The sequence below is a fragment of the Streptomyces sp. HUAS YS2 genome (assembly GCF_033343995.1).
Classification (GTDB): domain Bacteria; phylum Actinomycetota; class Actinomycetes; order Streptomycetales; family Streptomycetaceae; genus Streptomyces; species Streptomyces solicathayae.
The window spans coordinates 6,218,362-6,275,036 of sequence record NZ_CP137573.1 but is presented as its reverse complement, the minus strand read 5'-3'; the positions used below and the strand labels follow the sequence as shown (position 1 = coordinate 6,275,036).

Below are 56,675 nucleotides of genomic sequence, written 5' to 3'. Positions count from 1 at the left end.
CAACCAGAACATCGCCCCGGCCGCCGGCTGAGCCGGCTCAGCGCAGCGCGGCGATCACCTCCTTGGCGGCGCGCTCGCCCTCGGTCGCGCCGCCTTCCATGAAGCCCTGGAAGTCGTAGCTGCAGTGCTCGCCGCCGATGTGGACGTTGCCCTGGGCGGTGCCCTCGTAGCCCGCGTACCGGTGCAGGTAGCCGACCGGCCAACAGGAGTACGCGCCGAGGGAGTACGGGTTCTTGTGCCAGGCGGAGAGCTGGGCGCGGCCCGTGTACGCCTGCGAGGTGCCGGGGAAGAAGGCGTCGATGCCGCCGAGGTACCGGGTGACCAGGCTCCGCACGTACGGGTCGGACTCGGTGGAGAACGGTCCCGCCGGGGTGAGGGCCTTCGCGAGGCTGCCGCCACCGTACTGGAGCAGGATGCCGCCCGTGCCGCCCTGGATCTTGGTGGTGTCCCAGGTCTGCTGGACCTCGCTGTCGGTGAAGCAGTCGCCTGCCGAGACGCCCGGCCACGGTCCGGTGCCGCGCCAGGGGCGGGTGCCGAACTGCATGTTGAGCTTGGTGCAGTACCCCATCCGGGCGTCCCGCAGCAGGTTCTTCATCAGCGGGTCGAAGCCGGCCTGCGTGAGGTCGAGGTTCTGCAGGATCGGCAGCGGGACGCACAGGATCGTGTGGTCGGCGGTGACGGTCCGGGTGGCGCCGGCCTCGGTGAAGGTCAGCGTCTGGGTGCCGTCGGCGTTGGCGCGTACGGCGGTCAGCGACCAGCCCATGCGCAGGGTGCCGGGGGCGAGCGCACCGGCCACGGCGTTCGGCAGCCGGTCGTTGCCGCCGACGATGTGGTACCGCTCGTTGGACAGGCCCCAGATGTTGAAGTTGCCGGGATTGGTCTGGTAGCCCATCAGCAGGACGAGGGCGAGCGAGGACTGCTCGGTGGTGTCGGCGCCGTACTCGACGTTGTACGCGACGTCCATGAAGCGGCCGAGCGGCGAGGCGTGACCGCCGGGGACCCGCGACTCGATCCATTCGTATATCGACATGTTGTCGAGCGCGGTGCCGGTCGGGGTGGTCTGGTTCCACTTCACCTCCCCCGCCCCCGAGAGGTCGCGCCGCAGCGCCTGGTAGACGGCGTTGAAGTCCTCGTCGGCCTGGTCGCGCGGGTAGTACGCGCCGTTGAACCAGAGGACCTCCTCGGCGCCGTTCGGGCCGCCGCCGAGGAAGTCCTCGGTGGCGAGGTCGAAGCGGCGGCAGAGCTCCAGGATCTTCTTGTGACTGGTGTCGATCAGCTCGCCGCCGATCTCGGAGGTCTGGCCGTACGCCCAGTGGTTCCGCTGGGTCCACATCCGGCCGCCGACCCGGGACGGGTTGGCCTCGTACAGCGTCGGGCTCAGCCCGGCGTCCTGGAGGGTGAGGGCGGCGGTGAGGCCGGCGATGCCGGCGCCGACGACCGCGACGCGGGCGGGGGTGACGGCGCGGGCGACGGCGGGGGCGGCGGCGCTCGTGCCGGCGGAGACGGCGATCCCCGCCGCGGCGGCGTACTTGAGCAGGGACCGGCGGCCGAGCGCGTCGGCCCGCATCCCGCGCAGTTCGTCCACGGGAAGGTTCAGCCGGCGGGCGTCCGCGTGCTCGGCGGCCAGGGTCTTCAGGAGGTGCATCGGGTTGGTGCGTGCCATGGGGCGCTCCTGGGAAGGGAGAGGGGCCGGCCCCCGGGTCCGGGGGCCGGAGCTCAGCGCTGCGGTACGGCGGCAGGGGCGGTCGCCGCGGCCTCGTCGGTGCGCTCGGCCGCGTCCTCCAGGACGATCCGGCCGATGATCTCGTAGCGCTCGGGACGCCTGGCCTTGAGGTAGAGGCCGAGGCCGAGGCCGCCGAAGAAGACCAGTCCGACGATCCAGGGGATCGTCTTGTAGAAGAACGAGCCGGCCGCGAGCCCGGCCGCGGTCTCCATGTTCATGATCAGCAGGACGACGACGGCGGTCATGCCGATGCCACCGAGCAGCGGGGCGGTGAAGGTCTTGAACCAGTGCCGGTCCTCGGGATGGTTCTTGCGGAAGTAGCCGATGACGGCGAAGGAGCACAGCGTCTGGACGATCAGGATCGCCATCGTGCCGAGGATCGCGAGCAGCGTGTAGAGGTGGATGTACGGGTCCTGGCCGGTGAGCCAGAACGAGCCGACGAGGACGACGGCGATGGCGCTCTGCACGTACGAGGCGATGTACGGCGAGCCGTGCTTGGCGTGGGTCCGGCCCAGGGCCGGGTGCAGGAAGCCCTCGCGGCCGATCGCGTACAGGTAGCGCGAGGCGCACTGGTGGAACGCCATGCCGCAGGCGAACGAGCCGGTGAGCAGCAGCCACTGGAAGGCGTCGACGGCCCAGGCGCCGATGAAGGACTGGGTGGGCGCGAAGAACAGGTCGAGGGGGCTGGTGGAGGCGGACAGCTTCACGGACCCGGCGAGCCCGTTGCCGGCGATGGTCATCCAGGACACGTAGATGTAGAAGAGCCCGACGCCGATGACGGAGATCAGGGTGGCGCGCGGGATGACCCGCTTGGGGTCGCGGGACTCCTCGCCGTACATCGCGGTGGACTCGAAGCCGACCCACGACCAGAAGGCGAAGAACAGGCCGAGCCCGGCGGACGCGCCGGTGAAGGCGTTCTTCGGGTTGATCGGCTCGACCGGGATCCCGTCCGGCCCGCCGCCGGCGAGCAGCACGGCGGTGGCGACCGCGAAGAGGACGGCGATCTCCGCGACCAGCATGACGCCGAGCGCCTTGGCGGTGAGGTTGATGTCGAAGTACGCGAGGACGGCGGTGACGGCCAACATCACGGCGGCGTACACGATCCACGGCAGGTCGAGGCCGAGCTGGTCGGCCACCGTCGTCTTGGTGAAGTACGCGAAGACGCCGACGATCGAGGCCTCGAAGACGATGTACGCGAGGACCGCGAGCATGCCGGACGCCATGCCCGCGATCCGGCCGAGGCCGTGCGAGATGTAGCCGTAGAAGGCGCCGGCGGCGGTGATCCGCTTCGCCATGGCCACGTAGCCGACCGAGAAGACGGTCAGGACGAGGGTCGCGAAGAGATAGCCGGCCGGCGCGCCGGTCCCGTTGCCGAAGCCGACGGCGATGGGGAGGTTTCCCGTCATCGCCGTGATGGGGGCGGCCGTGGCGACCGCCATGAAGACGACGCCGACCAGCCCGACCGAGTTCGCCTTGAGCCGGTGGACCTCTGGAGCCGCTGGAGTTGGGTTCTCTGCCATGGCGCGAGAGCATCCTCGCGCGTGACGTAGGCCACAATCGACAAGCGGTCGCACAATTCCCGCCATGGGGCGACGAGTTGTCGCCCTGGTGTACGAACTGTCCAACCCCGTGACCGTGGGGTGATGTCGCTGAAACACGGACGCGGGTAGCGTCCGGGCCCATGGACAATCAGGGCGGGATCACCGTACAGCGGGCCCTCGAACTTCCGGGGCTGCGCGGCGGACTCCCGGAGGTCGTCGCGGGCGCGGACCGGTTGCAGCGGACGGTGCGCTGGGTGCACGCGGGTGAGGTGCCGAACATCGCCTCGCTGCTCAAGGGCGGGGAGCTGCTGCTGACCACGGGGCTCGGGCTCGGCACCCGGCCGGCCGAACAGCGGGCGTTCGTGCGGCGGCTCGCGGACCGCGGGATCGCGGCGCTGGTGGTGGAGCTGGGGCCGCGGTTCGCGCGGCTGCCCGGGACGATAGTGGAGACGGCGCGGGCGGCGGGGCTGCCGCTGGTCCAGCTGCACCGGGAGGTCCCCTTCGTCGCGGTGACGGAGGAGATCCACACCGAGATCGTGAACGGCCACTACGCGCTGCTCCGGCAGGCGGAGGAGGTCCACCGGCAGTGCACGGAGGCGCTGCTGGGCGGCGGCGGGGTGCCGCAGGTGCTGCGGATCCTGGCGGACTTCGCGGCGAACCCGGTGTTCCTGGAGACCGCGGACGGCCGGCTGCTGTACGCGGCGGGCACGGAGTCCGCCCCGGCGGACCCGCTCCAGGTGTGGGAGGGCCTGCGCGGCCAGCGGGCGGCGCGGGAGTCCGGACCGCCGGTGGGTTCGGTCCTCGTGGACGTGCCGGGCGGCGGCCCGGGCGCGGGCAGCGTACGGGCGCGGCTGGTGATCCTGTCGGTCTCGGGCCCGCTCTCCCCGGTGCACCGCATGGCGGCGGAGCGGGCGGCGGGCATCCTGGCGGTCGTCCTGATGCAGGCCCGCCAGGAGGAGGAGCTGGCCGCGCGCGGCCGGGGCGACTTCCTGTCGGACCTGGCGGAGGGGCGGATCTCGGCGGAGGACGCGCCGGCGCAGGCACGGGTGCTGGGCTTCAAGCCGGGCGACGGCCCGCTGCTGCCGGTCGTGATGCGACTCGCCTCGGAACTGGCCCCTTCGGGCAACTGGGCGCTGCTGGCGCGGGCGGTCCTGGAGGAACTGTCCTCGGTGGGCGTCCCGGTGCTGCTGGGCGTCCGCCCGGTGGAGGGCCGGGTGCCGCTGCTGCTCGGCCTCCGCTCGGAGTCGGAGCGCACGGCGGTGGCCGACCGCGTGGCCGCGGCGCTCCGCGCGGGTGTGGAACGGGCCGGCCTGGAACGCGCCGGCGCCCACCCGCCGGTCGTCGTCGTGGGCGTCCCCGGCGGCTGGGCGGCGGCATCGGCAGGCCTGCGGCACGCCGCGGAGACGGCGACGGCGGCGCAGGGCCTCACGGACCGCCCCTGGTACGACGCCCGCCGCCTCGACATCGACCTCCTCCTCTGGCGCCTCCGCGACCACGAGGACCTGGCGGCCTTCGTGGACCGGGCCATCGGCCCCCTGCGCGAGCACGACGCCACGGCGAAGCCGCCCCTCCTCCCCACCCTGGAGACCTACCTGGCCCACGCCGGCCGCAAGGCGGAAACAGCCCGCGAACTCCACCTGAACCGCCAAACCCTCTACAACCGCCTCGCCAGAATCGCCGAACTCCTCGGCACGGACCTGGACGACCCACAGACGGTACTGGCCCTGAGCCTGGCCCTGAGGGCGAGACGACACACGGGGTAGAACGGTGGGCCTCGCACCCGCGGGGGGGGGGTGCTGGGGGCGCAGCCCCAGGTCCGGCTGGGCCCCCGGGGCTCGTGCGGCGCGAAGCTGCCGCGGGCTTGGGGGTTCGGGGGCGGAGCCCCCGGTCTCGTCAGAGTTTCGGGGAGGGGTGGGGTGGGGTGGGGGAATCAAACCCACCCCACCCCTCAGCGGGCCGTCAGCTCGTCGTAGACGCTCAGGACGTGGGCGATCGTCTCGTCCTCCGTGGGCCAGGAGCCCGCCTGTACCCGCCCCGCCGCCGCCAGGTCCGAGCGACGGTCGGGGTCCGCCAGGAGGCCGGAGACGGCAGCGGCCAGCGCCTCCGCGTCCCCGTACGGGACCAACTCCGCCGCGTCCCCGACCAGTTCCGGCACCCCGCCCACCGCCGTCGCGACCAGCGGCACGCCCAGCCTCAGCGCCTCCTGCGCCAGCAGCGAGCGGGCCTCCCAGCGGGACGGCAGCACCGCGACGTCCGCCGCCGCGAGCAGCTCCGCCACGTCCTCCCGGCGCCCCACGAGCCGTACCGGCAGCCCCTCGTCCTCGATGCGCCGCTGCAGCGCCGCCCGTTCGCGCCCCTCCCCCGCGATCACCAGCAGCGGCTGCGGGTCGAGACCGCGCCACACCCGGGCCGCGTCGAGCAGCGTCCCGTACCCCCGCCCCGGCGTCAGCGACCCGACCGCCATCAGCAACGGCCGGTCGACCGCGCCCAGTTCCGCCCGCGCCTTGCCGTCGTGGAGGCACACCGGCGCCCGCGTCAGAGGCACGGTGACCGGCGCGAGGCGCGCGTCCCGAGCCCCCCTCCGCCGCGCCCGGTCGACGAGCTCGGACGACGTGCCGAGCACAACCGCCGCCGCCCTCGCCGTCCTTCGCTCCGCGAGCCGCAACAACCCGCCCCGCGCCCCGTCCACGTGGCTGCGCACGTGCCAGGTCATCACGAACGGCGTGTACGACGGCGTCCACGCACCCCCCGCCAGCGCGAGCGACGTCCGCACGCCGGCGTGCAGCCCGTGCGCGTGCACCACGTCCGCGCCGATGCACGCGTTGCGCAGCAGCGCGACCGTCGCCGGGTCGTTGCGGCGCGGCACCGGCACGAAGTGCGCGCCGGCGCCCAGGAAGTCGTAGTCGCGGTCGAGGTGGGCAGGGGCGCACACGGTCACCCGCACGCCCCTCGCCACGAGCCCCGCGGCGAGTGACCTGACATGAGCGCTGCTGCCCGCGCTGCCGCCGCCCAGCACTTGGACCGTACGCAGCTGAGTCACGCGCCCAAGGATGCCAGCCCGCACGCACGTTCCGGCACCGATGGGCCCACGTTCCCGTGTCCACCGCCCCAACTCGCCGCGCCGGATCACTCACATGGGTGATCGAACCAGCTCCGTGACCCGGTCGCCGCACACCGCAGCCGCGACCAACGCCGTCGCATGCGCGGCGAGCCCGAGCCGCCCGTTGCCGGCGGCGATCGCCGCCCCGACCGCCGCGCCGAGCGCGTGCGCGCCCGCGTCGCCGAGCATCGTGCGCTCCCCGAGGTCGTCCACGAGGACCGCCGCCGCGGCGCCCATCGGCGCGGCCGCCTCCGGCCCGCGCAGCAGCCCGGGCGCGCCGAGGGCCAGTACGCCGAGCGCGGCGCGCCCCGGCTGCACGTCCACCAGGTTGACGAGGTGCGCCGTGCCGGCGATCACCACGCCCGCGAGGACCTTGTCGACCGGCCGTTCCTTCATCAGCGCGCCCGCGACGAGCCCGGCCACGCCGATCCCGACCAGCTTGACCGCCCCGCTGGTGACCTCGCCCTTCCGCAGCGCGCCCAGATGCGCCCGGAACCCGCGCCGGTCGTCGCCGCGCGCATCGTCGTACGCCCCACACACAGCCGCGGCGAGGACGGCGAACGCCGCAGGCCCTCTGCCCACCGCCAGCGCCGTACCTACTGCGGTCGCGGGCCCGGCGTACAGGTCGACGTCCCGCCCCGCGTAGTTGACGCGCCGCCAGCGGTCGTCGTCACCCGCACGCGTACGCAGCGCCGCGTACACACCCCGGGTCACCCCCGCGGCCAACGCGAAGGTCCCCGCCCTGCCCTGTCTCGCGATCATGCGCCCAGCGTAAGGGGCGGGGTGGGACCGGGGCAGGGCCCCGGTTACCCCTCCGCCCTTGCGGTCGCCAGCAGCTCCTCCGCGTGCGCCCGCGCCGTCTCCGAGTCCTCCTGGCCGGCCATCATCCGGGACAGCTCCCGGACCCGGTCCTCGCCCTCCAGCACGATCACGCCGGACCGCGTCACGGACCCGTCGTTGGTCTTCTCGACCAGCAGCTGCCGGTCGGCGAAGGCCGCGACCTGCGGGAGGTGGGTGACGACCACGACCTGCGCGGACTTCGCGAGCTTCGCGAGCCGGCGGCCGATCTCGACGGCCGCCTTGCCGCCGACGCCCGCGTCGACCTCGTCGAACAGGTACGTCGGCACCGGGTCCGTACCCGCGAAGACGACCTCGACCGCGAGCATGACGCGGGACAGCTCACCGCCCGACGCCCCCTTGGCGATCGGCCGCGGCGGGGCACCGGGGTGCGGGGCGAGCAGCAGCTCGACCTCGTCGGCGCCGGACGGCCCGTACGCGACGGTGCGCCCGCCGACCTCGACGCCGTCCGCGGCCTCGACCTGGCGGATGTCGAACGACACCCGCGCGTGCGGCATGGCGAGCGACGCCAGCTCCGCGGTGACGGCGTCGGCGAACCGGGCCGCCGCCTCCGTACGGGCGTCGGTCAGGGCCTGCGCGAGCCCGGACAGCTCGGCGGCCAGCGTGTCGCGCTCCGCGGCGAGCTCGGCGATCCGGTCGTCGTCGCCGTCGAGCTCGGTCAGCCGGGCGGCGCTGTCCTGGGCCCAGGCCAGGACCGCGGCGACGTCCTCGCCGTACTTGCGGGTGAGCTGGGTGAGCGCGGCCCGGCGCTCCTCGACGGCGGCGAGCCGGCGCGGGTCGGCGTCGAGGTTGTCGGCGTAGCCGGCGAGTTCCCCGGCGACGTCGGTGAGGAGGATGGAGATCTCGCCGATCCGGTCCGCGAGCGCGGCGAGGGCGGGGTCGTGGGACCGTACGGCCTCCAGCGCGCGCCCCGCGCCCGCGACGAGGGTCGTCGCGTCGACGGCCTCGGGGTCCTCGGGGTTGCCGGCGAGCGCGCCGTGCGCGAGCGCGGCGGCGGAGGCGAGGGCCTCCGCGTGGCCGAGCCGCTCGGCCTCGGCGGCCAGCTCGACGTCCTCGCCGGCGCGGGGCTCGACGGCCTCGATCTCGGCGAGCCCGAAGCGCAGCAGATCGGCCTCCTGGGCCCGCTCGCGGGCACGGGTGGTCAGCTCGTCCAGCTCGACGGCGACGGCGCGGAGGCGGCGGTACGCCTCTCCGTACGCGGCGAGCGGTACGGCGACGGCGTCGCCGGCGTACCGGTCGAGGGCGCCGCGCTGCCGGGCGGGCTTGAGCAGGCCCTGCTGGTCGGTCTGGCCGTGGACGGCGACGAGTTCGTCGGCCAGCTCGGCGAGCAGCCCGACGGGCACGGAACGCCCGCCGAGGTGCGCGCGGGAGCGGCCCTCGGCGGAGACAGTACGGCTGACGAGCAGCACGCCGTCGTCCAGCTCGGCGCCGGCCTCCTCGGCCCGTACGGCGGCGGGCGCGCCGGCGGGCACGGTGATCCGTCCCTCGACGACGGCGGACCCCGCCCCGATCCGCACGAGGGCCGGATCGGCCCGCCCCCCGAGCAACAGCCCGAGACTGGTCACGACCATGGTCTTACCGGCACCGGTCTCGCCCGTCACAGCGGTGAATCCCGGCGACAGCTCGACAACAGCGTCGTCGATGACCCCGAGCGACCGTATCCGCATCTCCTCCAACACGAAGAAGACCTTACGAGGTCCACCCCCCTCCCTGCGACGCCCCCTGCCGGAACACCCGGAACCACCAGGTGAACCACGACGGCAATCACCCTCGGGGGTGGGGGCTCGGCCCCCTCACTCCCGGCTGCGCACCGCAGGTCTTCGCCGACGGCGGGCGGGAGCGTCGTGCCGGGGTCCGGGCCACAAGGCCCGTCGCCCGACGCGGCGACCCGCGCCACGCACCGGGTCAGCGGGCGACCCGGCGCCCGCGACTGAGCCTGACCCCGCGCGGCGAAGCCGTCGCGGCCGGGGGGTCGGGCGCGGAGCCCCCGGTCTCGTCAGGGTTTCGGGGAGGGGTGGGGTGGGGGAGATCCCCCGCCCCCTAGTGCGGCGCCCCCCGCCACCCCGACACCGGCAGGGCGAACTTCGCCACGAGGCGGTCCGTGAAGGACGCGTGGTGGAGGCGGGCCAGCCGGACCGGGACCTTGCCCTTGCGGACCTCCACCCGTGCCCCCGCCGGCAGCTCCACCGTCCGCCGCCCGTCGCACCACAGCACCCCGTGCGGCGTGTGCGGCTCGACCTCCACCGCCAGTACCGAGTCCGGCGTCGTCACCAGCGGCTTCGCGAACAGCGCGTGCGCCCCGATCGGCACCATCAGCAGCGCCTCGACCTCCGGCCACATCACCGGACCGCCCGCCGAGAACGCGTACGCCGTCGAGCCCGTCGGCGTCGCGCAGATCACCCCGTCGCAGCCGAACCCCGTCACCGGACGCCCGTCGATGGCGAGCACGACCTCCAGCATCCGCTCCGGCGACACCTTCTGCACCGCCGCCTCGTTCAGCGCCCAATCCGTGTGTAGCACATCGCCGTTGTTGTGCACGACGACGTCGAGGGTCATCCGCTCCTCGACCTCGTACGCCTTCGTCACCACCCGGTCCACGACCTTGTCCAGGTCGTCCCGCTCCGCCTCCGCGAGGAAGCCGACCCGCCCCAGGTTCACGCCGAGCATCGGCACCCCGGACGCCCGTGAGAACTCCGCCCCGCGCAGCAGCGTCCCGTCGCCGCCCAGCACGATCAGCAGCTCACACCCGTCCAGCGCGTCCTCGCACGCCTCGGGGACCGTCTCCACGGACGGTGGCAGTGGCAGGTCGGCCGCCTCCGCCTCCAGGACGCGTACCCCGAGGCCGCTGCGCAGCAGCCCGAGGACCACAAGTTCGGCGCTGCGCACCGCGGCCGGACGGCCGGTGTGCGCGAGCAGGAAGACGGTACGCGGTGCTGCTGTCGTCGATGTCAACGAGGTCCCTCCGCCACGGCGCGGTCCACATCCGCCGGATCCAGCGCGGGCGCCCCTGCCCGCAGCCACAGAAAGTACTCGACATTGCCCGAGGGCCCGGGCAGCGGGCTGGCCGTCACCCCGAGCACCCCTAGCCCGAGCTCCGCGGCCTGCCGGGCGACGTTCTTCACCGCGTCCGCGCGGAGTTCGGCGCTCCGCACCACGCCGCCCGTGCCGAGCCGTTCTTTGCCCACCTCGAACTGCGGCTTCACCATGAGCACCAGGTCCGCGTCCGGCGCCGTGCAGGCGACCAGCGCGGGCAGCACGAGCCCGAGCGGGATGAACGACAGGTCACCGACGACGAGATCGACCGGCTTCCCGTCGATCGCGTCGAGCGTCAACTCGCGTACGTTCGTACGGTCCTTCACGGTGACCCGCTCGTCGCTCTGCAGCGACCAGGCCAGCTGCCCGTACCCGACGTCGACGGCGACGACGTGCGCCGCCCCGGCCCGCAGCAGGACGTCCGTGAAGCCGCCGGTCGACGCGCCCGCGTCCAGCGCCCGCCGCCCCTCGACCCGCAGCCCCTCGGGCACGAACGCGGCGAACGCGCCGGCCAGCTTGTGCCCGCCGCGCGAGACGTAGTCGGGGTCGCTGTCGTCCTGCGCGACGACGATGGCCGCGGCGGTCTCGACCTGCGTGGCGGACTTGGTGGCGACGGTCTTGCCGACACTCACCCGCCCCGCCGCGATCAGCTGGGCGGCGTGCTCGCGCGAGCGGGCGAGCTTCCGGCGTACCAGCTCCGCGTCGAGTCGACGGCGTGCCACTCCTGCCACGTTCGGTTCAGCTCCTGTGGTCGTACGTAGGTGTCGGTCCCGGGCATGCCGCGGCGTCGAGCGAGGTCAGCTCGTCCCGCAGGCCCCGGTGTACATCCTCGTACACCTCGAGGTGTCCGTCCGCCGGGAGGTGGTCCGCGTCGGCCAGCCGCTCCAGGAGCGCGTCGACGGCGGCGTGCCCGGTGGGCGTGCGTACGACGCCGAGCGGCGCGGGCTCGGCGGGCTCGTGCCGGGCCTCCGCAGGCTCGACCGTCTCGGCGGGCTCGTGCCGGCCCTCCGCGGGCTCGACGGCGCCGTCCGAGCCGCCCACGCCGCCCAAGCCGTCCGCGTCAGGCACATCCTCATGTACGTCTCTACGCACGTGAGCGGGCCCGTGTTCACCCACACCCACGTGTTCCCGCAGCTCGTCGCTCATGCCCCGACGCTATCGCGAAGCCCTGAGGTACGGTCGACGGCGATGGCCACGATCGAGGAGTGCCGCAGCGCACTCGACAGACTTTCGGACAATCTCGCGCGGGCGAACGGCGACGTACGTGGTGCCGCGGCGCTCGACCGCACCCTCAGCTGCCACCTCACGGACCTCTCAGCCACTTTCACCGGCCGCCTCGCGGACGGCCGGATCGAGGACGTGGTCACGGTGTCCGGACCGCCGCCCGCGAAGGCGCAGATCCGGCTGGCGATGACCGGCGACGACCTGGTGGCGATGGTGGACGGCGAGCTGAACTTCGCGAAGGCCTGGGCCTCCGGCCGGGTCAGGCTGGAGGCCGGCTTCCGCGATCTGCTGCGCCTCCGGTCACTTCTGTAGCGCGGGCTGCTCCCCCGCCTCCACGGACCGCTCCCGCTCCTGCTCCCCCGCCCCGGCGGCGCGCCTGCGCGCCCCCCGGCCCGCCGGGACGACCAGCGGCGTCCCGGTCTCCGGGTCGTCGATGACCTGGCAGCGCAGCCCGAAGACCCGCTCGACCAGCTCCGCCGTGACCACCTCGGCCGGCGGGCCCTCCGCGACGACCTCGCCGTCCCGGACGGCGATGAGGTGGGTCGCGTACCGGGCCGCGTGGTTCAGGTCGTGCAGGACGGCGACGAGCGTCCGGCCCTCGTTCTCGTGCAGCTCGGCGCACAGGTCGAGGATGTCGATCTGGTGCTGGATGTCGAGGTACGTCGTCGGCTCGTCGAGCAGCAGCAGCGGCGTCTGCTGGGCGAGCGCCATCGCGATCCACACCCGCTGCCGCTGACCGCCGGACAGCTCGTCGACCATGCGGTCCGCCAGCTCGGCGACGCCGGTCGCGGCCATCGACTCGCCCACGATCCGCTCGTCCTCCGGCGACCACTGCCGCAGCAGGCCCTGGTGCGGGTAGCGGCCGCGCGCGACGAGGTCGGCGACGGTGATGCCGTCCGGCGCGATCGAGGACTGCGGCAGCAGGCCGAGCGTGCGCGCGACCTTCTTCGCGGGCAGGGAGTGGATGGACTGCCCGTCGAGCAGTACCCGGCCCTCGGCCGGCTTGAGCATCCGCGACAGGGCGCGCAGGAGGGTCGACTTGCCGCAGGCGTTGGGGCCGACGATGACCGTGAAGGAGTTGTCCGGGATCTCGACGGACAGGTCGCGGGCGATGACCCGCTGCTCGTAGGCGAGGGTGACCGCGTCGGCTCCGAGTCGCTGCCGCTGCGCCTGACCGTCCATGCCCGTACTCCCGTGCTTCTTGTCGTGGGTCATATCCGTCCCGCCTTGCGCTCGGTGACGAGCAGCCACAGCAGATAGCAGCCGCCGAGGACGCCCGTGACGACGCCGACGGGGAGCTGGCGGTCGCCGAACGCCTGCGTGGCCGTCCAGTCGGCGACCAGCAGCAGCACCGCGCCCATGAGGGCGGATGCCGCGAGGTTGGGTCCCGGGGAGCGCGTGAGGCGGCGGGCCAGCTGGGGCGCGCTCAGCGAGACGAAGACGATGGGGCCCGCCGCGGCCGTGGCCACGGAGACCAGCACCACGGCGGAGGCCATCAGCACGACGCGGGTCCGCTCGACGCCGACGCCCAGCGCGTACGCGGCGTCGTCGCCCATCTCCAGCATGCGCAGCGCGCGGCCGTGGCCGAGCACGACCGGCAGCAGCACGCAGCAGACCCAGAACAGCGGCCAGAATTGGGCCCAGTCGCGGCCGTCGAGGGAGCCGGTCATCCACACCGTGGCGCGGGTCGCGTCCACGAGGCTGGCCTTGGTGATGAGGTAGTGGATGACGGCGGTCAGCATGGCCGCCGCGCCGATGCCGACGAGGACCAGCCGGTAGCCGTGCACGCCGCGCTTCCAGGCGAGGAGGTAGATCACCGCGCCGGTGACCAGACCGCCGACGACCGCCCCGGCCGCGGCGGCGGTCGCGTCGCCCTGGAAGAGCACGATGACGGAGAGCGCGCCGACGGTCGCGCCCTGCCCGAAGCCGATGACGTCGGGGCTGCCGAGCGGGTTGCGCGAGACCGACTGGAAGACGGCGCCGCCCATGCCGAGCGAGACGCCGACCAACACGGCGACGAGGACGCGGGGCAGCCGCAGTTCCATGACCGCGAACTCCTGGACGGCGGTGCCGTCGCCGAGCAGCGTGGCGACGACGTCGCCGGGGGCGATGGGGAAGTCGCCGGTGCCGATGAGGACGACCGCGGCGGCGAGCGCGAGGACGAGCAGCGCGAGTGCGGAGACGACGGCCCGCGGCTCGTACCGCAGGGAGATCCCGCCGGCGGTCCGCATCGCCCTGGTGGAGGACGCCCTCCGGGTGTTGGTCCTGGCCTCGGTCTTGGTCTTGGTCTCGGTCTCGGTCTCGGTCGCCGGCTCGGTGCTCACAGCTTGGCCATCCTCTTGCGGCGGACGAGGTGGATGAAGACGGGCCCGCCGACGAGCGCGGTGACGATCCCGACCTGGAGTTCGGAGGGGCGCGCGACGATCCGACCGACGATGTCGGAGCCCAACAGGAGGACGGGCGAGAGGACGGCGGCGTACGGCAGGATCCACCGCATGTCCGGGCCGGTGATCGCACGGACGAGGTACGGGACCATCAGCCCGATGAACACGATCGGCCCGCAGGCGGCGGTCGCGGCGCCGCACATGAGGGTGACGGCGAGCATCGCGAGGAGGCGGGTGCGGTTGAGGTTCGCGCCGAGCGCGCGGGCCGTGTCGTCGCCCATCTCCATGGCGTTGAGCGGCCGGGCGATCAGCAGCGCGATGACGACGCCGAGGAGGATGAACGGCGCGACGCGCCGGACGGTCGCCATGTCGGCGGAGGCGAGCGAGCCGACGGTCCAGAAGCGGAGCTGGTCGAGCGCCGCGGAGTTGAGCAGCTGGACGGCGTTGACGTACCCGTACAGCGCTGCGGTCGCGGCGGTGCCGGCGAGGGCGAGGCGTACGGGGGTGGCGCTGCGGCTGCCGCCGAGCACGTACACGACGACGGACACCACAGCGGCTCCGGCGAAGGCGAACCAGACGAAGTCGCCGACGTCGGAGACCCCGAGGAACGCGATCGCGGAGACGACGGCCGCGGCGGCGCCGGCGTTGACGCCGAGCAGTCCGGGCTCGGCGAGCGGGTTGCGGGTGAGCCCCTGCATCACGGCGCCGGACAGCCCGAGGGCGACGCCGACGAGCAGCCCGAGGAGGGTGCGTGGCACACGCACGTCGTGGACGATGACGTCGTTGCCGACGCCGCTGTTCTGGAACAGTCCGTGCCAGACATCGCCGACCGGCACCGGTTTGGCGCCGACCATGATGCTCAGGACACAGACCAGCAGCAGGATCCCGACCCCAACGCCCAGTCCGACGGCCCGCCTCATCTGACGGCGCGTCGATTCCTGGACGACGGCAACCGGTTCCGCGCTCGCACGGGAGGGACTGTCGACCAACACGAGGTTAGGTTAGCCTACCCTCGCAACCTTGCCCGCCTCCCCGCGGCAGAGGCCCGGGGGCAACGCGCCCCCGGCCTCGAGGCAGGGCGGACGAACCACTTCGAGCACGACCGACGAGCACGACCGACGAGCACGACCGACGAGCACGACCGACCGGCCCGGCCTACGAGCGCGACCCACGAGCCCCACCTACGCGCTCACCACCCCAGGCGCCCCAGCGCCTTCCCCGCGTCCAGCCCGCAGACCCCGTCGCCCGCCGCCGTCCACGCCGCCCCGCACAGGGCGCGCAGCCCGTCCAGCGCGTCCCCCTGGCCGTCCAGTTCCAACGCCTCGTCCCGTACGGACGCGGTCCAGCCGCCGCAGCCGGCGCCGTCCGCCGTCGCCACGACCTCCGGCTGCCCCCGCAACAGCCCGCGCAGATCCGCGTCCACGTACGTCGGCCGGTGCTCCGGCGCCGCCGCGAGCAGCCGCGCGGCGTCCGTCACGCCGGTCAGCACCAGCAGCGAGTCCACGCCCCCGTTGAACGCGCCCTCGATGTCCGTGTCCAGCCGGTCCCCCACCACCAGCGGCCGCTTCGCGCCCGTCCGCAGCACCGTCTCCCGGTGCATCGGCGGCAGCGGCTTGCCCGTCACCCGCGGCTCCGCCCCCGTCGCGATCCGGACGACCTCCACCGCCGCCCCGTTCCCCGGCCCGATCCCCCGCGCCCCCGGGATCGTCAGATCCGTGTTGGACGCGAACCACGGCACCCCGCGCTCGATCGCGTAGCACGCCTCCGCGAACCGCCCCCACGGCAGCTCCGGCCCGCCGTAGCCCTGCACGACCGCCGCCAGGCCCTCCGTGTCCGCCGACTCGACCGGCACCAGGCCCCGTTCCCGCAACGCGGCCCGCAGCCCCTCGCCGCCGATCACCAACACCGGTGACCCGACCGGCACTTCCGCCGCGATCAGCCGCGCCACCGCCTGCGCCGAGGTGATCACGTCCGAGGCCGCCGCCGGCACACCGAGTTCCGTCAGGTGGTGCGCGACCGCCTCCGGGGTCCGCAGCGCGTTGTTCGTGACGTATGCGAGGTGCATCCCGCCCTCGCGCGCCGCGCCCAGCGCCGGCACCGCGTACGGGATCGCCTCCCCGCCCGCGTACACCACCCCGTCCAGATCCAGCAGCGCCGTGTCGTACGCCGTGCTCAGCGCCTCCGCGCTGCCGCTCGGCCGCTGCCTGCTGACCTGCTGTCCCATGGTTGCGCGCTCCTGACGACGTCGGTTCTCCCCGCTCCCCCGATCATCGCTCATGACCACGATCCACATACGATGTCGAAATGAACACAACAGGTCCCGCGGCCGACGACGTCCGCGCCGACGGTCTGCGTCTGATGCCCTTCCGGGGCCTCCGCTATGTACCGGAACGGGTCGGCAGCCTGGCCGCCGTGACCTCGCCCCCGTACGACGTCGTCGTACGCCCCGACGGACTGCACCACCTCGAGTCCGCGGACCCCCACAACATCGTCCGGCTGATCCTCCCGCAGGCCATGACCGCCGGCACGCGCCACCGCAAGGCCGCCGTCACCCTCGACCGCTGGCTCGCCGACGGCGTCCTCGCGCCGGACCCCGAGCCCGCCCTGTACGTGTACGAGCAGCGCAGCGGCGACCTGCTCCAGCGCGGCCTCATCGGAGCCCTGGAACTGTCCGCCCCGGACCGCGGCATCGTGCTCCCCCACGAGGACGTCATGCCGCACGTCGTCGAGGACCGGGCCGCGCTCATGCGCACCACGGCCGCCAACCTGGAGCCGCTGCTCCTCACGTACGTCGGCGAGGGCAACGGCGCCCAGGCCGTCATCGAACGGGCCATCGCACGCGAGCCGTTGCTCTCGACGACCACCGAGGACGGCTTCCACCACCGCCTGTGGGCAGTGACCGACCCGGCTGATCTCGCGGCCGTCGACGCCGACCTCTCCGGTCACCAGGCCCTCATCGCCGACGGGCACCACCGTTGGGCGACCTACCTCCGGCTGCGCGAGGAGCACACCTCCCCCAGCCCCTGGAACTACGGCCTGGTGCTCCTGATCGACACCGCCCGCTACCCGCTGCGGGTCCGCGCCATCCACCGCCTGCTGAACCGCCTCCCGGTCGCCGACGCCCTCGCCGCCCTGGAGGGCCGCTTCCGCGTCCGCCCGATCAACGGCCCCCTCCCGGCGGCCCTGGAGGTCCTGGCCGGCGCCGCCGCCGAGGGGAACGCGTTCCTGCTGGCCGGCGACGGCGGCTTCCACCTCGTCGACCGCCCGAACCCGGAACTGCTGGCGACGACGATCCGGCGAGACCGCCCCGAGGCCTGGCGGACCCTGGACGCGACCGTCCTGCACGCCACGATGCTGGACTACCTGTGGCACATCCCGGACGCCCCCGAGCACATCGCGTACATCCACGACACGGAGGCCGCGGTCGACCAGGCCGAACGGCGCGGCGGAACGGCGGTGCTCATGCACCCGGTCCGCGAGGAGGTCGTCCGCGACCTCGCGCGCCAGGGCGTCACGATGCCGCGCAAGTCGACGTCCTTCGGCCCGAAGCCGGCGACGGGCCTGGTCCTGCGGAGCCTGGCCCTGGACTGACGGACGGACCCCGAACGCGCCGGAGGGCGGCACCCCGTGATGGGTTGCCGCCCTCCGGCGTACGGGCTCCGGCGTCAGCGCTTGTCGTCCGCGTCCGCCTCGTCCGCCTCGTCGGCGGCGTCGGTCTCGACGACGGCCTCGTCGCTCTCGTCGGTGACGTCGACCGAGGTGGTGTCGGCGGCCACGGGGTCAGCCTCCTCCTCGTCGGTCTCGTCGGTCTCGTCGGTCTCGTCAGCCGCGTCCACGTCGTCCGCGTCGTCGTCGAGCTCCTCGACCTCGACGAACTCGACGCCGTCCAGCTCGGCAAGGCGGTCGGACGCGTCGGTCGCCCCGTCCTTGTCGGCCTCAAGCGCCTTGGCGAACCACTCGCGGGCCTCGGTCTCGCGCTCCGCCGCCAGCAGCGCGTCGGCGTAGGCGTACCGGAGACGCGCGGTCCACGGGTGCACCGCGGGGGACGCGAGCTCGGGGCTCTGCAGGGTCACGATGGCGGCGTCGAGCTGCCCCATGTCCCGGCGGGCACCGGCGGCGACAAGCCGCATCTCGACCTGCCCGGCCCGGTCCAGCTTCTGCACCTCGGGCTCGCCGGCCATCGCCAGCGCCCGCTCGGGCCGGCCCATGCCGCGCTCGCAGTCGGCCATGACGGGCCACAGCTCCACGCCGCCCGTCATCCGCCGGGCGGCACGGAACTCGGCCAGCGCCTCGGAGTACTTCTGCGTCGCGTAGGCGGCGAAGCCGGCGGCCTCGCGCACGGCGGCGACACGGGACGCGAGCCGCAGGGCGACGCGCGAGTACGCGTACGCCTTCTCCGGGTCCTCGTCGATCAGGTTCGCGACCATGACGAGGTTGCGCGCGACGTCCTCGGCGAGACCCTTGGGCAGGCTCATCAGCTCCTGACGCACGTCCGGGTCGATCTCCTCGCCCGTGACGTCGTCCGGGATCGGCAGCCGCTTGATGGGCTGACGGTCACCGCGGTCACGGTCGCGGTCGTCCCGACGCCCGTAGCCACCCCGGTCGTCGCGCCCGCGGTACCCACCGCGGTCGTCCCGACGGTCGTCACGGCCGCGGAACCCGCCACCGCGGCTGTCGTCCCGACGGGGCCCACGGGGCCGGTCGTCACGACGGTCGTCGCGCCGGTCGTCACGGCGGTACGAGGGCCGATCGTCACGGCGGTCGTCGCGCCGGTCGTCACGACGCTCCTCGCGACGGAACGACGGACGGTCGTCACGACGCTCATCACGACGGTCGTCACGACGGAAGCCGCCACCACGATTGTCATCACGCCGGTCGTCGCGGCGGAAGGACGGGCGGTCGTCACGACGGTCGTCACGACGGAAGCCGCCACCACGGTTGTCGCCACCGCGGTTGTCGTCGCGCCGGTCGTCACGGCGGAAGCCACCGCCACGGTTGTCGTCGCGCCGGTCGTCGCGCCGGTCGTCGCGACGGAAGCCACCACGATCGCGGTCGTCGTCACGGCGGTACGAGGGACGGTCGTCACGGCGCTCGTCACGACGGAAGGCGGGACGGTCGTCACGACGGTCGTCGCGCCGGAAGGCAGGACGGTCGTCACGGCGGAACCCGCCGCCACGGTTGTCGCCGCCACGGTTGTCGTCACGACGGAAGGACGGCCGGTCGTCGCGGCGGTCATCGCGACGGAAGCCACCGCCGCGGTTGTCGCCACCGCGGTTGTCGTCGCGCCGGTCGTCACGGCGGAAGCCACCGCCACGGTTGTCGTCACGGCGGTCGTCGCGACGGAAGCCACCACGATCGCGGTCGTCGTTCCGACGGAAGGAGGACGGACGGTCGTCACGACGGTCATCGCGGCGGTCGTCACGCCGGTCGTCCCGCCCGCGGTAGCCGTAGCCGGCGCCGCCGCCGCGGTTGTCGCCACGACGCTCGTCGCGACGGTCGTCGCGACGGAAGCCACCACCGCGGTTGTCGCCACCGCGGTTGTCGTCACGGCGGTTGTCATCACGACGGTCGTCACGGCGGTACCCACCGCCGCGGTTGTCATCACGACGCGGGCCGCGGAAACCGCCCCGCTCGCCACCGTCCCTACGACGCGGCTCGCGTTCCGGACGGTCGTCGGGAGAGTTGGTGGACATCGAGTGACTCCTGTCTTCTGGTACTGCTGTCATTCTCGCGCAGCCGGCACCCCGGCGCGCTTCGGAAAAGCATGGAAATACAAAAGGACCCCTGGTCCCAGCGTGAACGCTGGGACCAGGGGTCCTGAAGAATTGTTCGGCGGCGTCCTACTCTCCCACAGGGTCCCCCCTGCAGTACCATCGGCGCTGAAAGGCTTAGCTTCCGGGTTCGGAATGTAACCGGGCGTTTCCCTAACGCTATGACCACCGAAACCCTATCGGTTTCGAGCGAACAAGCACACTCTGTAGTTGTGTTCTAGCTCTAGAAACCAGCAACCGTTCGTTGCTTCAGAACTAACACAGTGGACGCGAGCAACTGAGGACAAGCCCTCGGCCTATTAGTACCGGTCAGCTCCACCCATTACTGGGCTTCCACATCCGGCCTATCAACCCAGTCGTCTACTGGGAGCCTTACCCTCTCAAGGAGGTGGGAATACTCATCTCGAAGCAGGCTTCCCGCTTAGATGCTTTCAGCGGTTATCCCTCCCGAACGTAGCCAACCAGCCATGCCCTTGGCAGGACAACTGGCACACCAGAGGTTCGTCCGTCCCGGTCCTCTCGTACTAGGGACAGCCCTTCTCAATATTCCTGCGCGCACAGAGGATAGGGACCGAACTGTCTCACGACGTTCTAAACCCAGCTCGCGTACCGCTTTAATGGGCGAACAGCCCAACCCTTGGGACCGACTCCAGCCCCAGGATGCGACGAGCCGACATCGAGGTGCCAAACCATCCCGTCGATATGGACTCTTGGGGAAGATCAGCCTGTTATCCCCGGGGTACCTTTTATCCGTTGAGCGACGGCGCTTCCACAAGCCACCGCCGGATCACTAGTCCCGACTTTCGTCCCTGCTCGACCCGTCGGTCTCACAGTCAAGCTCCCTTGTGCACTTACACTCAACACCTGATTGCCAACCAGGCTGAGGGAACCTTTGGGCGCCTCCGTTACCCTTTGGGAGGCAACCGCCCCAGTTAAACTACCCATCAGACACTGTCCCTGATCCGGATCACGGACCGAGGTTAGACATCCAGCACGACCAGAGTGGTATTTCAACGGCGACTCCACAACCACTGGCGTGGCTGCTTCAAAGTCTCCCACCTATCCTACACAAGCCGAACCGAACACCAATATCAAACTGTAGTAAAGGTCCCGGGGTCTTTCCGTCCTTCTGCGCGAAACGAGCATCTTTACTCGTAGTGCAATTTCACCGGGCCTATGGTTGAGACAGTCGAGAAGTCGTTACGCCATTCGTGCAGGTCGGAACTTACCCGACAAGGAATTTCGCTACCTTAGGATGGTTATAGTTACCACCGCCGTTTACTGGCGCTTAAGTTCTCAGCTTCGCCCTGTCGAAACAGAGCTAACCGGTCCCCTTAACGTTCCAGCACCGGGCAGGCGTCAGTCCGTATACATCGCCTTACGGCTTCGCACGGACCTGTGTTTTTAGTAAACAGTCGCTTCTCGCTGGTCTCTGCGGCCACCCCCAGCTCAGAGTGCAAGACTCATCACCAGACGTGGCCCCCCTTCTCCCGAAGTTACGGGGGCATTTTGCCGAGTTCCTTAACCATAGTTCACCCGAACGCCTCGGTATTCTCTACCTGACCACCTGAGTCGGTTTAGGGTACGGGCCGCCATGAAACTCGCTAGAGGCTTTTCTCGACAGCATAGGATCATCCACTTCACCACAATCGGCTCGGCATCAGGTCTCAGGCTACGTGCTGTCCGGATTTGCCTAGACAGCGCCCTACACCCTTACCCCGGGACAACCACCGCCCGGGCTGGACTACCTTCCTGCGTCACCCCATCGCTTACCTACTACCACCTTGGGTCAGCGGCTCCACCACTCCCCTTTGCCCGAAGGCTCCGGGGCGGCTTCACGGCCTTAGCATTAATGGGCTCGATATTGGGCGTTTCAAAGCGGGTACCGGAATATCAACCGGTTGTCCATCGACTACGCCTGTCGGCCTCGCCTTAGGTCCCGACTTACCCTGGGCAGATCAGCTTGACCCAGGAACCCTTAGTCAATCGGCGCACACGTTTCTCACGTGTGTATCGCTACTCATGCCTGCATTCTCACTCGTGAACCGTCCACAACTCGCTTCCGCGGCTGCTTCACCCGGCACACGACGCTCCCCTACCCATCACAGCGGGCGTTGGCCCTATTGCTGCAATGACACGACTTCGGCGGTACGCTTGAGCCCCGCTACATTGTCGGCGCGGAATCACTTGACCAGTGAGCTATTACGCACTCTTTCAAGGGTGGCTGCTTCTAAGCCAACCTCCTGGTTGTCTCTGCGACTCCACATCCTTTCCCACTTAGCGTACGCTTAGGGGCCTTAGTCGATGCTCTGGGCTGTTTCCCTCTCGACCATGGAGCTTATCCCCCACAGTCTCACTGCCGTGCTCTCACTTACCGGCATTCGGAGTTTGGCTAAGGTCAGTAACCCGGTAGGGCCCATCGCCTATCCAGTGCTCTACCTCCGGCAAGAAACACACGACGCTGCACCTAAATGCATTTCGGGGAGAACCAGCTATCACGGAGTTTGATTGGCCTTTCACCCCTAACCACAGGTCATCCCCCAGGTTTTCAACCCTGGTGGGTTCGGTCCTCCACGAAGTCTTACCTCCGCTTCAACCTGCCCATGGCTAGATCACTCCGCTTCGGGTCTTGAGCGCGCTACTGAATCGCCCTATTCGGACTCGCTTTCGCTACGGCTTCCCCACACGGGTTAACCTCGCAACACACCGCAAACTCGCAGGCTCATTCTTCAAAAGGCACGCAGTCACGAGGATCCGAAGATCCCGACGCTCCCACGGCTTGTAGGCACACGGTTTCAGGTACTATTTCACTCCGCTCCCGCGGTACTTTTCACCATTCCCTCACGGTACTATCCGCTATCGGTCACCAGGGAATATTTAGGCTTAGCGGGTGGTCCCGCCAGATTCACACGGGATTTCTCGGGCCCCGTGCTACTTGGGTGTCTCTCAAGCAAGCCGCTGACGTTTCGGCTACGGGGGTCTTACCCTCTACGCCGGACCTTTCGCATGTCCTTCGCCTACATCAACGGTTTCTGACTCGCCTCACAGCCGGCAGACTGTGAAAGAGAGATCCCACAACCCCGCATGCGCAACCCCTGCCGGGTATCACACGCATACGGTTTGGCCTCATCCGGTTTCGCTCGCCACTACTCCCGGAATCACGGTTGTTTTCTCTTCCTGAGGGTACTGAGATGTTTCACTTCCCCTCGTTCCCTCCACATGCCCTATGTGTTCAGGCATGGGTGACAGCCCATGACGACTGCCGGGTTTCCCCATTCGGAAACCCCCGGATCAAAGCCTGGTTGACGGCTCCCCGGGGACTATCGTGGCCTCCCACGTCCTTCATCGGTTCCTGGTGCCAAGGCATCCACCGTGCGCCCTTAAAAACTTGGCCACAGATGCTCGCGTCCACTGTGTAGTTCTCAAGCAACGACCAGCCACCCATCACCCTGACCACTAGAGCCAAGTTCACTGGGGCCGGCATCGCGAAGGTTCGACCAACCGGCCGTACCCTCAGATACCCAACAACGTGCCAAGCACGAGTCCCGTCCGTGTCGTTCCGTTCCACGCCGAAGCAGTACTGGGAAGACCTTCAGGTCACTCGTGCCAACTAATCAACGTTCCACCCATGAGCTGACCGTGCAGAACGTTTGCCTGCAATCGGTGCTGTGCTCCTTAGAAAGGAGGTGATCCAGCCGCACCTTCCGGTACGGCTACCTTGTTACGACTTCGTCCCAATCGCCAGTCCCACCTTCGACGGCTCCCTCCACAAGGGTTGGGCCACCGGCTTCGGGTGTTACCGACTTTCGTGACGTGACGGGCGGTGTGTACAAGGCCCGGGAACGTATTCACCGCAGCAATGCTGATCTGCGATTACTAGCAACTCCGACTTCATGGGGTCGAGTTGCAGACCCCAATCCGAACTGAGACAGGCTTTTTGAGATTCGCTCCGCCTCGCGGCATCGCAGCTCTTTGTACCTGCCATTGTAGCACGTGTGCAGCCCAAGACATAAGGGGCATGATGACTTGACGTCGTCCCCACCTTCCTCCGAGTTGACCCCGGCGGTCTCCTGTGAGTCCCCATCACCCCGAAGGGCATGCTGGCAACACAGGACAAGGGTTGCGCTCGTTGCGGGACTTAACCCAACATCTCACGACACGAGCTGACGACAGCCATGCACCACCTGTATACCGACCACAAGGGGGGCACTATCTCTAATGCTTTCCGGTATATGTCAAGCCTTGGTAAGGTTCTTCGCGTTGCGTCGAATTAAGCCACATGCTCCGCTGCTTGTGCGGGCCCCCGTCAATTCCTTTGAGTTTTAGCCTTGCGGCCGTACTCCCCAGGCGGGGAACTTAATGCGTTAGCTGCGGCACCGACGACGTGGAATGTCGCCAACACCTAGTTCCCAACGTTTACGGCGTGGACTACCAGGGTATCTAATCCTGTTCGCTCCCCACGCTTTCGCTCCTCAGCGTCAGTAATGGCCCAGAGATCCGCCTTCGCCACCGGTGTTCCTCCTGATATCTGCGCATTTCACCGCTACACCAGGAATTCCGATCTCCCCTACCACACTCTAGCCTGCCCGTATCGAATGCAGACCCGGGGTTAAGCCCCGGGCTTTCACATCCGACGCGACAAGCCGCCTACGAGCTCTTTACGCCCAATAATTCCGGACAACGCTTGCGCCCTACGTATTACCGCGGCTGCTGGCACGTAGTTAGCCGGCGCTTCTTCTGCAGGTACCGTCACTTTCGCTTCTTCCCTGCTGAAAGAGGTTTACAACCCGAAGGCCGTCATCCCTCACGCGGCGTCGCTGCATCAGGCTTTCGCCCATTGTGCAATATTCCCCACTGCTGCCTCCCGTAGGAGTCTGGGCCGTGTCTCAGTCCCAGTGTGGCCGGTCGCCCTCTCAGGCCGGCTACCCGTCGTCGCCTTGGTAGGCCATCACCCCACCAACAAGCTGATAGGCCGCGGGCTCATCCTTCACCGCCGGAGCTTTCCACCCGGGAAGATGCCTTCCCAGGTCGTATCCGGTATTAGACCCCGTTTCCAGGGCTTGTCCCAGAGTGAAGGGCAGATTGCCCACGTGTTACTCACCCGTTCGCCACTAATCCACCCCGAAGGGCTTCATCGTTCGACTTGCATGTGTTAAGCACGCCGCCAGCGTTCGTCCTGAGCCAGGATCAAACTCTCCGTGAATGTTTACCGGTTATCCGGTGACACTCGCGTTGAGCGGAACGTCCGGTCGGAATATGACCGAACGTTCACAGCGTCCTCGCTGTGTATGTTGCCTACCTGCCACATGGGCCAGTAGGACTTCAAAGGAACCTCGACCATCCGAAGATGGACGGGGTATCAACTAATCTGGCGTTGATTTTTGGCACGCTGTTGAGTTCTCAAGGAACGGACGCTTCCTTCGTACTCACCCTCTCGGGCTTTCCTCCGGGCTTTTCCCTTCGGTCTTGCGTTTCCGACTCTATCAGATCTTTTCGATCCGATTTCCTCGGTGCCTTTCGGCTGCTTTCCGGTTCTTCGGTTTCCCGATTCGCCTTCCGGCTGCCTTTCGGCGTGGTCACTACTTTAGCCGATTTCCCGGGCGACTCATAATCGAGCCATTCGAGACGAATTTCGGCATGCCGAAATCGCACCCGTTCGGGTTCGTCGTAGGTAGTGGGTGGCCGCTCCCGGGTGCCTGAACAAGCAGGGCCCGTTTCCAGCGGCTCGGGCTACGTTAGGCGTCCGGGAGGGCCGAGTCAAGTCGCGTCAAGAGGGCCTCTTGCGGGGGACGTGGGCCCGGTACGGGCTGACGGTGGGGTCCTCGTGGATCCAGAAGCGCCAGGGATGCGGGGCGCCGTCGCCGCCCACGCCGGTGCGCGGACCGCTGCGTACCTGGTCGGCCAGACGGGCGGGTCCTTTGGCGAGTTCCCTGTCGTTCCGGGCCGAGAGCCGGCGTCGCCGGGCGGATTCGGCGCCGACCCGGATTTCACCCGCTCGGAGGAGCACTCCGCTCGCGTGTCCCTCCGGGCCGCACACCAGGTTGTGGCAGTGCCACATGCGTAGGTAACTCACTAGGCACGTATGTCGTTGGTCCGGCAGCATCGGCAAGGCAACGACAAGCAGGAGACAGGCACTGCGAGCGATCATCTACGCCAGGCTCAGCCCCACCCCGAGGGGCGAGGAGTCCAAGGGTGGGAACCTGACACAACAGGTCGAGCTGAGTCAGTCGCTGTGCGACCGGAAGGGCTGGTCAGTCGTAGCCACGATCGTTGAGAAGGACACGTCGGCTTCGACGAAGCGGGGAACCAAGCGGAGCGCGGAGTGGGAGCGCGTCAAGGCTCTGGTGGAGGACGGCAAGGCGGACGCCATCGTCTCTCGCCACTACGACCGTATGTACCGCACCCCCTGGGATCTTGAAGACCTGGTGGACCTGGCCGAGGCGACCGGCGTCACGCTGGCCGCCGCACAGGCGCAGGGAGTGCTCGACCTGTCCACCCCGTCCGGCCGTCTCGCTGCTCGCATCGGCGCTGTGGTGGCTCGCAACGAGACCGAGATGCGAGTCGAGCGTCAGGTACTCGGACATCAGCGTCGCAGGGAGTCCGGGAGGCCCTTCTGGAGTACTCGCCCCTTCGGCTTCGAGCGGGACGGCAGGCACCGGGAAGCGGAGGCGGAAGCCCTGCGGCAGGCGTACCGGGATGTCCTGGCCGGCGTCACCCTCTGGTCCATCGCGAAGGACTGGAACACCCGTGGGCTGCTCTCGCCTCACGGCAAGGAGTGGTGCAGCTCGAACCTTCGCAGCGTCCTCTTGAAGCCGAGGAACGCGGGAATCCAGACGTACTCGCAGTGGGTCGAGAAGCCGGACGGGAAGCGCGTGCGACGGACCGAGGAGACTGGCGCGGGCAACTGGGAGGCGATCGTCTCCGAGGGCATATTCCGTGCGCTGGTCCGCTACCTCAGCGACCCCGAGCGCAACACGGGCGGAGGAGGCAAGCGCAAGGCACTGTTGTCCGGCGTGGTCCGCTGCTCGAAGTGTCAGGCCGTCGTCACTCAGGGGTGGAGCAAGAAGAACGCGGCAGGGGAGCGGTACCGCATCTACACCTGTTCGGGTGGCCGGTGCATCACCTGCCCCGCGGACCCGCTCGACTCCTTCGTTGTCAGGAAGGTCATCGACAGGGCCGAGGAATGGAACGCGGCACCGGCCACGGACGCCGCAGACGAGGAGCGAGAGACCGAGCTGCTGGCCGAGGAGACGGCCGCATCCGAGAGGCGCACCGCCTTGGCGGAGATGTTCGCCGCAGGGGACATCGACGCGTCGACCTTGCGGACGGGCATCGGCAGGTGTGACGCCGACCTGACCAAGATCCGGGCTGAGCTGGCAGACCTGGCATCGCAGCGGGTGCGCGTCGACCTCGGCGACGTCGAGTACCTGTGGGAGGACCTGGACTATGAGGACCCCGACCGCATCGACTACGTGCGGACCGTCGTCATGCAGGTCTGCGAGCGAGTCGAGCTGATGCCGCGCGGTCGAGGAGTCCGATCCTTCAAGGGCGAGCACTGCCGGATCACGTTCCGGAACCCCTGAGAGCCGGCTTCGGCGCAACGTGACGGGCCCTGCCTGACGAGAGTCGGGCGGGGCCCGTCGTCATACCCGGCGGGAAGGGGTCTTACATCCCTCGGAGCCTCTGTGCGCACCTCGCGATGCCCGGTTCATGCAACAACGTGCATGAGTCACGTCTGTGCATGGACGGTCGCGAGCGGCAGACGGCCCTACCCGGTCACACTGCGCCACAGTCAACCGTCAGCGGCGCGGGAGTGAGGCATCGGCAAGGGGTGGGGGTACCACCTGCCAGACTGTGGCGGCCGGTAGGCCGCCCCCTGCCGCTACCCCTTGCCGTTGAGCCTGACCGCTTCCTCAGTCGGCCCGAAGGGGCCGGATTGCACTGGGCCAAATAGATAAGAGAGCAAGCGAACGTTTCCGCAGTTCAGAGCCTGTGCCGCTACACGCCAGACGTGCTCTGGCTACACGCCCGAGATGTAGTCACCGGTCGTGATGGAGACGGCAGAGGACTGCCGCACCCCTGCCCTTCTGGAACACGGGGCGAGACAACGTCGAGTTCCTTGGCGCGGGCCACCGCGTTGCGGGTGCTCTGGTCGGACAGCGACTTGCGGTCCTTGCCCAACAGGGCGGCCAGCCGGCCGGGCTGGATGCCGGCGTGTGCTTGCCGGTCTGCCCATCCGATGGCAGCGAAGTGGACGCGGTAGGCGAGTGGGTGTCGGGGTGCTGCGCCATGCCCCGGTACTCGTGCTGCGAGACACCCCCCACGGGCGGTCATGGCCGAAGCTGATAGCCACCGAGTGTGGCCCCTTCCTGTGAGGCGCACATGCGTGCGCCAGTGGCCCCCGCCGGATGGCGGGACATGTGCCTCCCTTTCGTTGCGGGGGTGGACCGTGCCCGGTGGGCGCGATCTCTCTTCACAGGTGGACGCCCAAGCGTTCGGGCCTGGACTCGGTCTCGTGCGGTCGGGAGCGACGGCGGCGACCTGGCCGAGGGATCCGTACACGAAGGAGGAAGGGCCCTGTTCAGGGAGCCCTCCCGTCACCGCTCACCAGAGAGAGCGCTCAGCCTGAGGCATCCTCAAGCGGAAGGTGGTCTCGGAAGTACTGCGACTCCAGCCACTCCTCCTTGACGAAGAGTGGACGTGTAAGGCGCGCGTTCCCGACCCGCTGCGAACGCAGAAGAAGTCCGAGATCGGTCAGGGAAAGTGACTCGTCAGGGGTGTAAAGAATCCAGTTCCCAGGCTCAGCAGCGTGGTCCAACAGAAACTGATGGCCCTGCACCGGATCGCTCCCTGCCAACGGGAAGCCGGCCAGGAAGACCTGCGGACCGGTGACTGCATCCAGCGCGACGCACGCGAGCTTGCCCGCGTCGTAGAACGCATTCACCCCGTCCGGGAAGTCTTCCTGCTCGTACAGACCGCCGACGCGTACCAGAGGCCCAGAGACCAGCAGCGCGTCGGCGACCTCGGCTGGAGACATCCCGAACTTCAGCGGCCCCACACCTTCTCCGGTTCGCAGCTCCCAGCGCTCCCGCTCCACATCTGCGCTCATCCGCCCACCCTTACGTCTGGCCGACCCAGATCTGTGTCTGTTGCTTTGGTTCGCATGCACCAGGCAGGGACAAGATCCCAAGTCAGCTGCTCAAATACCAACTGGAGTACTCAGTCACACCCACCCGTCCCGTCCGAGTTCGCGCACGTCGGCAGTCACTCGACCGACCAGGAACGCGTCACGCGCTGCGCTCGCGGACGATCACGCATCTTCTGACCCAACTCCGCGCCAGCTCACCGGCGAGCCGTGAGCGAGGCGCACAGCGGCTCAGGCTCCGGCGGACGGCTTGGCTCTCGGGCTAAGTCGGTACGCCGAGACCGTTGGATCACCGGCGAGGTAGAACCGGTGTTGCCAGTCGTGGGCCTTGCTCACGCCTACCCGAGGACCGACCCGGATGAGCGCGGCAGGTACCGGCTCGCCCTCGGAGAGCATGACCGAGGTACCTGCCAGGAGGTCTGCGCCGTTGTGCTCTGCCGTGATGCCGAGTGCCTGGCCGACGTTCCCCGGACCTCGGGCGAGACGTGGACTATCGACCTTCGCTCCTCGCCGCTTGCGTGCCAGGTCTTCACCCTCGATGACCCTGCCTGCCCGGATGAGGACACCCGAGGCGATGCCATCCGTACCGGTGACGACGTTGGCGCACCAGTGGAGACCGTGGGACCGGTAGACGTAGAGGTGTCCTGCGGGCCCGAACATAGTGGCGTTGCGGGCAGTCCGGCCCCGGTAGGCATGGGAAGCTGGGTCAGCCGTGCCGGAGTACGCCTCGGTTTCCGTAATGGCGATGCTCACAGTCCCCTCGGGGGTCTTGCAGGTGAGGACGCATCCGAGCAGCTTGGGGGCGACCTCTTCAGCGGGATGGGAGAGGAGATCAACGTTCATGCCGACTGCCTTGACATGCCGTAGGTGAAGTAGACGTACGCGTGTCCGGGCGGGCCGAACATGACCGCGTTGCGTGCGGTGCGGCCCCGGAAGGCGTGCGAGCCCGGGTCGATCTCACCGGCGTACGCCTCGACCTCCGTGAGACGGAGCTCGATCGCGCCGCCGTCCTCCGTTCTGCGGACGAGCGTGCGGCCGAGCAGGTCGGGGGCGACGTCCAGTACCGGACGGTCGAAGAAGGCCCGCGGCAGCGGCCTACGGTCGGGGCTCTCGCTCATGGCGTCCGAGGGTAGTGGGGGCGTGACGATGCGCAGGTGGGAACCGACTACGGTCGTCGCGCGTATGTAGGGCCAGGACCAAGAAGGAGTGGACAGACATGGGCTTCAAGAAGCTGCTCGCGAGCCTCGGCGCCGGTGGGGCGTCCGTGGAGACGGTGCTCACCGAGGAGAACGTGGTTCCGGGCGGGGTCGTCCAGGGCGAGGTGCGGATCCAGGGCGGGTCGGTCGACCAGCAGATCGAGGGGCTGTCGGTCGGGCTGCAGGCGCGCGTCGAGGTCGAGGGCGGCGACCAGGAGTACAAGCAGGACGTCGAGTTCCTGAAGGTGCGGCTCGGCGGGGCCTTCGAGGTGAAGGCCGGCGCGGTGCACGTCGTCCCGTTCGGCATCGAGATCCCGTGGGAGACGCCGGTCACCACGATCGCCGGGCAGCAGCTGCGGGGCATGCACATCGGTGTGACCACCGAGCTGGAGATCGCGCGTGCGGTGGACTCCGGTGACCTGGACCCGATCAACGTGCACCCGCTGCCGGCGCAGCAGGCGATCCTGGACGCCTTCATCCAGCTGGGCTTCCGCTTCAAGAACGCGGACATGGAGCGCGGGCACATCCGCGGGACGCGGCAGAAGCTGCCGTTCTACCAGGAGATCGAGTTCTTCCCGCCGCAGCAGTACCGCGGGCTGAACCAGGTCGAGGTCAGCTTCGTGGCGGACGACCACGAGATGGACGTCGTCCTGGAGATGGACAAGAAGCCGGGGCTGTTCAGCGAGGGCAGCGACTCGTTCCGTTCGTTCAAGGTCGGTCTGCACGACTTCCACTCAACCGATTGGACGGCGTACCTGAACCAGTGGCTGGCGGACGTCGGCGGCAAGCGCAACTGGTTCTAGGCTCGGCCCGACAGCCGTCAGGATCAGTCAGTTCGGTCGATTCGGAGGTTCAGACGTGACCGAGGGCAAGAGGGCGCCGCTCCCGCACGACTTCCACCCGCCGGTGCCGGAGTTCACCGTGGTGAGCGACGACGTCGTGCCGGGCGGGGTGCTCGAGGACGCTCAGGTGTACGCGGCGGGGAACACCTCTCCCCATCTGCGCTGGGAGGGCTTCCCGGCGGCGACGAAGAGTTTCGCCGTCACCTGCTTCGACCCGGACGCGCCGACGGGCAGCGGTTTCTGGCACTGGGTGGCCTTCGACATCCCGGCGTCGGTGACGGAGCTTCCGACGGGCGCGGGCTCGGGGTCGTTCGAGGGGCTGCCGGCAGGTGTCGTGCAGGCCCGCAACGACTACGGGTCGAAGGACTTCGGCGGGGCGGCGCCGCCGGCCGGGGAGAACCACCGCTACGTGTTCACGGTGTACGCGGTGGACAGTGAGCGGCTCGGGCCCGACGCGGACACCTCGCCGGCGGCCGTGGGGTTCAACCTGCGGTTCCACACGCTGGGGCGTGCGCAGCTGGTGGCGGAGTACGAGGCCCCCGCGTAGCGCGTTCAGCGTTCGTTTGTTGTTTGCCCGCTTCTGGTCTTGGAGAGATCAGAAGCGGGCATCTTTCGTTGCGCAGATATTGCGTTGTCCTACCCGGCGCGCCCGGCCAGAGTTGATCCGAGCCAGGAAGCCCCGCCAGGTGGGCTGGGCCGGCACACGGGAGGTGGGCACAATGCGGGACACGCTGGTACTGAACGCGAGCTTCGAGCCGCTTTCGACGGTCACACTCAACCGTGCGGTGGTGCTTGTCCTGACGGACAAGGCCGTCGTGGAGCAGGCCCATCCCGGTCTTCGCATGCGTGCCGCCGCCGTCGACATTCCGGTGCCCCGGGTGATCAGGCTCTGCCGCTACGTACGGGTGCCGTTCCGAAGACAGGCTCCGTGGTCACGGAGAGGGGTGCTGGTCCGGGACCAGCACCGCTGTGCGTACTGCGGGCGGCGGGCGACGACGGTGGACCATGTCGTGCCGCGGGCGCAGGGTGGTGGGGACAGCTGGCTGAACACGGTGGCATCCTGTGCCGAGGACAACCACCGCAAGGCGGACCGGACTCCGGAGCAGGCGGGGATGCCGCTGCTGCACCAGCCGTTCGTGCCGACGCCGGCGGACGCGATGCTGCTCGCGATGCGGGCCGGCGAGCGGGCCGAGCTGCCGGAGTGGCTGGGCGAGTCGGCGGCCTGATCCCGTACGTGCTGAGCGAAGGAGCCCGCCCCCGTTGCCGGGGGCGGGCTCCTTCGTTTGCCGGCTTCTGCCGCTAGTTCAGGGTGAGTTGGAGGATCGCGACGATGCCGACCGCGATGATGACGCCGCGCAGGACGGTGGGCGAGAGCCGGCGGCCGACCTTGGCGCCGATCTGGCCGCCGATGGTGGAGCCGACGGCGATCAGCAGCACGGCCGTCCAGTCGAAATCGGCGACGAAGACGAAGAAGACGGCGGCGACGCCGTTGACGACGGCGGCCAGGACGTTCTTGACGGCGTTGATGCGCTGGATGCTCTCGTTCAGCAGCAGTCCCATGAGCGAGAGGTACAGGACGCCCTGCGCGGCGCCGAAGTAGCCGCCGTAGATGCTGGCGAGGAAGAGTCCGACGAGGAGGAGCACGCCGCCGTGGCGGGGGGCCTCGGTGCCACTGACCTCGCGGCGGCGTTTCACCGCGGCGGCGATGCGGGGCTGGAGGACGACGAGGACGAGCGCGAGGCCGATCAGGACCGGGACGATCGTGTCGAAGGCGTCGGAGGGCAGGGCGAGCAGCAGGATCGCGCCGAGGAGTCCGCCGAGGAGGGCCACGGCGCCGAGGCGGAGGACGCGGGCCTTCTGGCCTTCGAGTTCGGCGCGGTAGCCGATGGCTCCGCTGATGGAGCCGGGGACCAGGCCGAGGGTGTTGGAGACGTTCGCGGTGATGGGCGGGAGGCCGGTCGCGAGCAGCACGGGGAACGTGATCAGGGTTCCCGATCCGACGATGGTGTTGATGGTGCCGGCTCCGATGCCGGCGGCGAAGACTGCCAGTGCTTCCCAGATGGACAACGCCATCTCCTTACATGGTCAGTGAGTCGCCTCCCCGCCCTGACGAAGCGTCGGGGTCGAGGGGCTCTCACCGATCATGCAGCATTACGTGTACGTGTCAGTCAACCGGGGGTTCCTCGCGGCGCTGTGCGCCGACGCCCGGTGCGGACTCCTTGCCGGCGGCGGATCCGCCGCCGGTGTTGAAGCCGGGGACTCCCCCGCCGATGTTGCCGAAGGCGCCGGAGAGGCCCTTGAGGGCGTCGCCGATCTCGCTGGGCACGATCCAGAGCTTGTTGGCGTCGCCCTCGGCGATCTTCGGGAGCATCTGGAGGTACTGGTACGAGAGCAGCTTCTGGTCCGGGTCGCCGGCGTGGATGGCCTCGAAGACGGTGCGGACGGCCTGGGCCTCGCCCTCGGCGCGCAGGGCGGCGGCCTTGGCCTCACCCTCGGCGCGCAGGATCTGCGACTGCTTCTCGCCCTCCGCGGTGAGGATGGCGGCCTGGCGCGTACCTTCGGCGGTGAGGATCGCGGCGCGCTTGTCACGGTCGGCGCGCATCTGCTTCTCCATCGAGTCCTGGATGGAGGTCGGCGGCTCGATGGCCTTGAGCTCGACGCGGTTGACGCGGATGCCCCACTTGCCGGTGGCCTCGTCGAGGACGCCGCGCAGCGCCGCGTTGATCTCCTCGCGTGAGGTGAGGGTCCGCTCCAGGTCCATGCCGCCGATGATGTTGCGCAGCGTGGTGACGGTGAGCTGCTCGATCGCCTGGATGTAGCTGGCGACCTCGTAGGTCGCCGCCCGGGCGTCGGTCACCTGGTAGTAGATGACGGTGTCGATGTTGACGACCAGGTTGTCCTGGGTGATCACCGGCTGCGGCGGGAACGGGACGACCTGCTCACGGAGGTCGATCCGGTTGCGGATCGAGTCGATGAACGGGACGACGATGTTGAGGCCCGCGTTGAGCGTGCGGGTGTAGCGTCCGAAGCGCTCCACGATCGCGGCGCTGGCCTGCGGGATGACCTGGATCGTCTTGATCAGTGCGATGAAGACAAGCACCACCAGGATGATCAGGACGATGATGACGGATGGCATCGTGCTCCCCGTGCCCTTCGCTGCCGGTCGACTGCCGGGTTGATTTCGATGATCGAGTTTCCCAGACGGCGGGACGTCGTGTGCGAGGTTCTGTCACACAGTCACATCACCACGGCCGTGGCCCCGTCGATCTCGACGACGTCGACCTGTTGGCCGGGTTCGAAGGTCTGCCCGGTGTCGAGTGTGCGGGCCGACCAGACCTCGCCGGCGAGCTTGATGCGGCCGCCGCTGCCGTCCACCCGTTCCAGGACGACGGCCTGACGGCCCTTCAGGGCATCGATGCCGGTGGCGAGTTGGGGCCGCCCGTCGCGATGCCGGGCAGCTATCGGCCGGACCACGGCGATCAGTGCGACGGAGACGACGCAGAAGACGATCACCTGCGCCACCACGCCGAATCCGAGTGCGGCGGTCACCGCGCCGGCGACCGCGCCGACGGAGAACATGCCGAACTCGGGCATCGCGGTCAGGACCAGCGGGATGCCGAGCCCCACCGCTCCGATCAGCCACCAGACCCATGCGTCGATGTCCACGGGGTCATGGTAGGGCGGCGGGGGCCGCCGGGGACAGGGCGCGGCTCTGTGCGGGTCGCGACGCCCTGTGCGTACGGCGGGGGTTGAGCGGGTGTCCGGTGTGAACTGCGGCGCGCCGCGGCTACTTGAGGGGCAGGCCCTGGGCGCTGTAGCGGTCGCCGTTGCGCTCGACGACGAGCGGCAGGCCGAAGCAGCGGGAGAGGTTGCGGGAGGTCAGCTCGGTCTCCATCGGGCCGGCGGCGAGCACCTTGCCCTGACGGATCATCAGCACGTGCGTGAAGCCGGGGGCGATCTCCTCGACGTGGTGCGTGACCATGACCATGGAGGGGGCGTACGGGTCGCGGGCGAGCCTGCCGAGCCGGCGGACCAGGTCCTCGCGGCCGCCGAGGTCGAGACCGGCGGCGGGCTCGTCGAGGAGCAGCAGCTCGGGGTCGGTCATCATCGCGCGGGCGATCAGGGTGCGCTTGCGCTCGCCCTCGGAGAGGGTGCCGAACTTGCGGTCCAGGTACTCGGTCATGCCGAGGCGGTCGAGGAAGGCCTTGGCGCGGTCCTCGTCGACCGGGTCGTAGTCCTCGTGCCAGGTCGCGGTCATGCCGTACGCGGCGGTGAGGACGGTCTGCAGCACGGTCTGGCGCTTGGGGAGCTTCTCGGCCATGGCGATGCCGGCCATGCCGATGCGCGGGCGGAGCTCGAAGACGTCCGTGCCGACGCCGCCGAGCTGCTCGCCGAGGATCCGGGCGGTGCCGGTGGTCGGGAAGAGGTAGCTGGAGGCGAGGTTGAGGAGAGTGGTCTTGCCGGCGCCGTTGGGCCCGAGGATGACCCAGCGCTCGCCCTCCTTGACCGACCACGAGACCTCGTCCACCAGAGCGCGTCCGTCGCGGACCACTGATACGTCCACCAGCTCCAGTACATCGCTCATGGTCGCGTTGTCTCCCCTTGCGGTCGAGTCGTGTCGTCGCCTGCGCGGGCGGGCGCGGCGTCCAGGGAAAACCTACGCCACTGCCGGAGCGCCACGGTCCCTAGGGCCGGTACTTGCCCGTACCGGCGTCGGGGGCGCGGTGAGTCCCTAGTCTGGGGGCATGCTTTGGGAACCACGCTCAGGACGCCTGGCCGCTTGGGGCAACGCCCTCCTGGCCGGAGCGGTGTCGCCGGACGACGCGGCGGAGGCGATCGTCGGGGACGACGCGGTGCATCGGGTGGAGGGGCTGCCGGGTGAGGCGGGGCCGGTCGGGCTGACGCTGGCGCTCGGGCGGCTGCGGCGGCTCGGGGTCACGGGGTGGCGGGTGGCGCTCCCCGCGCCGGGCCATCCGCTGGGGCTCAGCGGCCCGCCGGACTTCAACGCGCGGGCGCTGGAGGCGGAGGAGGCCGTGGTCGGCTACGGCGCGCCGTACGGGCTGGTGCCGGAGGTCACGGAGCGGGGGCCGGCGGGCGACGTCCATGTGGAGGTCGTCTGGCAGTGCCTGGCGGTACGGGAGGCGCCGCCGGCGGACGTGCCGTCGCTCGGGGAGGCGGAGCGGGAGCTCGCCGAGGCGTTGCGCGAGGCGACGGCGGTGCTGACGAAGCTGGACGTGGCCGGGTCGGGGCCGGTGGCGGACGCGGCGCGGGACGCTTACCGGGCGCGGGCGGAGGCGTCGGCGGGGCTTGAGGTGCTGGCGCCGGGGTACCCGGCGCGGGCGGTGCGGGTGCTGGAGCTGGCACAGCGGGTGTCGCTGCTGGTGTCCCTCGCGTACGAGAACGGGCAAGGGGGTGCGGTGAGCGCGGCGGAGATGGCGGCGCGGGGGGCCGCGTTGCGGCCGGTGGAGAGGGTGGCGCGGAGGGCGCAGGTGGCGGCGTACAACGCGTGGGTGGAGGAGCGGGAGCGGTAGGGGGTGCCGGGGTTGGGGGGCGGGGTGGGGGTGGGCGCCTGCGGCGGGCTTCTCCCCCCCCACCCCGCCCCTTCCCGAAACCGGGGCTCCGCCCCGGACCCCGGGGGTACCGGGGGCTGTCGCCCCCAGGCCCCCGGCGGGCAGCTTCTACCGAGTCGTTGGGCCGAGCGGCTCCCGTGTCCGCTCGGTCACGTCAGTGGTTGGCGGTGGTGTTGCCGAAGGCGGGGTTCAGGAGGCCGATGACGTTGATGCTGTTGCCGGTGACGTTGACCGGGACGTGGACGGGGGCCTGGACCACGTTGCCGGAGACGACGCCGGGGTTGCCTACGGCCTCGGCGTTCGCGTCGGCGCCGCCGTGGGCGGACGCGACGCCCGCGCCGGCGGCGACGAGGCCGCCCGCGACCATGGTGAGAGCGGCGGCCTTCTTGAAGCTGTTCATGTTCGGGATCCTCCTGGTCGGTGCCGTGCAGTACGCCATGGAGAACGGTCACCGGACGGCGCGGTTGCGCCATGTGGGGGATATTCGCCCGACAGTATGAACATGATCGTCGCGGCTATGACGTCAGACCGTGGCGAACCGCCCAGAGCGCCGCCTGCGTGCGGTCCGCCAGGTCGAGCTTCATCAAGATGTTCGAGACGTGGGTCTTCACCGTCTTCTCCGACAGGACCAGCGCTCGGGCGATCTCCCTGTTCGAACGGCCGTCCGCGATCAGGCCCAGGACCTCGCGTTCGCGTTCCGTGAGTGTGGAGCCCCGGCCCGTGCCGCCGTGCCCGTCGTCCTGGCTCAGGAGGGCGCCGGCGACCTCCGGCTGGAGCAGGACGTGGCCGGCGTGGACCGAGCGGATCGCTCCGGCCAGGGCGTCCGGGTCGACGTCCTTGTAGACGTAGCCGGACGCGCCCGCGCGCAGCGCGGGGACCACCGTGCGCTGCTCGGTGAAGCTGGTGACGATCAGCACCTTCGCCGGGTTCGCCAGCTCGCGCAGCTTCCGCAGGGCCTCGATGCCGTCCATGCCCGGCATCTTCACGTCCATGAGGACGACGTCGGGTCTCAGTTCCTCCGCGCGCGCCACGCCCTCCGCGCCGTCGGCGGCCTCGCCGACCACCTCTATGTCGTCCTGTACTTCCAGGAAGGTGCGCAGGCCTCGGCGGACCACCTGGTGGTCGTCCACCAGCAGCACCCTGATGACCCTCCCGCCTCCCACCACCGCCCTTCCGACGAAGCGCTCCGCGCTGCCCCTCTCGTTCTCAGCCACCGGGGACCTCCATCTCGATCGTGGTGCCGCGGCCGGGCGCCGAGGTCACGGTGAGTCTGCCGCCGACCCCGCCGGCGCGATCCCGCATGGAGACCAGGCCGAGGTGCCGGCCCGCCTTGCGGACCGCGCTCGGTTCGAAGCCCCGTCCGTCGTCGGTGACGGTGAGCAGCGCGCCCTGGCCGTGGCGGACGAGGGTCACTTCGACCCGTTCGGCGCCGGAGTGCCGCAGCGCGTTGTGCAAAGCCTCCTGGGCGACCCTCAGGAGGGCTTCCTCCTGGGCGGCCGGGAGCGCGCGGACCCCCGAACCGTCGAACGTGACCCTCGCCGTGTGGGCACGGTCCAGGACCTGCACCTGGGTGCGCAGGGTGTGGACGAGCCCGTCCTCGTCGAGCGCGGCGGGGCGCAGTTCGACGACCGCCGCACGCAGCTCGTCCGCGGCCTCGGCGGCCAGCGCGGCGACCTGCTGGAGTTCGCCCTTGGCGCGGGCGGGATCGCGGTCGACGAGCGCGGCGGCGGCCTGGGCGGTGAGCCGCAGCGAGAACAGCTTCTGGCTGACCGCGTCGTGCAGCTCGTGCGCGAGCCGGGAGCGCTCCTCCGCGATGGTGAGCTCGCGGCTGCGCTCGTACAGCCGGGCGTTCGTCAGGGCGATCGCGGCGTGCTGGGCGAGGATCGAGAGGAGTTCCTCGTCCTCCGCGGTGAAGCCGCAGCCGCCGGCCGGCTTGGGGCAGCGCTTGTTGGCGAGGAAGAGGGCGCCGAGGATCTCGTCGCCGTCGCGGATCGGCAGGCCGAGGAAGTCCGACATCTCCGGGTGCGCGGCGGGCCAGCCCTCGAAGCGCGGATCCGTGCGCACGTCCGCGAGCCGCTCGGGCTCGGCCTTGTGGAGCATCGCGGCGAGGATGCCGTGCTGCCGGGGCAGCGGGCCGATGGCCTTCCACTGCGCGTCGCTGACGCCGTCGACGACGAACTGGGCGAAGCCGCCGTGGTCGTCCGGCACGCCGAGCGCCGCGTACTCGGCGTCGAGCAGCTCACGCGCGGACGCCACGATCGTCTTGAGGACGTCGCGGACCTCCATCCGGCGGCTCATCGCCAGCAGCGCGGTGCTCACGGCGGCGAGGCCGGAGCTCGGTCGGTGACTCATGACTTCACCGTACCGGTGGGGTGTGACGGTCCGTATCCGACCGGAGACGGCCGGGGCCTGGGCCCGGCGGCCTAGGTCGAAGTGCCTTGCCGGGTCGGGGCCCGGGGACGAGGCGGCGGGCGGGTGCGCGGCCGGACGCTGGATCCCGTCGATGGAACATTTCTCGAGGGGATGGACGGCATGCCTGTCGCGATCATCACGGGGGCGTCCAGGGGTCTGGGCCGGGCGCTGGCACACGCACTGGCCGGCCGGGGCTGGGACCTGGTCCTGGACGCCCGGACGGCGAAGGCGCTGGAGGAGGCGGCGGACGGGCTGCGCGGCCACGGGGTCGAGGTGGCGGCGCTGCCCGGCGATGTCACGGACCCGGCGCACCGCAAGGAGCTGGTGGCCGCGGCGGCGGAGTTCGGCGGCCTCGATCTGCTGGTGAACAACGCCGGGATCCTGGGCGTCGAGCCGCTGGTGCCGTTGGAGAGTCACCCGCTGGACCGGTTCCGGGCGGCGCTCGAGGTCAATGTGGTGGCCCCGCTCGGGCTGATCCAGGAGGCGCTGCCGCTGCTGCGCGCGGCGCCGGAGGGGGCGGTGCTGGACATCAGCTCGGACGCGGCCGTGGAGGCGTACCGCACCTGGGGCGGCTACGGGGCGACGAAGGCCGCGCTGGACCAGCTGTCGGCGGTGCTGGCGGTGGAGGAGCCGGGGCTGCGGGTGTGGTGGGTGGATCCCGGGGGCATGCGGACGGAGATGCTGGCGGCGGCCGAGCCGGAGGAGGCGGCGGGCGCGCCGCTGCCGGAGGAGGTCGTCCCGGCGTTCCTGCGGCTGCTCGACGAGCGCGCGGCGAGCAGCCGGTACACGGCGCCCGAGCTGCTGGGGGTGACCGGGTGAGTGCGGCGGCGCGGACCGGGCTGAAGGGGCTGAGGGTTCCGGAGGAGCTGTCGGCGCGGGTGCCGGCCGAGCAGCGGGGCTCGGGGCGGGACGACGTACGGCTCCTGGTGTCGCGGGGTACGGAGGTGTCGCACCACGCGTTCCGGGAGCTGCCGGGGATGCTGCGGGCGGGTGACGTGCTGGTGGTGAACACCTCGCCGACGCTGGCCGCGGCGGTGACGGGGCGGCTGGGCGGGGAGGCGGTCGTCGTGCACTTCTCGACCCGGGGCGAGGACGGCCGGTGGGCGGTGGAGCTGCGGGCGCCGGACGGCCGGGGCAGTACCCGGATGCGGGCGGGCGGCCCGGCGGGCGCGGTGGTGCGGCTGCCGGGAGGCGCGCGGCTGGTGCTGGAGGCGCCGCTGGAGCCTGGGGGTCTCCCCTCGCCCCCTGGGGGCGTGGGGAGAGGCTCGCGGCTGTGGTGGGCTCGGGCGGATGTGGGGGTGCCGGGGCTGCTGGCGCGGTACGGGAGGCCGGTGCGGTACGGGTACACGGAGCGGGACCAGCCGTTGGAGGCATACCAGACGGTGTTCGCGCTCCCGTCGGCGGACGGCGCGGGGTCGGCGGAGATGCCGAGCGCGGGTCGGCCGTTCACGGCGGAGCTGGTGGCGGAGCTGGTCAGCCGGGGGGTGCAGTTCGCTCCGCTGACGCTGCACACGGGGGTGGCGTCGACGGAGGCGCACGAGCCGCCGTACCCGGAGTGGTTCGAGGTGCCGACGACGACGGCGTGGCTGGTGAACGCGGCCCGGGCGGGCGGGGGCAGGGTGATCGCGGTGGGCACGACGGCCGTGCGGGCGCTGGAGTCGGCGACGGTCGCGCCCGAGCGGCGGCCCGAGGCCGGGCGGGACGGGGTGGTGCGGGACGGGGTGGTGCGGGCGGCCTCGGGGTGGACGGATCTGGTGGTCACGCCGGAGCGGGGGGTACGGGTGGTGGACGGGTTGCTGACCGGGCTGCACGAGCCGGAGGCCTCGCATCTGCTGATGCTGGAGGCGGTCGCCGGGCGGCCCGCGCTGGAGGCCGCGTACGCCGAGGCGCTGAGGGAGCGCTACCTCTGGCACGAGTTCGGGGACGTGCACCTCATCCTCCCGGCGGAGGCGTCTCACTGTGCGCATTGCGCACGCAACGGATGGTGAGACCGGCCCGGGGCCGGTGTGAGCCCGCGCATAGGACCCAGGTCACTTACGAACCACGCTAGTGGTGACGTAGGCACCAGGTGAGTACTGCTGGGGCCGGTCGCGGGGCGGCGTCGGGGGGGCATCCCCCGCCCCCTGATCCACTACTCGGGATCGTACGTCACACCTTTGCCACAGGATTTTGCTGCCGCTAAGAATTGCGTCCGTCGCCGCCGAAGAGGCGCAGCCGCCCCGGCCTGAGCGACCCCCGCGCTATTCGAAGAGGTAGTCCTGCATGTCTGCGAACACCCCTGGTCACTATCGCCTGAACAAGAAGCACAAGCTCTCCATCGCCGGTGTGGCCGCCCTGAGCGCCGCCGCCCTCACGTTCTCCCTCGCCTCCGGCACTGACGCCTCCGCCGAGACCGAGCCGCAGGCCCTGACCAACACCAAGCCGGTCGCCTGGGCCTACAACGCCGACAGCGCGCAGGCGAAGGCGCTGCACGCCGGCCTCACCGAGCAGCAGAACGCCGTGAGCCTGCAGGCCAAGCAGACCGCCGCCGCGAAGGCCAAGGCCGAGGCTGCCGCCAAGGCGAAGGCCGCCGCCAAGGCGAAGGCCGCCGCGAAGGCCAAGGCCGACGCCGTCGCCAAGGCCAAGGCCGACGCGAAGAAGCGCGCCGCGGCGAAGACCGCCGCCAGCCGCGCCGCCGCGCGCAAGCCGGTCTTCGCGAACAACCTCGACGGCTGGATCCGCGAGGCGCTCTTCATCATGGACAAGCACAACATCCCGGGCACCTACGAGGGCATCCACCGCAACATCATGCGTGAGTCCTCCGGCAACCCGCGGGCCATCAACAACTGGGACATCAACGCCATCAACGGCGTCCCCTCGAAGGGCCTGCTGCAGGTCATCAAGCCGACCTTCGACGCGTACCACATCGCCGGCACCTCCTGGGACCAGTACGACCCGGTCGCCAACATCGTCGCCGCGTGCAACTACGCCGCCGACCGCTACGGCTCCATGGACAACGTGAACAGCGCGTACTGAGCCTGCTCGACGCTCCGCGCCCACACGCCGAAGGGCGGCACCCCCAGCAGGGGTGCCGCCCTTCGGCGTGCTGTCGTGCGCCTTACTTGCGCATGACCTCGGGCTCGTGGCGGCGCAGCAGGCGCGCCACCGCGAAGCCGCAGGCCACGCCGATGATGATCAGGATGCTCAGGTTGAGACCCCACTGGCCGACCGAGTGGTCCCACAGCGGGTCCAGGTTGGTCGGGTCCTTGTGGTCCCACGGCGGCATCAGGTGCGCCAGGTCGAGCGTGGCGCCCGCGGCGGCGATGGCCCAGCGGGACGGCATCAGCCAGGCGAACTGCTCCAGGCCGGGCGAGCCGTACACCTGGAAGAGGATGCCGGTGAACACGACCTGGACGATCGCGAACATGACGAGCAGCGGCATGGTCTTCTCGGCGGTCTTCACCAGCGAGGAGATGACCAGGCCGAACATCATCGAGGTGAAGCCGAGCGCGATGACCGTGACGCAGAGCTCGACGGCAGGCGGCATGACGAGGCCCTCGGCCGGCAGGTCGCGGGTGGCGAAGCCGATGCCGCAGATGATGACGCCCTGGATCGCGGTGATCACGCCGAGGACGATGACCTTGGACATCAGGTACGCGGAGCGGGACAGGCCGGTGGCACGCTCCCGCTCGTAGATGACCCGTTCCTTGATCAGCTCACGGACCGAGTTGGCCGCGCCGGAGAAGCACATGCCGACCGCGAGGATCAGCATGATCGTGCCGGCATCGCCGTTGAACCGGGACGGCGGCTTGGGCGGCGCGAGGCCGAAGTCGGCCGGGATGACCACGGAGACCGCGCCGAGGACGGCGGGCAGGATCACCATCAGGCCCATGAAGCCCTTGTCGGACGCGATGACCGAGGAGTAGCGGCGGATCAGCGTCCACAGCTGGGAGCCCCAGCCCTGCGGCTTCGGCGGCCGGACCATGGCCTGGGGCGGCATCTGGACCGGCTGCGCGGCGACGGCGTCGATGTCCGCGGCGTACATCTGGTAGTGCTGCGAGCCCTTCCAGCGGCCCGCCCAGTCGTAGTCGCGGTAGTTCTCGAAGGCGGAGAAGACGTCGGCCCAGGTGGTGTAGCCGAAGAAGTTGAGCGCCTCCTCCGGCGGACCGAAGTACGCGACCGAGCCGCCGGGGGCCATCACGAGGAGCTTGTCGCAGAGCGCCAGCTCGGCCACCGAGTGGGTGACGACGAGGACCGTGCGGCCGTCGTCGGCGAGGCCGCGCAACAGCTGCATGACGTCGCGGTCCATGCCCGGGTCGAGGCCGGAGGTCGGCTCGTCCAGGAAGATCAGCGACGGCTTGGTCAGGAGCTCCAGCGCGACGGAGACGCGCTTGCGCTGGCCACCGGAGAGGGAGGTGACCTTCTTCTCCTTGTGGATGTCGAGCTTCAGCTCGCGCAGCACCTCGTCGATACGGGCCTCGCGCTCGGCCTCGGCGGTGTCGCCGGGGAAGCGGAGCTTGGCCGCGTACTTGAGGGCCTTCTTGACGGTCAGCTCCTTGTGCAGGATGTCGTCCTGCGGGACCAGACCGATGCGCTGGCGCAGCTCGGCGAACTGCTTGTAGAGGCTCCGGTTGTCGTACAGCACGTCACCCTGATCGGCGGGCCGGTAGCCGGTGAGCGCCTTGAGCAGGGTGGACTTGCCGGAGCCGGAGGGGCCGATGACGCCGATCAGCGACTTCTCGGGAACGCCGAAGGTGACGTCCTTGAGGATCTGCTTGCCGCCGTCGACCGTCACGGTCAGGTGGCGGGCCGAGAAGGAGACCTCGCCGGTGTCGACGAACTCCTCGAGCCGGCCGCCGACGATCCGGAAGGTCGAGTGACCGACGCCGACCGTGTCGTTGGGGCCGAGGAGGGCGGTGCCGCCCTTGGGGATCGGCTGACCGTTGACGTACGTGCCGTTGTGCGAGCCGAGGTCGCGGATCTCCATCCGGCCGTCGGGCGTCGCGTGGAACTCGGCGTGGTGGCGCGAGACCTGCAGGTCGGAGACGACCAGTTCGTTCTCGAGCGCACGACCGATGCGCATGACGTGCCCGAGCGCGAGCTGGTGGAACGTCGTCGGGCTGCGGTCGCCGTAGACCGGCGCGGCCCCCGCGGCTGCGCCGATGCCGGGGCCCTGTCCCTGCTGCGGCTGCGGGTACGCCTGCTGCTGCGGGACCTGCGCCTGGGGCTGCACCGGCTGCTGCTGCCAGCCCTGCTGGGGCTGGGCCTGCGGCGTGGGCTGGGCCTGCGCGCCGGACCAGCCGGCGGCGGCCTGGTGCGCGGGCGCCTGCTGCGCCGGGGCGGCCTGGGCGGCACCGGCGAGATTCAGCCGGGGGCCGTCGGTCGCGTTGCCGAGGTGCACGGCGGAGCCGGGGCCGATCTCCATCTGGTGGATCCGCTGCCCCTGCACGAACGTGCCGTTGGTGGAGCCGTGGTCCTCGATGACCCAACTCCGGCCGCCCCAGCTGATGGTGGCGTGGCGCCACGAGACCCTGGCGTCGTCGATCACCAGGTCGCCCTGCGGATCACGTCCGAGGGTGTACGACCTGGACGGATCGAGGGTCCAGGTTCTTCCGTTCAATTCCAGTACGAGTTCTGGCACTCCATGCCCCACTACTTGTCCCCCGATGTACCCCCGTCGCTGGGAGTCTAGGGATGGCGAACATCGTGGGGAACTATTTCAGGCCCGGGCCTCGAACCGAAAGTCGGGCGGTGTGAAGACCCCGCAACAGCCGCCCACCTTGGCGCGAAGTGCCCTTGAGACACGGCCCTTTGAGGGCTCGTCGGCGCGGGACGGAAGCACTGGAACGTGGGGAGGGTTCATAAGTCCGTACGGATCGGTTGGGACGGGACGACTCCGGACGACTCGGGGTGACCGGGGCGCGGACCGGACGGCGAGGCGGGACGCGGGCGCCCGCGATGTGATTCCGGCCGCAGTACCGCGGCCGGGCCGTCCTCGGCACTCCCGCCGACCCGGGTAGCGGGCCGGCGACGCGCGGGCCAACCTGGGAAGGCGGGACGGCCACACCTTTGTCCGCCACTCGGGACGGGGGATCGGGTGGCACCCGGTGCCCGATACGGTGGGAGCACCATGAGCGCATCGCAGACCTCAGACGTTCCCACTCTTCTCGTCAAGATCTTCGGGAAGGACCGTCCCGGGATCACCGCCGGGCTGTTCGACACCCTGGCCGCCTTCTCCGTCGACGTGGTCGACATCGAGCAGGTCGTCACCCGGGGCCGCATCGTGCTGTGCGCCCTCGTCACGGAGCCGTCCGTCACGTCCGAGGGCGAGCTGCGGGCGACGGTGCACAGCTGGGCGGAATCGCTGAAGCTGCAGGCCGAGATCATCTCGGGCACCGGTGACAACCGGCCGCGCGGCAGTGGACGCTCGCACGTCACCGTGCTCGGCAACCCGCTGACCTCGGAGCAGACCGCCGCCATAGCGTCCCGGATCACCGGGACCGGCGGCAACATCGACCGTATCTTCCGGCTCGCGAAGTATCCGGTGACGGCGGTCGAGTTCGCGGTGTCGGGCTGTGAGACGGAGCCGCTGCGGACCGCGCTGGCCACCGAGGCCCACGAGATCGGCGTGGACGTCGCCGTCGTCTCCGCCGGCCTGCACCGCCGCGCGCAGCGGCTCGTCGTCATGGACGTCGACTCGACGCTGATCCAGGACGAGGTCATCGAGCTGTTCGCGGCCCACGCGGGCTGCGAGGACAAGGTCGCCGAGGTCACCGCCGCCGCGATGCGCGGCGAACTGGACTTCGAGCAGTCGCTGCACGCCCGGGTGGAGCTCCTGGCGGGCCTGGACGCCTCGGTGGTGGACAAGGTCCGCGCCGAGGTACGACTGACCCCGGGCGCCCGCACCCTGATCCGCACGCTCAAGCGGCTCGGCTACCAGGTCGGCGTCGTCTCGGGCGGGTTCACGCAGGTCACCGACGACCTCAAGGAGCGGCTGGGGCTCGACTTCGCCTCGGCCAACACCCTGGAGATCGTGGACGGCCGGCTGACCGGCCGGGTCACCGGGGAGATCGTGGACCGGGCCGGCAAGGCGCGGCTGCTGCGCCGGTTCGCCGCCGAGGCGGGCGTGCCGCTGGCGCAGACCGTCGCGATCGGCGACGGCGCGAACGACCTGGACATGCTGAACGCGGCGGGGCTGGGCGTGGCCTTCAACGCCAAGCCGGTGGTCCGCCGGGCGGCGGACACGGCGGTGAACGTGCCGTTCCTGGACACCGTGCTGTACCTGCTGGGCATCACCCGCGAGGAGGTCGAGGCGGCGGACGTCGACGAGGACGACCTCCTGCACTGACGCCGCGCCGATGCGCGTGACGTACGAAGGGACCGGCCGTCGTGAGACGGCCGGGCCCTTCGCTGTCGCGCGTACGGGGCCGGGCACCCTCGCGCGTACGGGTCAGGCGTGCGGCGTCCAGAAGTCGGTCAGCCGGCCGACGCCGTGCTCCACGGACTTCCAGGAGCCGTTGAACTCGAGCGTCGCGAAGGCTGCCGTCGGGAAGCCGGTGCGGTTCATCCGGGGCAGCAGATCGCCCTCGGCCTCGCCGGCCAGCGCGTCCGCGAGCGCGTGCATGCCGGGGTTGTGGCCGATCAGCAGCAGGCTGCCGACCTCGTCGGAGGTCTCGTTGACCAGGGCGATCAGCTCGCCGAGGGAGGCCTCGTACATCCGCTCCTCGTACACCGTCCTGGGGCGGTGCGGCAGCTCCTGCACCGCCAGCTTCCAGGTCTCGCGGGTCCGGGCGGCGGTCGAGCAGAGGGCCAGGTCGAAGGCGATGCCGGTCCCGGCGAGCTGCCGGCCGGCCACGGGGGCGTCCTTGCGACCGCGGTCGGCCAGCGGACGATCGTGGTCGGACACGTCGGGCCAGTCGGCCTTCGCGTGGCGGAGCAACACGATCTTGCGGGGTGTCTCGACGCTCATGCACCCCAGCTTCGCACGAAACGGGCCGTCGGGCGCAGGGGGTTGGGGCGACTGCACCCGCAGGGGTTCAGCGGCTCAGGGTGTGCTGGAGGGACTCCAGGAACCGGCCGACCGCGGGGTCGCCGGAGCCGGCCGCGGCGTGCGCCTGGCCGGGGTCCGCGATCAGCAGGAAGAGCGCGACGAAGGCGGCCACCGGGAGGGCGAGGGCCCACCACGGCAGCCGGGTGTCGACGCCTGCCGCCGGGGTCCGGGTGCTGGTGTGCGTACGGGCCGACATGGCCGCCTCCGTGGGGTCGGGACATCCGCTGCTGCGATGTCACCAACGTACGGAGCGGGCGGCGCCCGGCCCATCCGGTGATCCACCCACTTCACCCTGACGCCGGCCCCCTAGGGGATGCGGGGGCCTGCCCTACCGAGGACGGGGTTTCGAGGGTCTCAGGGCTTCGGACTCCAAGGGCCTCAGGGCGAGGCGATCGTGGCGATGACGGCGATCACGACCGAGATTCCGAGCATCGCGCCGAGCACGAGCAGGAGCTTCTTCTGGCCGTTCTGGGGGTTCGGGTCGAGCACTGGCATGGACCCAGTCTCGCATCTCAGAGTTCGTCCTCGACCGTCCGGTCCCGTCCGGCGAGGGTGCCCACGATCATCTGCGGGATCAGCAGGCCCGCCATCAGCGCGAGCGGGAGGTCCCAGCCGCCGCTGTGCTGGTAGAGGACGCCGACGACGAGCGGTCCGGGGATGGAGATCAGGTAGCCGACGCTCTGCGCGAAGGCGGAGAGCCGGACGACCCCGGCGCCGGTGCGCGAGCGCATGCCGATCATGGTGAGGGCGAGCGGGAAGGAGCAGTTGGAGACGCCGAGCAGCACGGCCCAGGCCCAGGCGCCGGCGGCGGGGGCGAAGAAGAGGCCGAGGTAGCCGGTGACGCCGCACAGTCCGAGGGCGACGACGATCGGGCCCTGGTTGCGCATCCGGGTCGCGAGGCGCGGGATGACGAAGGCGAGCGGGACGCCCATGACCATCGTGACGGCGAGCAGCACACCGGCCGTGGAGGCGGGGACGCCGGCGTCGCGGAAGATCTGCGGCATCCAGCCCATGGTGATGTACGCGCCGGTGGCCTGGAGGCCGAAGAAGACGCCGAGGGCCCAGGCGGTGCGGCTACGGGTGATGCGTACGGGGGGCTCGGCCGGAGCGGGTTCGGCCGGCGGGGCGGCCGTACCGGCGTCCGCCGCGCGGCTCTTGCCGGCTCGGTCGCGGTCCCGGTCGCGGAGCAGCGGGAGCCACGGCAGGACGGCGAGCGCGGCGAGCACGGCCCAGACGCCGAGGCCGGTGCGCCAACTGCCGCCGAGTGCCTCGGTCATGGGGACGGTCGCGGCGGCGGCGAGGGAGGTGCCGAGCGCGAGGGCCATGGAGTAGAGGCCGGTCATGGTGCCCATGCGGTCGGGGAAGTACCGCTTGACGATGACGGGCATCAGGACGTTGCTCACGGCGATGCCCATGAGGGCGAGCGCGCTGGCGGCGAGGAAGCCGGCGGTGCCGGAGGCGAAGGGGCGGATCGCGAGTCCGGCGAAGATCGCCGCCATGCCGGCGCCGACGACGGCGGCGGGGCCGAAGCGGCGGGCCAGGCGCGGGGCGGTGATGCCGAAGATCGCGAAGCAGAGCGGGGGCACGGAGGTGAGGACGCCGGCGACGCTGCCGCTCATGTGCAGCCCCTCGCGGACCTCTTCGAGGAGGGCGCCGAGGCTGGTGATGGCGGGGCGGAGGTTGAGCGCGGCGAGGGCGAGTCCGACGACGACGAGCCGGGCGACCCAGGGGCCGGGTCCGCTGCCGGTGGAAGCGGCGGGCGCGGCGGGCGCGGGCGAGGGGGTGGACGAACGGGTGGTCGCGGGTGCGGGGTCGAGGGTCTTGGGCTCGTCTGACATGGAGCCATCATAGAATCATGGGATGATTGGTTGTCCAATGTGGAACCAATGCGGAACGAATGGAAGGTGCACCTCATGGCGCTCAGCTCGCCCCGGCGTTCCGCGCTGTCGGACCAGGTGATCGCGCAACTGCGGAACCAGATCACGTCCGGCGAGTGGCCGGTGGGCTCGCGCATCCCGACGGAGCCCGAGCTGGTCGAGCAGTTGGGCGTGGCCCGCAACACCGTGCGCGAGGCGGTCCGCGCGCTCGCGCACAACGGGCTGCTCGACATCCGCCAGGGCTCGGGCACGTACGTCCTCGCGACCAGCGAGCTGGCCGGGGTGATGCACCGGCGGTTCGCCGGTTCGGACCCGCGGCACGTCGCCGAGGTGCGGTCGACGCTGGAGTCCTCGGCGGCGCGGCTCGCCGCGGAGCGGCGCACCGAGCGGGACGTACGGCAGCTGGAGACGCTGCTCGCGCGACGCGAGGAGGCGTGGGCGTCGGGCGACGCGGAGCGGTTCGTGACGACGGACGCGACCTTCCACCACGCGGTGGTGGCGGCCTCCCACAACGACGTGCTGACCGGCCTCTACGCGGACCTCGGGGATCTCCTGCGGGACTGGCTGCGCGAGGACGTGGGTGAGGTGCTGCGGCCGGAGAACCACATGGATCACGGGCGTCTGGTGGCCGCGATCCGGGCCGGAGACGGGGACACGGCGGCGGCCGAGGCGGCGAGCTACCCGTTCATGTGCCTGCGGAGTCCCGCTCAGGCTGGTGGGTGAGCCAGGCGGTCCGGACGTCCTTCCAACAGCGGCCGGTCAGCTCGGCGTAGGCGGTGGGGCCGACGTCGACGGGGGCGCTGTCGGTGTCCACGTCCCACCACTTCTCGCACTCGACGTGCAACCGGACGCGGTCGGTGCGGGGGTAGGGGTTGTGGCAGTACGCCGTGACCCGCGAGCCCTCGACGGTGGTGCTGCAGGACGCCTCGTACGCCGGGGGCCGTTCGGCCGGGACCGCGGGTGCGGCGCGTACCTCGGCGAGGACGGTGGCGGTGCCGGCGAGGAGTACGGCGGCCGAGGAGACCCCGACCGCTCTGCGGTGCTTTGCACGCACGGCCGCACCTCCTCCCCGTCGGCAGACAGAAACGTCATGCTCCGACCAGTCTGGGGTGATCCGCCGGACTTTTCGACTCGAACCCGTTCCGCAAAGCCCGAGGGCCGGCGAGCCACCCCGTCGGGGCGGCCCACCGGCCCTCGTGACGCCTGCGCGGCGCTTACGCGCCGACGGTCCGGATACCCGCCGTCAGGCGGCTACGCGCCGATGGCGTGCAGGCCGCCGTCGACGTGGATGATCTCGCCGGTCGACTGCGTTCTCCCTGCCGCCCTCGCACCGCTCGGCCCTGGCGGGCCTCCCGGGCTTCGGACGGCTGCACCGGACTCCGTCCGGTGGGCGGGGCACCGCCCACGCAGGCTCGTCCGGATACCCGCCGCCAGGCGGCTACGCGCCGATGGCGTGCAGGCCGCCGTCGACGTGGATGATCTCGCCGGTCGTCTTCGGGAACCAGTCGCTCAGCAGGGCGACGATGGCCTTGCCGGCCGGCTCCGGGTCGGACAGGTCCCACTCCAGCGGGGAGCGGGAGTCCCAGACGCTCGCCAGCTCGCCGAAGCCCGGGATGGACTTGGCGGCCATGGAGCCGAGCGGGCCGGCGGAGACCAGGTTGCAGCGGATCTCCTGCTTGCCGAGGTCGCGGGCCATGTAGCGGTTGGTGGCCTCCAGGGCGGCCTTGGCCGGACCCATCCAGTCGTACTGCGGCCAGGCGAACTTCGCGTCGAAGGTGAGGCCGACGACGGAACCGCCCTCGCTCATCAGCGGCAGCAGCGCCATGGTCAGGGACTTCAGCGAGAAGGCCGAGACGTGCATGGCGGTGGCGACCGACTCGAACGGCGTGTTGAGGAAGTTGCCGCCGAGCGCGTCCTGCGGGGCGAAGCCGATGGAGTGGACGATGCCGTCGATGCGGTCGCCCAGGTGCTCGCGGACCTGGCCCTCCAGGCGGGCGAGGTGCTCGTCGTTGGAGACGTCGAGCTCGAGGACCTTGACGTTCTCGGGCTTGGGGAGCTTCTTGGCGATGCGCTCGGTCAGCGTGGGCCGGGGCCAGGCGGTGAGGATGATCTCCGCGCCCTGCTCCTGGGCCAGCTTCGCGGCGTGGAACGCGATGGAGGACTCCATCAGCACGCCGGTGATCAGAATGCGCTTGCCTTCGAGAATTCCGCTCATGGTGATCAGTGACCCATGCCCAATCCGCCGTCAACCGGGATGACGGCTCCAGTGATGTACGAGGCGTCGTCGGAGGCGAGGAACCTGACCGCGGCGGCGATCTCCTCCGGCTGCGCGTAGCGACCCAGCGGAACCTGGGACACGATGCCCGCGCGCTGGTCGTCGGTGAGCACCTTGGTCATGTCGGTGTCGACGAAACCGGGCGCGACGACGTTGAACGTGATGTTGCGCGAACCCAGCTCACGGGCGAGGGAACGGGCGAAGCCGACCAGGCCGGCCTTCGAGGCGGCGTAGTTCGCCTGCCCGGCGGAGCCGAGCAGTCCGACGACCGAGGAGATCAGGACGACGCGGCCCTTCTTGGCACGGAGCATGCCGCGGTTGGCCCGCTTCACGACCCGGAAGGTGCCGGTGAGGTTGGTGTCGAGGACGGACGTGAAGTCCTCCTCGGACATCCGCATCAGCAACTGGTCCTTGGTGACGCCGGCGTTGGCCACCAGCACCTCCACCGGACCGTGCTTCTCCTCGATCTCCTTGTAGGCCTGCTCCACCTGCTCGGTGTCGGTGATGTCGCACTTGACGGCGAGGCAGCCGAGCTCGGTCAGAGCGGCCGGCGGCTCCCCGGTCCGGTACGTGATGGCGACCTTGTCGCCGGCCTCGGCGAAAGCGCGGGCGATGGCGAGGCCGATGCCCCGGTTTCCTCCGGTGACGAGAACCGAGCGGCTCAACGGATCACCCTTTCGATAAGCGGTCTGGTACCTCGAAAACCTATCGGTCCGGTCGCTCTTCGCGGGAATCGACCCCTGACAGTGGCACCCGCATGCCACTGTCGGGTCCCTACAGAAAGCTCGTGGCATCGCGCCCCGAAGCGCGACATGATCAGGGACGACCGGTCTCACACGACAGGAGACAGCTGTGCCATCTGGGACCCATTCCCTCGACGAAGCCTTCACGGCGCTGCCGCTGCGGGCACTCGCCGACGCGGCGCTCGCGCGGGCGCGCGCGCTCGGCGCGACGCATGCCGATTTCCGCCTGGAGCGGGTGCGCAGCGCCTCCTGGCGGCTCCGGGACGCCAAGCCCGCGGGCTCCTCGGACACCACGGATCTCGGGTACGCGGTGCGGGTGGTGCACGGCGGCGCCTGGGGGTTCGCGTCCGGGGTCGACCTGACCATGGACGCGGCGGCGCGGGTCGCCTCGCAGGCGGTGGCGATGGCCCAGCTGTCCGCGAAGATCATCTCCGCGGCGGGGTCCGATGAGCGCGTGGAGCTGGCCGAGGAGCCGGTGCACGCGGAGAAGACGTGGATCTCGTCGTACGAGATCAACCCGTTCGACGTGCCCGGCGAGGAGAAGAGCGCGCTGCTCGCCGACTGGAGCGCGCGGCTGCTGGGCGCCGAGGGCGTGGCGCACGTGGACGCGTCGCTGATGACCGTCCAGGAGAACAAGTTCTACGCGGACACGGCGGGCACCGTGACCACGCAGCAGCGGGTCCGGTTGCACCCGCAGCTGACCGCCGTCGCGGTGGACGGGACGACCGGCGAGTTCGACTCGATGCGGACGATCGCGCCGCCGGTCGGGCGCGGCTGGGAGTACCTGACCGGCACCGGGTGGGACTGGGACGCGGAGCTGGAGGAGATCCCCGGCCTGCTCGCCGAGAAGATGCGCGCGCCGAGCGTCGAGGCGGGGCGGTACGACCTGGTCGTCGACCCGTCGAACCTGTGGCTGACGATCCACGAGTCGATCGGTCACGCGACCGAGCTGGACCGGGCGCTGGGCTACGAGGCGGCGTACGCGGGCACCTCGTTCGCCACCTTCGACCAGCTCGGCAAGCTGACGTACGGCTCGCCGATCATGAACGTCACGGGCGACAGGACCGCCGAGCACGGCCTCGCGACCATCGGGTACGACGACGAGGGCGTCCAGGCTCAGAGCTGGGACCTGGTGAAGGACGGCACGCTGGTCGGCTACCAGCTCGACCGGCGGATCGCGAAGCTGACCGGCCTGGGCCGGTCCAACGGCTGCGCGTTCGCGGACTCCCCCGGCCATGTGCCGGTGCAGCGGATGGCGAACGTGTCGCTGCAGCCGGACCCGGGCGGGCTCTCCACGGAGGATCTGATCGGGGGTGTGGAGCGCGGCATCTACGTGGTCGGCGACCGGTCGTGGTCGATCGACATGCAGCGCTACAACTTCCAGTTCACCGGGCAGCGCTTCTTCCGCATCGAGAACGGCCGGCTGGCCGGTCAGCTGCGGGACGTCGCGTACCAGGCGACGACGACGGACTTCTGGGGCTCGATGGAGAAGGTCGGCGGCCCGCAGACGTACGTCCTGGGCGGCGCCTTCAACTGCGGCAAGGCCCAGCCGGGCCAGGTCGCCGCGGTCTCCCACGGCTGCCCCTCCGCCCTCTTCCGGGGCGTGAACATTCTGAACACCACGCAGGAGGCGGGGCGATGAGCTCTCGGATCACCAAGCCGTACGAGATCGTCGAGCGCGCCCTGGAGCTGTCGCGCGCGGACGGATGCGTCGTCATCGCGGACGAGGAGTCGAGCGCCAACCTGCGCTGGGCCGGGAACGCGCTGACCACCAACGGCGTCACCCGCGGCCGCACGCTCACCGTGGTCGCCACGGTCGACGGTGCGCAGGGCACCGCCTCCGGCGTCGTGTCCCGGTCGGCCGTCACGGCGGACGACCTGGAGCCGCTGGTGCGGGCGGCCGAGGAGGCCGCGCGGGCCGCGGGGCCCGCGGAGGACGCCCAGCCGCTGGTCGCGGGCGTGCCCGCGTCCCCCGACTTCACCGACGCGCCCGCCGAGACGTCCTCGGCCGTGTTCGCGGACTTCGCGCCCGCCCTCGGCGAGGCGTTCGCCCGGGCCCGGGCCGGCAGCCGGGAGCTGTACGGCTTCGCCAACCACGAGCTGACCTCCACGTACCTGGGCACGTCGACGGGGCTGCGGCTCCGGCACGACCAGCCGAAGGGCACTCTGGAGCTGAACGCCAAGTCGCCCGACCGCACCCGCTCGGCCTGGGCCGGCCGGGCGACCCGGGACTTCAAGGACGTCGACCCGGCGGCCCTGGACGCCGAGCTGGCGACCCGGCTCGGCTGGGCGCAGCGCCGCTTGGAGCTGCCCGCCGGGCGGTACGAGACGCTGCTGCCGCCGACCGCCGTCGCCGACCTGCTGATCTACCAGTTCTGGTCGTCGGCCGCCCGGGACGCCGTGGAGGGCCGTACCGTCTTCTCCAAGCCCGGCGGCGGCACCCGGATCGGCGAGACGCTCTCGCCGCTGCCGCTGACCCTGCGCTCCGACCCGAACGAGCCGGGCCTGGAGTCCGCGCCGTTCGTGATCGCCCACGCGTCCGGCGACGACTCCTCGGTCTTCGACAACGGCCTGCCGCTCGCGCCGACGGACTGGGTGCGGGAAGGGACGCTGGAGCACCTGACGACGACCCGGCACAGCGCGGGCCTCACCCGGTTGCCCGTCGCCCCTGCGATCGGCAACCTGGTCCTGGACGGCGGTGGCGAGCGGTCGCTCGACGAGATGGTCGCCGCCACCGAGCGCGGTCTGCTGCTGACCTGCCTCTGGTACATCCGCGAGGTCGACCCGGCGACGCTGCTGCTGACCGGGCTGACCCGGGACGGCGTCTACCTGGTCGAGAACGGCGAGGTGGTCGGCGAGGTGAACAACTTCCGGTTCAACGAGTCGCCGGTGGACCTGCTGTCGCGGGCCTCCGAGGCGGGGCGGACCGAGAAGACGCTGCCGCGCGAGTGGAGCGACTGGTTCACCCGGGCCGCGATGCCCGCCCTGCGGGTGCCGGACTTCAACATGAGCTCGGTCAGCAAGGGAGTCTGACCCGCCTAGACTGGGCGGACATCTGTACTGCTGATTCATCACGAGGAGACGGACGACGTGACGGACATCGTCGAGGAGCTGAAGTGGCGCGGGCTGTTCGCCCAGTCCACCGACGAGGACGCTTTGCGCAAGGCTCTCGCGGACGGTCCCGTCACGTTCTATTGCGGCTTCGACCCGACCGCCGCCAGTCTCCACGTCGGCCACCTGGTCCAGGTGCTCACCGTCCGCCGGCTCCAGCAGGCCGGGCACCGGCCGCTGGCGCTGGTCGGCGGGGCGACCGGCCAGATCGGCGACCCGCGTCCCACCGCCGAGCGCACCCTGAACGACCCGGAGACGGTCGCGAACTGGGTGAACCGGCTGCGCGGCCAGATCGAGCCGTACCTCTCCTTCGAGGGCGAGAACGCCGCGATCATGGTGAACAACCTGGACTGGACCGCCGGCATGTCGGCGATCGAGTTCCTGCGGGACATCGGCAAGCACTTCCGGGTCAACAAGATGCTGACCAAGGACTCGGTCGCGCGGCGGCTCGAGTCCGAGCAGGGCATCAGCTACACCGAGTTCAGCTACCAGCTGCTCCAGGGCATGGACTTCCTGGAGCTGTACCGGCGCTACGGCTGCACGCTGCAGCAGGGCGGTTCCGACCAGTGGGGCAACCTGGTGGCCGGCCTCGACCTGATCCACCGCATGGAGCCGGACGCGGTCGTGCACGCGCTGGCGACGCCGCTGATGACGAAGGCGGACGGCACCAAGTTCGGCAAGACCGAGGGCGGCGCCGTCTGGCTCGACCCGGAGATGACCACGCCGTACGCGTTCTACCAGTTCTGGCTGAACGTGGACGACCGGGACATCACCCGGTACATGCGCATCCTCTCCTTCAAGTCCCGTGAGGAGCTGGAGGAGCTGGAGCGCATCACCGAGGAGCGGCCGCAGGCCCGCACCGCGCAGCGCGCGCTGGCCGAGGAGCTGACCGCGCTGGTGCACGGCGCCGACCAGTGCGCGGCCGTGATCGCCGCGTCGAAGGCGCTGTTCGGCCAGGGCGAGCTGGCGGACCTGGACGAGGCGACGCTGGCGGCGGCGCTCTCGGAGCTGCCGCACGCGAAGGTCACCGAGCTGGGTCAGGTCGTGGACCTGTTCACCGAGGTCGGTCTCGCACCGAGCAGGTCGGCGGCGCGGCGCACGGTGAAGGAGGGCGGGGCGTACGTGAACAACGTGAAGGTCACCGCCGAGGACGCCGAGGTCGCGGCGGAGGAGCTGCTGCACGGCCGCTGGCTGGTGCTGCGGCGGGGCAAGAAGAACCTGGCGGCGATCGAGTTCGCCGGGGCCTGAGGCGCCGGCACCTCCCGAGCATCCCGAGGACGCAGAACGGCGGCCCGGGTACGCGTTTCACCACGCGTACCCGGGCCGCCGTTCACGTCCCTGCCGGCCGGGCTCCTCGGTGGGCGGCCGTCACTCCGCCCCGCCCGGCCCGGCTCAGGCGGTCCGTTTGTTGCCCTTGAGCTGGACCCACAGCATGTCGCCCAGGCCCACCACCGCGATCGCACCCAGCAGCTGGAGGAGGTGGCGTGTCCAGTCGATGCCCTTCGTCTCGTTGACACCGATCCAGGTCGCGACGGCGTTACCGAGAACGCTGCCGAGAATGCCGAACACGGTCGTCAGCCACAGCGGGATCTGCTGCTTCCCCGGCAGGATCGCCTTCGCGATCAGGCCGAGGACGAATCCCACGATGATCGCCCACAACCAGCCCATCGTCGCCTCCTCGTGCGGCGCAATCTGCGCATGCAGGCTCAGTCTCGGCCAGTCATCCATACGGCGCATGTCGGACAGCTCCATACGTGACCCGGTCTCAGACCGTCCGGGCCGCGGGCGTACCGTGGAAGCAGGTCCGGACCGGGGAGAGTCCGGCACGGACGTCTGGTGGT

General features: G+C 70.5%; 49 protein-coding genes, 3 rRNA genes and 2 pseudogenes (1 of these 54 running past the window's edge). 17 read left to right on the top strand and 37 right to left on the bottom strand.

The features are described from left to right. Positions 1-31, top strand: the 3' portion of a protein-coding gene (locus R2D22_RS29070) for an FAD-binding oxidoreductase (RefSeq protein WP_318107647.1). Its footprint begins 1,355 nt before the window's first position; 31 of the gene's 1,386 nt are visible here — the last part of the coding sequence; the start codon falls outside the window, past its left edge; its stop codon occupies positions 29-31. Between the two features lie 6 nt (positions 32-37). Here R2D22_RS29070 and R2D22_RS29065 read toward each other — a convergent pair whose 3' ends face one another. Both R2D22_RS29065 and R2D22_RS29060 read right to left on the bottom strand, forming a co-directional pair. Further along, positions 38-1,663 carry a flavin monoamine oxidase family protein gene (locus R2D22_RS29065; protein ID WP_318107646.1) on the bottom strand — a complete coding sequence of 542 codons (1,626 nt, stop codon included), beginning with the start codon at positions 1,661-1,663 and terminating at the stop codon, positions 38-40. A 53-nt stretch (positions 1,664-1,716) separates the two neighbouring features. Further along, a complete protein-coding gene (locus R2D22_RS29060) occupies positions 1,717-3,243 on the bottom strand; it encodes an APC family permease (RefSeq protein WP_318107645.1) in 1,527 nt (508 codons plus the stop codon). A gap of 161 nt (positions 3,244-3,404) precedes the next feature. Here R2D22_RS29060 and R2D22_RS29055 point away from each other — a divergent pair, with 161 nt between their 5' ends. Beyond that, positions 3,405-5,027, top strand: coding sequence for a PucR family transcriptional regulator (locus R2D22_RS29055; RefSeq protein ID WP_318107644.1), 1,623 nt, complete (start codon positions 3,405-3,407; stop codon positions 5,025-5,027). A gap of 185 nt (positions 5,028-5,212) precedes the next feature. Here R2D22_RS29055 and R2D22_RS29050 read toward each other — a convergent pair whose 3' ends face one another. From R2D22_RS29050 to R2D22_RS29025, 6 genes are all read right to left on the bottom strand, one after another. Beyond that, a complete protein-coding gene (locus R2D22_RS29050; protein WP_318107643.1) occupies positions 5,213-6,304 on the bottom strand; it encodes a glycosyltransferase family 4 protein in 1,092 nt (363 codons plus the stop codon). Between the two features lie 90 nt (positions 6,305-6,394). Beyond that, a complete protein-coding gene (locus R2D22_RS29045) occupies positions 6,395-7,126 on the bottom strand; it encodes a hypothetical protein (RefSeq protein ID WP_318107642.1) in 732 nt (243 codons plus the stop codon). Between the two features lie 44 nt (positions 7,127-7,170). Further along, the gene (recN, locus tag R2D22_RS29040; protein ID WP_318110054.1) at positions 7,171-8,889 is read right to left on the bottom strand and encodes a DNA repair protein RecN; all 1,719 of its coding nucleotides are present in this window, start codon (positions 8,887-8,889) and stop codon (positions 7,171-7,173) included. Between the two features lie 373 nt (positions 8,890-9,262). Next, positions 9,263-10,174, bottom strand: a complete 912-nt coding sequence (locus tag R2D22_RS29035; protein ID WP_318107641.1) for an NAD kinase — start codon at positions 10,172-10,174, stop codon at positions 9,263-9,265. Beyond that, positions 10,171-10,986, bottom strand: coding sequence for a TlyA family RNA methyltransferase (locus tag R2D22_RS29030; protein WP_318107640.1), 816 nt, complete (start codon positions 10,984-10,986; stop codon positions 10,171-10,173). The genes R2D22_RS29035 and R2D22_RS29030 overlap by 4 nt, the downstream gene beginning before the upstream one ends. Positions 10,987-10,993: 7 nt before the next feature. Beyond that, positions 10,994-11,323, bottom strand: a complete 330-nt coding sequence (locus R2D22_RS29025) for a hypothetical protein (protein ID WP_318107639.1) — start codon at positions 11,321-11,323, stop codon at positions 10,994-10,996. A gap of 120 nt (positions 11,324-11,443) precedes the next feature. Here R2D22_RS29025 and R2D22_RS29020 point away from each other — a divergent pair, with 120 nt between their 5' ends. Then, complete coding sequence (locus R2D22_RS29020; protein ID WP_318107638.1) at positions 11,444-11,791, top strand: SCP2 sterol-binding domain-containing protein; 348 nt, start codon at positions 11,444-11,446, stop codon at positions 11,789-11,791. Here the strand turns inward: R2D22_RS29020 and R2D22_RS29015 are convergent. From R2D22_RS29015 to R2D22_RS29000, 4 genes are all read right to left on the bottom strand, one after another. Further along, complete coding sequence (locus tag R2D22_RS29015) at positions 11,780-12,694, bottom strand: ABC transporter ATP-binding protein (protein ID WP_318107637.1); 915 nt, start codon at positions 12,692-12,694, stop codon at positions 11,780-11,782. The two genes, R2D22_RS29020 and R2D22_RS29015, sit on opposite strands and share 12 nt — an antisense overlap. Beyond that, positions 12,691-13,710 carry a FecCD family ABC transporter permease gene (locus tag R2D22_RS29010; protein ID WP_318110052.1) on the bottom strand — a complete coding sequence of 340 codons (1,020 nt, stop codon included), beginning with the start codon at positions 13,708-13,710 and terminating at the stop codon, positions 12,691-12,693. Before R2D22_RS29010 ends, R2D22_RS29015 begins: the two co-directional genes overlap by 4 nt. An 89-nt stretch (positions 13,711-13,799) precedes the next feature. Continuing rightward, a complete protein-coding gene (locus R2D22_RS29005) occupies positions 13,800-14,852 on the bottom strand; it encodes an iron chelate uptake ABC transporter family permease subunit (RefSeq protein ID WP_411977168.1) in 1,053 nt (350 codons plus the stop codon). Positions 14,853-15,052: 200 nt separating this feature from the next. Next, positions 15,053-16,087, bottom strand: a complete 1,035-nt coding sequence (locus R2D22_RS29000; RefSeq protein WP_318107636.1) for an HAD hydrolase-like protein — start codon at positions 16,085-16,087, stop codon at positions 15,053-15,055. An 80-nt stretch (positions 16,088-16,167) separates the two neighbouring features. Here R2D22_RS29000 and R2D22_RS28995 point away from each other — a divergent pair, with 80 nt between their 5' ends. Beyond that, positions 16,168-17,454, top strand: coding sequence for a DUF1015 domain-containing protein (locus R2D22_RS28995; RefSeq protein ID WP_318107635.1), 1,287 nt, complete (start codon positions 16,168-16,170; stop codon positions 17,452-17,454). 74 nt (positions 17,455-17,528) lie between these two features. On the opposite strand, the gene R2D22_RS28990 is transcribed toward R2D22_RS28995, so the two are convergent. The 6 genes and pseudogenes from R2D22_RS28990 to R2D22_RS28965 form a co-directional block, all read right to left on the bottom strand. Next, the gene (locus R2D22_RS28990; RefSeq protein ID WP_318107634.1) at positions 17,529-18,353 is read right to left on the bottom strand and encodes a tetratricopeptide repeat protein; all 825 of its coding nucleotides are present in this window, start codon (positions 18,351-18,353) and stop codon (positions 17,529-17,531) included. Next, on the bottom strand, positions 18,338-19,411 hold the full coding sequence (locus tag R2D22_RS28985; protein WP_318107633.1) for a hypothetical protein: 1,074 nt from the start codon (positions 19,409-19,411) through the stop codon (positions 18,338-18,340). The genes R2D22_RS28990 and R2D22_RS28985 overlap by 16 nt, the downstream gene beginning before the upstream one ends. A 279-nt stretch (positions 19,412-19,690) precedes the next feature. Beyond that, a 5S ribosomal RNA gene (gene rrf, locus R2D22_RS28980) occupies positions 19,691-19,807 on the bottom strand. Positions 19,808-19,913: 106 nt separating this feature from the next. Then, positions 19,914-23,028 (bottom strand): 23S ribosomal RNA (locus R2D22_RS28975). A gap of 285 nt (positions 23,029-23,313) precedes the next feature. Beyond that, positions 23,314-24,837: ribosomal RNA gene (locus tag R2D22_RS28970) — 16S ribosomal RNA — on the bottom strand. Together the 16S, 23S and 5S rRNA genes form the textbook arrangement of a ribosomal RNA operon. Before the next feature lie 564 nt (positions 24,838-25,401). Next, positions 25,402-25,692 (bottom strand): annotated as a pseudogene (locus R2D22_RS28965) (DNA-3-methyladenine glycosylase); the annotation flags it as partial. 43 nt (positions 25,693-25,735) lie between these two features. Here R2D22_RS28965 and R2D22_RS28960 point away from each other — a divergent pair. After that, positions 25,736-27,217, top strand: a complete 1,482-nt coding sequence (locus R2D22_RS28960) for a recombinase family protein (protein WP_318110049.1) — start codon at positions 25,736-25,738, stop codon at positions 27,215-27,217. Positions 27,218-28,254: 1,037 nt separating this feature from the next. On the opposite strand, the gene R2D22_RS28955 is transcribed toward R2D22_RS28960, so the two are convergent. The 3 genes and pseudogenes from R2D22_RS28955 to R2D22_RS28945 form a co-directional block, all read right to left on the bottom strand. After that, the gene (locus R2D22_RS28955; protein WP_318107632.1) at positions 28,255-28,743 is read right to left on the bottom strand and encodes a hypothetical protein; all 489 of its coding nucleotides are present in this window, start codon (positions 28,741-28,743) and stop codon (positions 28,255-28,257) included. Positions 28,744-29,010: 267 nt separating this feature from the next. After that, complete coding sequence (locus tag R2D22_RS28950; protein WP_318107631.1) at positions 29,011-29,622, bottom strand: DNA-3-methyladenine glycosylase; 612 nt, start codon at positions 29,620-29,622, stop codon at positions 29,011-29,013. 14 nt (positions 29,623-29,636) lie between these two features. After that, positions 29,637-29,897: pseudogene (locus R2D22_RS28945) on the bottom strand (DNA-3-methyladenine glycosylase); the annotation flags it as partial. A 98-nt stretch (positions 29,898-29,995) separates the two neighbouring features. Between R2D22_RS28945 and R2D22_RS28940 the strand changes: the two are divergent. From R2D22_RS28940 to R2D22_RS28930, 3 genes are all read left to right on the top strand, one after another. Beyond that, complete coding sequence (locus R2D22_RS28940; RefSeq protein WP_318107630.1) at positions 29,996-30,778, top strand: sporulation protein; 783 nt, start codon at positions 29,996-29,998, stop codon at positions 30,776-30,778. A gap of 55 nt (positions 30,779-30,833) precedes the next feature. After that, positions 30,834-31,364, top strand: coding sequence for a YbhB/YbcL family Raf kinase inhibitor-like protein (locus tag R2D22_RS28935; RefSeq protein ID WP_318107629.1), 531 nt, complete (start codon positions 30,834-30,836; stop codon positions 31,362-31,364). A 172-nt stretch (positions 31,365-31,536) separates the two neighbouring features. Further along, on the top strand, positions 31,537-32,043 hold the full coding sequence (locus R2D22_RS28930; RefSeq protein WP_318107628.1) for an HNH endonuclease: 507 nt from the start codon (positions 31,537-31,539) through the stop codon (positions 32,041-32,043). A gap of 73 nt (positions 32,044-32,116) precedes the next feature. Here R2D22_RS28930 and R2D22_RS28925 read toward each other — a convergent pair whose 3' ends face one another. From R2D22_RS28925 to R2D22_RS28910, 4 genes are all read right to left on the bottom strand, one after another. After that, a complete protein-coding gene (locus tag R2D22_RS28925; RefSeq protein WP_318107627.1) occupies positions 32,117-32,890 on the bottom strand; it encodes a sulfite exporter TauE/SafE family protein in 774 nt (257 codons plus the stop codon). A gap of 91 nt (positions 32,891-32,981) precedes the next feature. After that, on the bottom strand, positions 32,982-33,953 hold the full coding sequence (locus R2D22_RS28920; RefSeq protein WP_318107626.1) for an SPFH domain-containing protein: 972 nt from the start codon (positions 33,951-33,953) through the stop codon (positions 32,982-32,984). Between the two features lie 101 nt (positions 33,954-34,054). Then, complete coding sequence (locus R2D22_RS28915; RefSeq protein ID WP_318107625.1) at positions 34,055-34,483, bottom strand: NfeD family protein; 429 nt, start codon at positions 34,481-34,483, stop codon at positions 34,055-34,057. A 121-nt stretch (positions 34,484-34,604) separates the two neighbouring features. Continuing rightward, positions 34,605-35,402, bottom strand: coding sequence for an ABC transporter ATP-binding protein (locus R2D22_RS28910; protein ID WP_318107624.1), 798 nt, complete (start codon positions 35,400-35,402; stop codon positions 34,605-34,607). Positions 35,403-35,562: 160 nt separating this feature from the next. Here R2D22_RS28910 and R2D22_RS28905 point away from each other — a divergent pair, with 160 nt between their 5' ends. After that, positions 35,563-36,348 carry a hypothetical protein gene (locus tag R2D22_RS28905; protein WP_318107623.1) on the top strand — a complete coding sequence of 262 codons (786 nt, stop codon included), beginning with the start codon at positions 35,563-35,565 and terminating at the stop codon, positions 36,346-36,348. A gap of 193 nt (positions 36,349-36,541) precedes the next feature. Here the strand turns inward: R2D22_RS28905 and R2D22_RS28900 are convergent, their stop codons facing one another. The 3 genes from R2D22_RS28900 to R2D22_RS28890 all read right to left on the bottom strand — a co-directional run bounded on the left by R2D22_RS28900 (position 36,542) and on the right by R2D22_RS28890 (position 38,739). Continuing rightward, positions 36,542-36,787 carry a chaplin gene (locus R2D22_RS28900; RefSeq protein ID WP_318107622.1) on the bottom strand — a complete coding sequence of 82 codons (246 nt, stop codon included), beginning with the start codon at positions 36,785-36,787 and terminating at the stop codon, positions 36,542-36,544. A gap of 115 nt (positions 36,788-36,902) precedes the next feature. After that, positions 36,903-37,550, bottom strand: a complete 648-nt coding sequence (locus R2D22_RS28895; RefSeq protein WP_318110047.1) for a response regulator — start codon at positions 37,548-37,550, stop codon at positions 36,903-36,905. Positions 37,551-37,593: 43 nt separating this feature from the next. Continuing rightward, the gene (locus tag R2D22_RS28890; RefSeq protein WP_318107621.1) at positions 37,594-38,739 is read right to left on the bottom strand and encodes a GAF domain-containing sensor histidine kinase; all 1,146 of its coding nucleotides are present in this window, start codon (positions 38,737-38,739) and stop codon (positions 37,594-37,596) included. Between the two features lie 180 nt (positions 38,740-38,919). Between R2D22_RS28890 and R2D22_RS28885 the strand changes: the two genes are divergently transcribed. From R2D22_RS28885 to R2D22_RS28875, 3 genes are all read left to right on the top strand, one after another. Next, on the top strand, positions 38,920-39,618 hold the full coding sequence (locus tag R2D22_RS28885; protein WP_318107620.1) for an SDR family NAD(P)-dependent oxidoreductase: 699 nt from the start codon (positions 38,920-38,922) through the stop codon (positions 39,616-39,618). After that, on the top strand, positions 39,615-40,787 hold the full coding sequence (locus R2D22_RS28880; RefSeq protein ID WP_318107619.1) for an S-adenosylmethionine:tRNA ribosyltransferase-isomerase: 1,173 nt from the start codon (positions 39,615-39,617) through the stop codon (positions 40,785-40,787). The genes R2D22_RS28885 and R2D22_RS28880 overlap by 4 nt, the downstream gene beginning before the upstream one ends. 274 nt (positions 40,788-41,061) lie before the next feature. Next, the gene (locus R2D22_RS28875) at positions 41,062-41,814 is read left to right on the top strand and encodes a transglycosylase SLT domain-containing protein (RefSeq protein ID WP_318107618.1); all 753 of its coding nucleotides are present in this window, start codon (positions 41,062-41,064) and stop codon (positions 41,812-41,814) included. A gap of 82 nt (positions 41,815-41,896) precedes the next feature. On the opposite strand, the gene R2D22_RS28870 is transcribed toward R2D22_RS28875, so the two are convergent. Beyond that, entirely contained in the window at positions 41,897-44,419 is a 2,523-nt protein-coding gene (locus R2D22_RS28870) for an ABC transporter ATP-binding protein/permease (protein ID WP_318107617.1), read from the bottom strand. A 489-nt stretch (positions 44,420-44,908) separates the two neighbouring features. Between R2D22_RS28870 and serB the strand changes: the two genes are divergently transcribed. Then, entirely contained in the window at positions 44,909-46,126 is a 1,218-nt protein-coding gene (serB, locus tag R2D22_RS28865; protein WP_318107616.1) for a phosphoserine phosphatase SerB, read from the top strand. A 102-nt stretch (positions 46,127-46,228) separates the two neighbouring features. Here the strand turns inward: serB and R2D22_RS28860 are convergent, their stop codons facing one another. The 4 genes from R2D22_RS28860 to R2D22_RS28845 all read right to left on the bottom strand — a co-directional run bounded on the left by R2D22_RS28860 (position 46,229) and on the right by R2D22_RS28845 (position 48,666). After that, positions 46,229-46,747 (bottom strand): SixA phosphatase family protein, encoded by a 519-nt coding sequence (locus R2D22_RS28860; RefSeq protein ID WP_318107615.1) that lies wholly within the window; start codon positions 46,745-46,747, stop codon positions 46,229-46,231. A gap of 67 nt (positions 46,748-46,814) precedes the next feature. Next, positions 46,815-47,024 carry a hypothetical protein gene (locus R2D22_RS28855; RefSeq protein WP_318107614.1) on the bottom strand — a complete coding sequence of 70 codons (210 nt, stop codon included), beginning with the start codon at positions 47,022-47,024 and terminating at the stop codon, positions 46,815-46,817. 182 nt (positions 47,025-47,206) lie between these two features. Then, on the bottom strand, positions 47,207-47,323 hold the full coding sequence (locus R2D22_RS28850) for an SGM_5486 family transporter-associated protein (protein ID WP_261992078.1): 117 nt from the start codon (positions 47,321-47,323) through the stop codon (positions 47,207-47,209). Between the two features lie 17 nt (positions 47,324-47,340). Beyond that, positions 47,341-48,666 carry a CynX/NimT family MFS transporter gene (locus R2D22_RS28845; protein ID WP_318107613.1) on the bottom strand — a complete coding sequence of 442 codons (1,326 nt, stop codon included), beginning with the start codon at positions 48,664-48,666 and terminating at the stop codon, positions 47,341-47,343. A 75-nt stretch (positions 48,667-48,741) separates the two neighbouring features. Between R2D22_RS28845 and R2D22_RS28840 the strand changes: the two genes are divergently transcribed. Then, complete coding sequence (locus R2D22_RS28840; protein ID WP_318110045.1) at positions 48,742-49,428, top strand: FadR/GntR family transcriptional regulator; 687 nt, start codon at positions 48,742-48,744, stop codon at positions 49,426-49,428. On the opposite strand, the gene R2D22_RS28835 is transcribed toward R2D22_RS28840, so the two are convergent. The 3 genes from R2D22_RS28835 to fabG all read right to left on the bottom strand — a co-directional run bounded on the left by R2D22_RS28835 (position 49,391) and on the right by fabG (position 51,645). Next, on the bottom strand, positions 49,391-49,759 hold the full coding sequence (locus tag R2D22_RS28835) for a hypothetical protein (RefSeq protein ID WP_318107612.1): 369 nt from the start codon (positions 49,757-49,759) through the stop codon (positions 49,391-49,393). The genes R2D22_RS28840 and R2D22_RS28835 overlap by 38 nt on opposite strands. Before the next feature lie 384 nt (positions 49,760-50,143). Then, the gene (gene fabI / locus R2D22_RS28830) at positions 50,144-50,920 is read right to left on the bottom strand and encodes an enoyl-ACP reductase FabI (protein WP_318107611.1); all 777 of its coding nucleotides are present in this window, start codon (positions 50,918-50,920) and stop codon (positions 50,144-50,146) included. A 5-nt stretch (positions 50,921-50,925) separates the two neighbouring features. Beyond that, positions 50,926-51,645, bottom strand: coding sequence for a 3-oxoacyl-[acyl-carrier-protein] reductase (fabG, locus tag R2D22_RS28825; RefSeq protein ID WP_318107610.1), 720 nt, complete (start codon positions 51,643-51,645; stop codon positions 50,926-50,928). Positions 51,646-51,832: 187 nt separating this feature from the next. On the opposite strand from fabG, the gene R2D22_RS28820 reads away from it, so the two are divergent. From R2D22_RS28820 to tyrS, 3 genes are read left to right on the top strand one after another with little or no spacing between them, the layout of a single operon-like run. Beyond that, positions 51,833-53,365 (top strand): TldD/PmbA family protein, encoded by a 1,533-nt coding sequence (locus R2D22_RS28820; protein ID WP_318107609.1) that lies wholly within the window; start codon positions 51,833-51,835, stop codon positions 53,363-53,365. Further along, the gene (locus R2D22_RS28815) at positions 53,362-54,756 is read left to right on the top strand and encodes a metallopeptidase TldD-related protein (RefSeq protein ID WP_318107608.1); all 1,395 of its coding nucleotides are present in this window, start codon (positions 53,362-53,364) and stop codon (positions 54,754-54,756) included. The genes R2D22_RS28820 and R2D22_RS28815 overlap by 4 nt, the downstream gene beginning before the upstream one ends. A gap of 57 nt (positions 54,757-54,813) precedes the next feature. Next, a complete protein-coding gene (gene tyrS, locus R2D22_RS28810) occupies positions 54,814-56,082 on the top strand; it encodes a tyrosine--tRNA ligase (RefSeq protein WP_318107607.1) in 1,269 nt (422 codons plus the stop codon). A gap of 144 nt (positions 56,083-56,226) precedes the next feature. Here the strand turns inward: tyrS and R2D22_RS28805 are convergent, their stop codons facing one another. Further along, positions 56,227-56,502, bottom strand: coding sequence for a GlsB/YeaQ/YmgE family stress response membrane protein (locus R2D22_RS28805; protein WP_318110044.1), 276 nt, complete (start codon positions 56,500-56,502; stop codon positions 56,227-56,229). Positions 56,503-56,675 lie beyond the last annotated feature (173 nt).

What these genes read in the sequence shown, in the direction of transcription:
- R2D22_RS29065 (WP_318107646.1), bottom strand. Translation starts at nt 1,663, where the DNA reads ATGGCACGCACCAACCCGATGCACCTCCTGAAGACCCTGGCCGCCGAG.
- R2D22_RS29060 (WP_318107645.1), bottom strand. Translation starts at nt 3,243, where the DNA reads ATGGCAGAGAACCCAACTCCAGCGGCTCCAGAGGTCCACCGGCTCAAG.
- R2D22_RS29055 (WP_318107644.1), top strand. Translation starts at nt 3,405, where the DNA reads ATGGACAATCAGGGCGGGATCACCGTACAGCGGGCCCTCGAACTTCCG.
- R2D22_RS29045 (WP_318107642.1), bottom strand. Translation starts at nt 7,126, where the DNA reads ATGATCGCGAGACAGGGCAGGGCGGGGACCTTCGCGTTGGCCGCGGGG.
- recN (WP_318110054.1), bottom strand. Translation starts at nt 8,889, where the DNA reads ATGCGGATACGGTCGCTCGGGGTCATCGACGACGCTGTTGTCGAGCTG.
- R2D22_RS29020 (WP_318107638.1), top strand. Translation starts at nt 11,444, where the DNA reads ATGGCCACGATCGAGGAGTGCCGCAGCGCACTCGACAGACTTTCGGAC.
- R2D22_RS29015 (WP_318107637.1), bottom strand. Translation starts at nt 12,694, where the DNA reads ATGACCCACGACAAGAAGCACGGGAGTACGGGCATGGACGGTCAGGCG.
- R2D22_RS29010 (WP_318110052.1), bottom strand. Translation starts at nt 13,710, where the DNA reads ATGCGGACCGCCGGCGGGATCTCCCTGCGGTACGAGCCGCGGGCCGTC.
- R2D22_RS29000 (WP_318107636.1), bottom strand. Translation starts at nt 16,087, where the DNA reads ATGGGACAGCAGGTCAGCAGGCAGCGGCCGAGCGGCAGCGCGGAGGCG.
- R2D22_RS28995 (WP_318107635.1), top strand. Translation starts at nt 16,168, where the DNA reads ATGAACACAACAGGTCCCGCGGCCGACGACGTCCGCGCCGACGGTCTG.
- R2D22_RS28955 (WP_318107632.1), bottom strand. Translation starts at nt 28,743, where the DNA reads ATGAGCGCAGATGTGGAGCGGGAGCGCTGGGAGCTGCGAACCGGAGAA.
- R2D22_RS28950 (WP_318107631.1), bottom strand. Translation starts at nt 29,622, where the DNA reads ATGAACGTTGATCTCCTCTCCCATCCCGCTGAAGAGGTCGCCCCCAAG.
- R2D22_RS28940 (WP_318107630.1), top strand. Translation starts at nt 29,996, where the DNA reads ATGGGCTTCAAGAAGCTGCTCGCGAGCCTCGGCGCCGGTGGGGCGTCC.
- R2D22_RS28930 (WP_318107628.1), top strand. Translation starts at nt 31,537, where the DNA reads ATGCGGGACACGCTGGTACTGAACGCGAGCTTCGAGCCGCTTTCGACG.
- R2D22_RS28925 (WP_318107627.1), bottom strand. Translation starts at nt 32,890, where the DNA reads ATGGCGTTGTCCATCTGGGAAGCACTGGCAGTCTTCGCCGCCGGCATC.
- R2D22_RS28920 (WP_318107626.1), bottom strand. Translation starts at nt 33,953, where the DNA reads ATGCCATCCGTCATCATCGTCCTGATCATCCTGGTGGTGCTTGTCTTC.
- R2D22_RS28910 (WP_318107624.1), bottom strand. Translation starts at nt 35,402, where the DNA reads ATGAGCGATGTACTGGAGCTGGTGGACGTATCAGTGGTCCGCGACGGA.
- R2D22_RS28905 (WP_318107623.1), top strand. Translation starts at nt 35,563, where the DNA reads ATGCTTTGGGAACCACGCTCAGGACGCCTGGCCGCTTGGGGCAACGCC.
- R2D22_RS28900 (WP_318107622.1), bottom strand. Translation starts at nt 36,787, where the DNA reads ATGAACAGCTTCAAGAAGGCCGCCGCTCTCACCATGGTCGCGGGCGGC.
- R2D22_RS28890 (WP_318107621.1), bottom strand. Translation starts at nt 38,739, where the DNA reads ATGAGTCACCGACCGAGCTCCGGCCTCGCCGCCGTGAGCACCGCGCTG.
- R2D22_RS28885 (WP_318107620.1), top strand. Translation starts at nt 38,920, where the DNA reads ATGCCTGTCGCGATCATCACGGGGGCGTCCAGGGGTCTGGGCCGGGCG.
- R2D22_RS28875 (WP_318107618.1), top strand. Translation starts at nt 41,062, where the DNA reads ATGTCTGCGAACACCCCTGGTCACTATCGCCTGAACAAGAAGCACAAG.
- serB (WP_318107616.1), top strand. Translation starts at nt 44,909, where the DNA reads ATGAGCGCATCGCAGACCTCAGACGTTCCCACTCTTCTCGTCAAGATC.
- R2D22_RS28860 (WP_318107615.1), bottom strand. Translation starts at nt 46,747, where the DNA reads ATGAGCGTCGAGACACCCCGCAAGATCGTGTTGCTCCGCCACGCGAAG.
- R2D22_RS28855 (WP_318107614.1), bottom strand. Translation starts at nt 47,024, where the DNA reads ATGTCGGCCCGTACGCACACCAGCACCCGGACCCCGGCGGCAGGCGTC.
- R2D22_RS28850 (WP_261992078.1), bottom strand. Translation starts at nt 47,323, where the DNA reads ATGCCAGTGCTCGACCCGAACCCCCAGAACGGCCAGAAGAAGCTCCTG.
- R2D22_RS28845 (WP_318107613.1), bottom strand. Translation starts at nt 48,666, where the DNA reads ATGTCAGACGAGCCCAAGACCCTCGACCCCGCACCCGCGACCACCCGT.
- R2D22_RS28840 (WP_318110045.1), top strand. Translation starts at nt 48,742, where the DNA reads ATGGCGCTCAGCTCGCCCCGGCGTTCCGCGCTGTCGGACCAGGTGATC.
- fabI (WP_318107611.1), bottom strand. Translation starts at nt 50,920, where the DNA reads ATGAGCGGAATTCTCGAAGGCAAGCGCATTCTGATCACCGGCGTGCTG.
- R2D22_RS28815 (WP_318107608.1), top strand. Translation starts at nt 53,362, where the DNA reads ATGAGCTCTCGGATCACCAAGCCGTACGAGATCGTCGAGCGCGCCCTG.
- R2D22_RS28805 (WP_318110044.1), bottom strand. Translation starts at nt 56,502, where the DNA reads ATGGGCTGGTTGTGGGCGATCATCGTGGGATTCGTCCTCGGCCTGATC.